The sequence below is a fragment of the Ligilactobacillus acidipiscis genome, from assembly GCF_900116935.1.
Lineage (GTDB): Bacteria > Bacillota > Bacilli > Lactobacillales > Lactobacillaceae > Ligilactobacillus > Ligilactobacillus acidipiscis.
In genome coordinates this window covers 692,059-749,729 of record NZ_LT630287.1, presented here as the reverse complement: position 1 = coordinate 749,729, position 57,671 = coordinate 692,059, and the positions used below count along the sequence as shown (strand labels likewise).

47 protein-coding genes and 6 pseudogenes (2 of these 53 only partly in view) are annotated in these 57,671 nt (G+C 40.3%); 7 read left to right on the top strand and 46 right to left on the bottom strand.

All coding sequences use genetic code 11. The features are described from left to right. From BQ5903_RS03335 to BQ5903_RS03295, 9 genes are all read right to left on the bottom strand, one after another. On the bottom strand, nucleotides 1-653 hold the 5' portion of the coding sequence (locus BQ5903_RS03335) for an aminotransferase-like domain-containing protein (protein WP_079578846.1). 535 nt of this gene lie to the left of the window's left edge; the window shows 653 of its 1,188 coding nt (coding positions 1-653); its start codon is at nucleotides 651-653; the stop codon falls past the left edge of the window. Nucleotides 654-903: 250 nt separating this feature from the next. After that, the gene (locus BQ5903_RS03330; protein WP_010499218.1) at nucleotides 904-1,263 is read right to left on the bottom strand and encodes an iron-sulfur cluster biosynthesis family protein; all 360 of its coding nucleotides are present in this window, start codon (nucleotides 1,261-1,263) and stop codon (nucleotides 904-906) included. Between the two features lie 83 nt (nucleotides 1,264-1,346). Next, nucleotides 1,347-2,303 (bottom strand): Dyp-type peroxidase, encoded by a 957-nt coding sequence (locus tag BQ5903_RS03325; protein ID WP_010499216.1) that lies wholly within the window; start codon nucleotides 2,301-2,303, stop codon nucleotides 1,347-1,349. 247 nt (nucleotides 2,304-2,550) lie between these two features. Beyond that, nucleotides 2,551-3,225, bottom strand: a complete 675-nt coding sequence (locus BQ5903_RS03320; protein WP_010499215.1) for a hypothetical protein — start codon at nucleotides 3,223-3,225, stop codon at nucleotides 2,551-2,553. 209 nt (nucleotides 3,226-3,434) lie between these two features. Then, entirely contained in the window at nucleotides 3,435-4,649 is a 1,215-nt protein-coding gene (locus BQ5903_RS03315) for an MFS transporter (protein WP_079578844.1), read from the bottom strand. A gap of 389 nt (nucleotides 4,650-5,038) precedes the next feature. Next, complete coding sequence (locus tag BQ5903_RS03310) at nucleotides 5,039-5,716, bottom strand: metal-dependent hydrolase (RefSeq protein WP_010499211.1); 678 nt, start codon at nucleotides 5,714-5,716, stop codon at nucleotides 5,039-5,041. 136 nt (nucleotides 5,717-5,852) lie between these two features. Continuing rightward, entirely contained in the window at nucleotides 5,853-6,806 is a 954-nt protein-coding gene (locus tag BQ5903_RS03305) for a D-2-hydroxyacid dehydrogenase (protein ID WP_010499209.1), read from the bottom strand. A 136-nt stretch (nucleotides 6,807-6,942) separates the two neighbouring features. Further along, on the bottom strand, nucleotides 6,943-8,154 hold the full coding sequence (locus BQ5903_RS03300) for an NAD(P)/FAD-dependent oxidoreductase (RefSeq protein ID WP_010499207.1): 1,212 nt from the start codon (nucleotides 8,152-8,154) through the stop codon (nucleotides 6,943-6,945). A gap of 12 nt (nucleotides 8,155-8,166) precedes the next feature. After that, on the bottom strand, nucleotides 8,167-9,075 hold the full coding sequence (locus BQ5903_RS03295) for a prenyltransferase (RefSeq protein WP_079578842.1): 909 nt from the start codon (nucleotides 9,073-9,075) through the stop codon (nucleotides 8,167-8,169). 306 nt (nucleotides 9,076-9,381) lie between these two features. Between BQ5903_RS03295 and BQ5903_RS03290 the strand changes: the two genes are divergently transcribed. Then, nucleotides 9,382-10,157 (top strand): IS5-like element ISLpl3 family transposase gene (locus BQ5903_RS03290; RefSeq protein WP_086989537.1). Its coding sequence is split into 2 segments (ribosomal slippage): nucleotides 9,382-9,706 and nucleotides 9,706-10,157, totalling 777 coding nucleotides; the frame shifts between segments, so codons are not numbered across the junction. 124 nt (nucleotides 10,158-10,281) lie between these two features. Next, nucleotides 10,282-11,262: a polyprenyl synthetase family protein gene (locus BQ5903_RS03285; protein WP_056971585.1), complete on the top strand. Its 981-nt coding sequence runs from the start codon at nucleotides 10,282-10,284 to the stop codon at nucleotides 11,260-11,262. 48 nt (nucleotides 11,263-11,310) lie between these two features. Here the strand turns inward: BQ5903_RS03285 and cydC are convergent, their stop codons facing one another. From cydC to BQ5903_RS03255, 6 genes and pseudogenes are all read right to left on the bottom strand, one after another. Next, nucleotides 11,311-13,086 (bottom strand): thiol reductant ABC exporter subunit CydC, encoded by a 1,776-nt coding sequence (gene cydC, locus BQ5903_RS03280; protein WP_079578840.1) that lies wholly within the window; start codon nucleotides 13,084-13,086, stop codon nucleotides 11,311-11,313. Next, complete coding sequence (gene cydD / locus BQ5903_RS03275; RefSeq protein ID WP_079578838.1) at nucleotides 13,087-14,799, bottom strand: thiol reductant ABC exporter subunit CydD; 1,713 nt, start codon at nucleotides 14,797-14,799, stop codon at nucleotides 13,087-13,089. It lies immediately after the preceding gene. A gap of 41 nt (nucleotides 14,800-14,840) precedes the next feature. Next, complete coding sequence (gene cydB / locus BQ5903_RS03270) at nucleotides 14,841-15,866, bottom strand: cytochrome d ubiquinol oxidase subunit II (RefSeq protein WP_010499196.1); 1,026 nt, start codon at nucleotides 15,864-15,866, stop codon at nucleotides 14,841-14,843. Continuing rightward, a complete protein-coding gene (locus BQ5903_RS03265) occupies nucleotides 15,866-17,293 on the bottom strand; it encodes a cytochrome ubiquinol oxidase subunit I (protein WP_079578836.1) in 1,428 nt (475 codons plus the stop codon). Before BQ5903_RS03265 ends, cydB begins: the two co-directional genes overlap by 1 nt. A gap of 118 nt (nucleotides 17,294-17,411) precedes the next feature. After that, nucleotides 17,412-17,546 carry a hypothetical protein gene (locus BQ5903_RS12560; protein WP_407936222.1) on the bottom strand — a complete coding sequence of 45 codons (135 nt, stop codon included), beginning with the start codon at nucleotides 17,544-17,546 and terminating at the stop codon, nucleotides 17,412-17,414. A 974-nt stretch (nucleotides 17,547-18,520) separates the two neighbouring features. Beyond that, a pseudogene (locus BQ5903_RS03255) lies at nucleotides 18,521-19,339 on the bottom strand (reverse transcriptase domain-containing protein); the annotation flags it as partial. A 61-nt stretch (nucleotides 19,340-19,400) separates the two neighbouring features. Between BQ5903_RS03255 and BQ5903_RS03250 the strand changes: the two are divergent. After that, nucleotides 19,401-20,176, top strand: a protein-coding gene (locus BQ5903_RS03250) for an IS5-like element ISLpl3 family transposase (protein WP_086989537.1) whose coding sequence is annotated in 2 segments (ribosomal slippage) — nucleotides 19,401-19,725 and nucleotides 19,725-20,176 — 777 coding nt in all. Because the reading frame shifts where the segments join, the coding sequence is not laid out codon by codon here. Between the two features lie 15 nt (nucleotides 20,177-20,191). On the opposite strand, the pseudogene BQ5903_RS03245 reads toward BQ5903_RS03250, so the two are convergent. Both BQ5903_RS03245 and BQ5903_RS03240 read right to left on the bottom strand, forming a co-directional pair. Beyond that, a pseudogene (locus BQ5903_RS03245) lies at nucleotides 20,192-20,761 on the bottom strand (reverse transcriptase domain-containing protein); the annotation flags it as partial. A 491-nt stretch (nucleotides 20,762-21,252) separates the two neighbouring features. Next, nucleotides 21,253-22,590 carry a dihydrolipoyl dehydrogenase family protein gene (locus tag BQ5903_RS03240; protein WP_079578830.1) on the bottom strand — a complete coding sequence of 446 codons (1,338 nt, stop codon included), beginning with the start codon at nucleotides 22,588-22,590 and terminating at the stop codon, nucleotides 21,253-21,255. Between the two features lie 170 nt (nucleotides 22,591-22,760). Here BQ5903_RS03240 and BQ5903_RS03235 point away from each other — a divergent pair, with 170 nt between their 5' ends. After that, nucleotides 22,761-23,534, top strand: a complete 774-nt coding sequence (locus tag BQ5903_RS03235) for an SDR family NAD(P)-dependent oxidoreductase (protein WP_010499191.1) — start codon at nucleotides 22,761-22,763, stop codon at nucleotides 23,532-23,534. A gap of 279 nt (nucleotides 23,535-23,813) precedes the next feature. On the opposite strand, the gene BQ5903_RS03230 is transcribed toward BQ5903_RS03235, so the two are convergent. The 12 genes and pseudogenes from BQ5903_RS03230 to BQ5903_RS03180 all read right to left on the bottom strand — a co-directional run bounded on the left by BQ5903_RS03230 (nucleotide 23,814) and on the right by BQ5903_RS03180 (nucleotide 35,264). Then, the gene (locus tag BQ5903_RS03230) at nucleotides 23,814-24,794 is read right to left on the bottom strand and encodes a linear amide C-N hydrolase (protein WP_079578828.1); all 981 of its coding nucleotides are present in this window, start codon (nucleotides 24,792-24,794) and stop codon (nucleotides 23,814-23,816) included. A gap of 310 nt (nucleotides 24,795-25,104) precedes the next feature. Beyond that, entirely contained in the window at nucleotides 25,105-26,424 is a 1,320-nt protein-coding gene (locus tag BQ5903_RS03225) for a glycoside-pentoside-hexuronide (GPH):cation symporter (protein ID WP_079579648.1), read from the bottom strand. A gap of 131 nt (nucleotides 26,425-26,555) precedes the next feature. Continuing rightward, entirely contained in the window at nucleotides 26,556-27,050 is a 495-nt protein-coding gene (locus BQ5903_RS03220; protein ID WP_010499188.1) for a DUF1440 domain-containing protein, read from the bottom strand. A 115-nt stretch (nucleotides 27,051-27,165) separates the two neighbouring features. Continuing rightward, on the bottom strand, nucleotides 27,166-27,879 hold the full coding sequence (locus BQ5903_RS03215) for a deoxynucleoside kinase (protein WP_079579647.1): 714 nt from the start codon (nucleotides 27,877-27,879) through the stop codon (nucleotides 27,166-27,168). A gap of 131 nt (nucleotides 27,880-28,010) precedes the next feature. Continuing rightward, nucleotides 28,011-28,388, bottom strand: coding sequence for a DUF4430 domain-containing protein (locus BQ5903_RS03210; protein WP_056972074.1), 378 nt, complete (start codon nucleotides 28,386-28,388; stop codon nucleotides 28,011-28,013). Nucleotides 28,389-28,407: 19 nt separating this feature from the next. Continuing rightward, nucleotides 28,408-29,553: a tRNA epoxyqueuosine(34) reductase QueG gene (gene queG, locus BQ5903_RS03205; protein ID WP_172823857.1), complete on the bottom strand. Its 1,146-nt coding sequence runs from the start codon at nucleotides 29,551-29,553 to the stop codon at nucleotides 28,408-28,410. Between the two features lie 208 nt (nucleotides 29,554-29,761). Next, nucleotides 29,762-30,427, bottom strand: coding sequence for an aggregation-promoting factor (apf, locus tag BQ5903_RS03200; RefSeq protein WP_079578826.1), 666 nt, complete (start codon nucleotides 30,425-30,427; stop codon nucleotides 29,762-29,764). A gap of 513 nt (nucleotides 30,428-30,940) precedes the next feature. Further along, nucleotides 30,941-31,780 (bottom strand): energy-coupling factor transporter transmembrane component T family protein, encoded by an 840-nt coding sequence (locus BQ5903_RS03195; protein WP_154022053.1) that lies wholly within the window; start codon nucleotides 31,778-31,780, stop codon nucleotides 30,941-30,943. Continuing rightward, nucleotides 31,764-33,487 (bottom strand): annotated as a pseudogene (locus tag BQ5903_RS03190) (ABC transporter ATP-binding protein). The gene BQ5903_RS03195 and the pseudogene BQ5903_RS03190 overlap by 17 nt, the downstream one beginning before the upstream one ends. A 6-nt stretch (nucleotides 33,488-33,493) precedes the next feature. Beyond that, the gene (locus BQ5903_RS03185; RefSeq protein ID WP_231920933.1) at nucleotides 33,494-33,928 is read right to left on the bottom strand and encodes an ECF-type riboflavin transporter substrate-binding protein; all 435 of its coding nucleotides are present in this window, start codon (nucleotides 33,926-33,928) and stop codon (nucleotides 33,494-33,496) included. After that, nucleotides 33,919-34,053 carry a hypothetical protein gene (locus tag BQ5903_RS12435; RefSeq protein ID WP_269148732.1) on the bottom strand — a complete coding sequence of 45 codons (135 nt, stop codon included), beginning with the start codon at nucleotides 34,051-34,053 and terminating at the stop codon, nucleotides 33,919-33,921. Before BQ5903_RS12435 ends, BQ5903_RS03185 begins: the two co-directional genes overlap by 10 nt. A 560-nt stretch (nucleotides 34,054-34,613) precedes the next feature. After that, on the bottom strand, nucleotides 34,614-35,264 hold the full coding sequence (locus BQ5903_RS03180) for an HAD family hydrolase (RefSeq protein WP_010499160.1): 651 nt from the start codon (nucleotides 35,262-35,264) through the stop codon (nucleotides 34,614-34,616). Nucleotides 35,265-35,454: 190 nt separating this feature from the next. On the opposite strand from BQ5903_RS03180, the gene BQ5903_RS03175 reads away from it, so the two are divergent. Next, nucleotides 35,455-36,639 carry an iron-containing alcohol dehydrogenase gene (locus BQ5903_RS03175; protein WP_079578824.1) on the top strand — a complete coding sequence of 395 codons (1,185 nt, stop codon included), beginning with the start codon at nucleotides 35,455-35,457 and terminating at the stop codon, nucleotides 36,637-36,639. A gap of 233 nt (nucleotides 36,640-36,872) precedes the next feature. Here the strand turns inward: BQ5903_RS03175 and BQ5903_RS03170 are convergent, their stop codons facing one another. The 11 genes and pseudogenes from BQ5903_RS03170 to BQ5903_RS03115 form a co-directional block, all read right to left on the bottom strand. Further along, complete coding sequence (locus tag BQ5903_RS03170; protein ID WP_231920912.1) at nucleotides 36,873-37,532, bottom strand: DUF4352 domain-containing protein; 660 nt, start codon at nucleotides 37,530-37,532, stop codon at nucleotides 36,873-36,875. A 157-nt stretch (nucleotides 37,533-37,689) separates the two neighbouring features. Next, the gene (locus BQ5903_RS03165; RefSeq protein ID WP_079578822.1) at nucleotides 37,690-38,619 is read right to left on the bottom strand and encodes a DUF7916 family protein; all 930 of its coding nucleotides are present in this window, start codon (nucleotides 38,617-38,619) and stop codon (nucleotides 37,690-37,692) included. A 17-nt stretch (nucleotides 38,620-38,636) separates the two neighbouring features. Further along, nucleotides 38,637-39,983, bottom strand: a pseudogene (locus BQ5903_RS03160) (PTS sugar transporter subunit IIC). 240 nt (nucleotides 39,984-40,223) lie between these two features. After that, nucleotides 40,224-40,628 carry a hypothetical protein gene (locus tag BQ5903_RS03155; protein ID WP_010499146.1) on the bottom strand — a complete coding sequence of 135 codons (405 nt, stop codon included), beginning with the start codon at nucleotides 40,626-40,628 and terminating at the stop codon, nucleotides 40,224-40,226. Between the two features lie 400 nt (nucleotides 40,629-41,028). Next, nucleotides 41,029-41,964 (bottom strand): annotated as a pseudogene (locus tag BQ5903_RS12210) (aldose epimerase family protein). Beyond that, the gene (locus tag BQ5903_RS03140) at nucleotides 41,930-42,826 is read right to left on the bottom strand and encodes an IS982 family transposase (RefSeq protein WP_079578818.1); all 897 of its coding nucleotides are present in this window, start codon (nucleotides 42,824-42,826) and stop codon (nucleotides 41,930-41,932) included. Before BQ5903_RS03140 ends, BQ5903_RS12210 begins: the two are co-directional and overlap by 35 nt. A 129-nt stretch (nucleotides 42,827-42,955) precedes the next feature. Continuing rightward, complete coding sequence (locus BQ5903_RS03135; RefSeq protein ID WP_079578816.1) at nucleotides 42,956-43,834, bottom strand: IS982 family transposase; 879 nt, start codon at nucleotides 43,832-43,834, stop codon at nucleotides 42,956-42,958. Between the two features lie 73 nt (nucleotides 43,835-43,907). Next, complete coding sequence (locus BQ5903_RS03130; RefSeq protein ID WP_079578814.1) at nucleotides 43,908-44,195, bottom strand: hypothetical protein; 288 nt, start codon at nucleotides 44,193-44,195, stop codon at nucleotides 43,908-43,910. Between the two features lie 182 nt (nucleotides 44,196-44,377). Next, nucleotides 44,378-45,757, bottom strand: coding sequence for an IS4 family transposase (locus tag BQ5903_RS03125; RefSeq protein ID WP_010499958.1), 1,380 nt, complete (start codon nucleotides 45,755-45,757; stop codon nucleotides 44,378-44,380). Nucleotides 45,758-45,946: 189 nt separating this feature from the next. Then, the gene (gene deoC / locus BQ5903_RS03120) at nucleotides 45,947-46,750 is read right to left on the bottom strand and encodes a deoxyribose-phosphate aldolase (RefSeq protein WP_010499134.1); all 804 of its coding nucleotides are present in this window, start codon (nucleotides 46,748-46,750) and stop codon (nucleotides 45,947-45,949) included. 141 nt (nucleotides 46,751-46,891) lie between these two features. After that, nucleotides 46,892-47,755: a glycosyltransferase family 8 protein gene (locus tag BQ5903_RS03115; RefSeq protein ID WP_010499133.1), complete on the bottom strand. Its 864-nt coding sequence runs from the start codon at nucleotides 47,753-47,755 to the stop codon at nucleotides 46,892-46,894. Nucleotides 47,756-48,122: 367 nt separating this feature from the next. Between BQ5903_RS03115 and BQ5903_RS03110 the strand changes: the two genes are divergently transcribed. Beyond that, nucleotides 48,123-48,278 carry a hypothetical protein gene (locus tag BQ5903_RS03110; RefSeq protein WP_154022008.1) on the top strand — a complete coding sequence of 52 codons (156 nt, stop codon included), beginning with the start codon at nucleotides 48,123-48,125 and terminating at the stop codon, nucleotides 48,276-48,278. A 71-nt stretch (nucleotides 48,279-48,349) separates the two neighbouring features. Here BQ5903_RS03110 and BQ5903_RS03105 read toward each other — a convergent pair whose 3' ends face one another. The 3 genes and pseudogenes from BQ5903_RS03105 to BQ5903_RS12430 form a co-directional block, all read right to left on the bottom strand. After that, nucleotides 48,350-49,792 (bottom strand): ABC transporter permease subunit, encoded by a 1,443-nt coding sequence (locus tag BQ5903_RS03105; protein WP_079578812.1) that lies wholly within the window; start codon nucleotides 49,790-49,792, stop codon nucleotides 48,350-48,352. Then, nucleotides 49,793-50,686, bottom strand: coding sequence for an ABC transporter ATP-binding protein (locus BQ5903_RS03100; RefSeq protein WP_079578810.1), 894 nt, complete (start codon nucleotides 50,684-50,686; stop codon nucleotides 49,793-49,795). It lies immediately after the preceding gene. Beyond that, nucleotides 50,673-51,611, bottom strand: a pseudogene (locus BQ5903_RS12430) (ABC transporter ATP-binding protein). The gene BQ5903_RS03100 and the pseudogene BQ5903_RS12430 overlap by 14 nt, the downstream one beginning before the upstream one ends. A 257-nt stretch (nucleotides 51,612-51,868) precedes the next feature. On the opposite strand from BQ5903_RS12430, the gene BQ5903_RS03090 reads away from it, so the two are divergent. Then, nucleotides 51,869-52,381, top strand: a complete 513-nt coding sequence (locus BQ5903_RS03090) for a TetR/AcrR family transcriptional regulator (RefSeq protein WP_079578808.1) — start codon at nucleotides 51,869-51,871, stop codon at nucleotides 52,379-52,381. A gap of 353 nt (nucleotides 52,382-52,734) precedes the next feature. Here BQ5903_RS03090 and BQ5903_RS03085 read toward each other — a convergent pair whose 3' ends face one another. The 3 genes from BQ5903_RS03085 to BQ5903_RS03075 all read right to left on the bottom strand — a co-directional run. After that, entirely contained in the window at nucleotides 52,735-53,763 is a 1,029-nt protein-coding gene (locus BQ5903_RS03085; protein WP_079578752.1) for an IS30 family transposase, read from the bottom strand. A 676-nt stretch (nucleotides 53,764-54,439) separates the two neighbouring features. Continuing rightward, nucleotides 54,440-56,671, bottom strand: coding sequence for an AAA family ATPase (locus BQ5903_RS03080; RefSeq protein WP_010499128.1), 2,232 nt, complete (start codon nucleotides 56,669-56,671; stop codon nucleotides 54,440-54,442). Between the two features lie 318 nt (nucleotides 56,672-56,989). Next, nucleotides 56,990-57,671, bottom strand: the 3' portion of a protein-coding gene (locus BQ5903_RS03075; protein WP_056972017.1) for a MupG family TIM beta-alpha barrel fold protein. Its footprint extends 374 nt past the window's final position; the window shows 682 of its 1,056 coding nt (coding positions 375-1,056); the start codon falls outside the window, past its right edge; its stop codon occupies nucleotides 56,990-56,992.

The following is a 57,671-nucleotide window of genomic DNA, read 5'->3' as shown; positions in this document are numbered from 1 at the left end:
ATAGTTGGCAGGTCTTGCCCTCGATAACGCAAGTCACGGTATGGATCATCTTCAATGATCAAAAAGTTATATTTTTGGGCTAATTTAACGATCCGTTTCCTTTTCGCCACAGACATGCACTCGCCTGTTGGATTTTGGAACGTAGGTATCGTATAAACTAACTTAACTGGATGGCTGCTCACAATTTTTTCCAGTTGGTCAAGGTCTGGCCCATCACTTTGCATTTGCATTTCATAAAAAGTCGGCTTACGACTTTCAAATGCCTGTAAAGCTCCGATATAACTTGGACCCTCGACCACAACGCCATCACCAATGTCTAGGAACAGATCTGCCAAAAGACTGATGCCTTGTTGCGCACCTTGAGTCAAAAACAAATTGTTTTCATCAATATCTGAAACACCAGTCCGAGAAACTAGCTCAGCTATCTTTTTACGCAAAGGAGCATAGCCATCAACGGATGCATATTGATATAGATTCAAATCACTGTTGTGAGATCTATGTACAAATGCTTTCTCCAGCTGTTCTTTTGGGAACAGTTCTTTGGCCGGATAACCCGCGGCAAACGAGATCACCTGTTCATTGTTACTCAGTGCTAATAACTCGTCCATTGCTGAAGGATCCTGGGAGATCCGTTGTGATATTTTTGGCAGCATATTTACTCCTCCTCGTATGATTTCTTTGATTTATAAGTTACTCTTAGGATACTATCAAAGTATAGTTTAGTAAAATTCAACTTATTCAGTTTAAAATGAATATTATTCATCTTAAAATCAAAAGCAAGTCACCTCAGTGTTTTTCCAGATAAAGCATTACGCTCCGACTAGGTACTTTTTGTCTGATTTTTGCAAAAAAAAGCAGCAGATATTCTAAAAAAAAGAATACCTGCTGCTATTTCTAATAAACTCAAACTTTTGCGGAAAGATCTTCAACATTGACCATGCCAGTCAGTTCGCCACTATTGCTACCACGAAGACTTAACATTTTATTTGTTGGGTTCACAACTAATTTCATCTGAGGATCCATGTACATTTCACTATATCCCTTATATCTAAAGGCCCCGATGTTAGAGTCCAAGGACTTGTTGTAATCCTTTTGTTCTGCATCTTTATCAACGGCAATGACTCTAAAAACGGAAGCTAAAGTACATGTCCCGACATTTGATAAAGAACCGACACCATCGTCAAAGTCCAACAACAGATCCTTACCTTCATCGAGATATCTTTGTAATTTTTCTTGTGCTTGTGGTTCTACTGTTAAATACATTTCCATCTCTCCCTCGTCTTCATAACTTACACCTTAATTTTACTAATATTTTGTAAGTATGCAAGTTTAATGCTTGCAAGCAATTAAAGTTCACCATCGGCAATCGCATCCAGTGTCGGTCTAGAAGGAATAAAGAATAATTGACCACTTAAGAGTGTGGAAAACGTGAGCAGAAAATCTGATGTGTCAACCATTTGCTGGCACATCTTTTTAGTAACTTCCCAGTGTCTTGCATAGCCGATAAAGTATGTTCCAGTTTTACCAGAAGCCGGATCTGAAAACGGCACATTCATCCGGACGATTTTTTGTTCCTCACCATCGATCTCGATATTTGAGCTAACATTATGAGCATTCGGCATTTTGTCCTCATCTTCCAGTTCAAGATCGGTGAACTTTTCACGTCCGACGGCCCGCTCTTGTTGTTCCGTCTTCATCTTATTCCAAAAATCCATATCATGCAGCCATTTCTGGGCAAAGGCATATGAGCCATTAATGTAATTTTCGTCTTCATCACCGATCAAGGCGTAACCTGCTGCATCTTCGATCTGCGGGGCTTCTGTGCCATCAACAAAGCCAATAATAGCCCGTCCTTCAAAGTAGCGGAATCCCTTTGTCTCGTCTTGGACTTCTGCAATGTCTTTCAAGAAACGCATGAACTGCGTTTGAGCTTCATAAACAACCGCCTCGTTACTTGCACGCAAATGGAAAAAAAGGTCTCCGCCTGTCCCTGGCATACTATACTTCGGTCCTTTTAAACCGGTAAAGTTTTCGAGTTCTTTAGGCTTAGGTGCATCTGGAAACAAATATTCGAAGGCATCACTGCTGAATCCAAAACTAGCTTTTAATGAAGATCTTCCTGTCTTTGGATCTGCATCTCTGATCTTTAAAGAACGTAAGATCGCCTGATAGCGGTCTGCAAACTCTTGAATAGCTTCACGATCACTAGCCTGATCTTGCCGCTTTAATTTCAAAACCGTAAATTGAACATGTTCACCAATATCTTTCCAGACATCTTGTGCTTGACTAGCATCAACTGTCATCTTTGAAACCCCCTAGGAATTTTAGAGCGTTTGTAAAAAGCAGCAAACAAATACGACTTCCCACAAACTTTAACTCAATTGATTTTATTTACAGTTACAATTGTAAAGTGGGGCAGCAAAAATTTCAATATAAATCCCATTAAAAAAACCTAAAACAAAGATATTTATTATTTTTCTAAAATAAAAGAATAACAAAAAAGCCTTCTCAGGTTCTTGTAAAACACTAAGAAGGCAAATTTGTTATTTATCAGAAGTCAAACACACTATAGCGCGCTCGCTCTGATTGAACATCGATCGTAGTTTCATCGATCTCTGGACGCAATTTTAATATAACTTGTAAACTTTTCTGTTCCTCGTCAGTCAAAAAATGACGTGTCGGGATGTTAACAATATTACGTCCGTTAGCTGAATACTCTAAGACATTTTCTTCCACCTTAGGCGGCTCAGGTTTTTCCAAATATTTCCCGATGACTGGATCTTCTGTCATATATACACTAGCTAACAAAAATGTTGTTGCCAGACCCATCAATAAGTTTTCTTCTAAAACGCCTTTTTCTTGTGCATCTCTTTTTGTATCACGATCGACCAGTCTAGTGACAATACTTTCTAAACCAGATTCTTCTGCAAAAGCATAGTTTCCTTTTGAAAAAGCAACTAACGGATCATCTCCTAGATAAATGATCAAAGAGTATGGGGCAATGTTACCGCTAGTCTGCAGCATCACCCCGCGCTGTCCGTGTGATTCCTTTAATTCTTCTAACAGTTGATCTTCAAAATCTTGTGCTAAAACCGCATGGATCTCAGAAATTTGCAAAACCTTAGCTAATCCAGCAGCATAATGCTGTTCAAACTGAGCAGCATATTCACGCATCGTATCATTTTGCAGATAAAGCAGATCTTTTTCAGTAAATTTTTCTGACATATTGGCCTCCCTTCATTTTCGATACAAATGAGAATGAAGGTCTATTAAAATTTGGTTTTAAAGACCTTTTTAACCTTTGAACCTTCTCTATTGTAATCCAAATTTAAATAATACGAAAATCTTCAACTCCACAATTGTTCATTAAATTTAAAAGTGATAATTTCTTAAAAGTCACTACACCTGCCCTGTAGTATAAAACAATTAAGGGATCAGTATGCTTTAGCCAGCTTGCTTCTAGTAAACGAAACAAAATTGATCACCATTATTAGACTGCAGAATAAAAAGATCTGGCGGTAATCAAAAATTGTAGCGATCGCTGAACCTAGCAGCGGACCAAACATATTACCCAGAGACTGGAAGCTCTGGTTATATGAAAATACAATACTGGTATTCTCTGGTGCCGTATTTTTCGTCAGTAAAGTCTGGACAGATGGTAGAATTGCGGCATCTGAAACACCTGTCAACAACCGGAAGAACATCAAAATGTACACATTTTTGACAAATGAAGTGAGAGCAAACACGATCATCGCAAACACAAAGCCAAATATTAGTAATTTGTGCGTACCGATCTTATCGCCCAAGCGGCCAAAAAATGGTGCCGCAAGTACTGTAGAGATCCCTGGCATCGCCGCAACTAAACCAGCCATCATTGTGACTGACTGCCCTGGAGTTGTTAATTCCTTGACAAACAAACTTAAGATCGGGTTGATCGACATTGTTACTACTTGAACCACCATGGTAGTTGTGATCAGTAATAAGATGACTTTATTACTTCTAATATCTTTAAAAGTCAGTGATTCTTTTTGTTTGCCGCTTGGCTGGGTCTGGACACTAGGTTTTTCATGTACCAACAAATACGTCAGCAAGCACACTATCAGCATAATCACACCTGTGATATGAAAAGAAATTCGATACGAGAATACATCAGCTAAAAAGCCGCCCAGTAATGGTCCCAAAAGGTTACCTGCAGTAATACCCGTTACTAAAATGCTTAAGGAATGCCCAGAATGCTCTCTGGGCGTTTGTGCTGCTACTAAAGCATTTGAATTTGAAACATAACCGCCAAATGCACCCTGTAACGCACGTAAAGCAAAGAGTTCCCAAACATTAGTTACAAAGCCCATCAAAAAAAAGACGATTCCCATTCCAAACGAAGCCCGGATCAGCATCAATTTACGTCCCTTCTGATCAGCGAGCTTGCCCCAGAGTGGAGAAACGATCGCCATGATCAAAAAAGTCACCGCGTAGACTAGGCCGCTATAGACCGAAAGTTGATTTTTTGAAAAATGGCCTAATTCGTTAATAAAAAGTGACAAGAATGGCATGATTTCGCTCATTCCGACACCTGTCATGAACACACCAAACCATAAAACATATAAATTTTGTTTCCATAGGGGCCGTTTTTCATGTGATTCAGTTTCCATTACATAACTTCCTTGTATGATTAATGACAGAACGCAGGAACTCGGATAGAAGGCGCGCACTAGCAGACTTTTATGTCAGAATGCGTTTTTTGCATTGTGGGATAAAAGTTGGCTATGCACAACCTTCTGAGTTTCGGAGCTCGACTAAAATGACAGAGCGCAGCGAGACGTTCAAGAGACGAGCATATCGGACTTAGGCGTTATAGCACGTTCTTTTGCGCTGTAATGGCTAAGTTGGATAAGCGGAGTCGCTTGGCTCGCGGAGCTCGACTAAAATAACAAAGCGCACTACTACTATTTTCCGATAAAAAACGTCTGGACATAAGTTAATGAGAATTACGTCCAGATAAATAATTAGATGTCTCTTTTTTCAACAATTATGGACTATTTTACAAACTCCAAGGCTGATCAACTTCTGGAATATAACCTTGGCCTTTATCCAAGAGTTGTAAAAAGTCCTGCGGATCGGCTTTGATCGTTGGAAATGTGTTGTAGTGAACCGGAACAACTGTCTTCGCCTGCAATAATTTAGCAGCATAGGCTGCATCGTCGCCACCCATCGTAAAATGATCACCGATCGGCAAGAAAGCCACATCAACAGGTTGTTTACGACCAACTAACTGCATATCAGAAAAGAGCCCCGTATCGCCAGCAATGTAAATCAACTTGCCCTCGATCTTTAGGGCCAAACCAGTTGCCACACCTAAAGGCAAATTCACCCCGTTCACGGGAGTTGCTGTCGTATGCCAGGCAGGAATGATCTTAACGTCACCAAAATCCAGCTTTTCCGTACCCCCAATATTAGGACCGTAGGTTTTAAAGCCTTTTTCTGCAAAATAACCAGCAAGATCAGTCATCGCCACAATACTTGCACCGCACCGTTTGGCAATTTCTTCGGTACTGCCAACATGGTCGCCATGCGCATGAGTCAATAGAATATAGTCTGGAGAAAAATCTGCAGCTTTTGTCTTGGTAAAGGGATTTCCATCGATAAATGGATCGATCAAAATTTGCTTACCTGCGGTTTTTACTTCAATGAACGAATGACCGTGCCAAATTATTTTCATACCTTTATTCCTCCTCATAAATTTGTCAGAAAACATCGTTAAGATAAACTCGGCTAAAATTATAAATGACCTTTTCGAATTATCATTCTACCCTCTCTTTTAACCCTTTATCAAACAATTAAACTGGACTAAACAATCAATAACCTTGGCCCAGATCAACGACATTTTCCACTGGCACAATTTCGTCAGCAGCCATTTGCCGAATATTGCGTGCCGCAATCTCTACCACTCGATGATCGTACAAGGCTGTGTCACCACCAGTATGAGGAGTCAGCAAGACATTCCCTAATTGCCAAAATGTTGAGGATGACGGCAGCGGCTCTTCCTTGAACACATCCATTATGGCACCGGCAATTTGCTCATTTTGTAAGGCTTCGATTAAATCATCTTCATTGTTAGTCTTCCCGCGACCGTAGTTAATATAAACCGCTGACTTTTTCATTTGAGCAAAAAATTTTGCATCGATCACGTCCTTGGTTTGAGCGGTCACGGGTAAGGTATTTAAGACGAAATCAGCTTGAGCGGCAATATCCATCATCTGATCCATCGAATAAATCTGATCGATGTTGATCGCTGGTTTAGAGCTATGACGGACACCAATAATACGCATGCCAAAAGCCGCCGCTAACTTAGCAACTTGTTGACCAATATGCCCGACTCCTAACAAAAGCAATGTCTTATCCGCTAATTCTTGGTAACGTGAGATTTGCAACTCATTCCAAGTATGTTTTTGCTGGCTAACAAAAGCATGTTGCAAATGTCGATCCCAAGTAATCATTTCACCCAGGATCTGCTCTGCTAAACCCGGTACCATTGCCCCGGAAGCGTTAGTCAAAGAGATGTGCTTTTCTTTAAAAAGCTGTTGCGGTAACTCATCAACGCCGGCAGACCATGCCTGGACCCACTTTACAGAGTCGTTGGAGGTTAAAAGATCAGTTATTTTATTATCATAACCCAAAATAACATCTACACCATCCAAGGTATCTTCAGTTATTTCTGAAGCCGGCACATATAAATATTCAACTGTCCCAGCTTTTTTGAGTAACTCTTCATCGTCTGAACTGAGTTTCTGTAAACTCAATACTTTCATTTTATCTCCCTCTCCTTTATGATATTTTAACTAAAAGTATAGTACAGATCTATCAATTTCTCCCCTATTTTGAATCAACAAATAAGGGTGTTGTCTCCAAACTTCAAGACAACACCCTTATTAGCAATAATTTATTCTAGTGATACAAATCAAAACGACCCTTAGCAAAGAGTTCTTTTGAACCGCCAGTTTCCATCAAAGATTTGTCCATGATGATCTTCTTTAAAGCAGATGCAAGATAGCCCTTAACTGACTTGCCATTTCCTAAGATACCAAAGGCACTCGTATTACCGATCGATGCAACTGTACCAAGAGAATCATAAGTAAAGTCACCAGTTTCACGGCCTGATAATTGCGCCAAGATATTCTTAGCAGCCAATTCACCCATCACTAACGAGATCTGAGCTGTTGTTGGATATGGACGGTTTGATTCCGGATCCATCACTGCTGAACAGTCACCAACCAAATATACATTACGGTATTCTGGATCACGAAGGTCACTGTCGACCATCATGCGACCACGTCTTGCTGAGAAGCCAGATTCATCGATGACCTTGCTGCCTGAAACACCTGTTGTCCAGATGATCGTGTTAGCAGTTAATTCATCAGTATCCCCTGTTTCGGCATTTGTTTGATAAACAACAGTTTGAGGTTTGATAGCTTTGATCGGTTTACCAGTCAAGAACTTAATACCCCAACTTTCAAGCTTAGCAACACCATAATCAGCCAATTCTTCAGGCATCATAGGTAACAAACGAGTAACAGCTTCAACTACATAAATTTCGATCCGTTCTGGAGCTACACCAGCAATCTCAGCAAATGATGCGCGGTTTTCGTTTAAAGCACCCAACAATTCGATACCAGTAAATCCGGCACCACAAACAACGATCTTCAAATCATCCGGGTTGTGTGTTTCTTTATAATCTTCCATTTGTGAAACGATATGGTCATGGACCGCGATCGCAGTTTTAACGTCCACCATTGGCAATGAGTTTTCATCAACTCCGGAAATACCAAATGATTCTGAACGGAAACCTAAAGCAACGATCACATAATCATATGAAAGTGTTTCCCCGTTATCTAAGCTAACTTCTTGTTTATCACGATCGATCTTTTCAACAGAAGCCTGAACAAATGTTGTTACATCTGGATCAACAACATCTTCGATTGGATAAAGGATTTTTTCAGCAGGTTGTGTACCTGCAGCAACTTCATGTAAATCAGTTGCTTCATAGTGGTAGTCGTTACGATCTACCAAAGTAATATGAAAGCCACCTTTGCTTCCTTGCAAAAATTTCAAAGCGCGCAAGCCTGCGTACCCGCCACCTAAAATAACAATTTCTTTCATTTGAATCTCTCCTTATAGTGTAAAAATAATATAAACTAGATAAGATAATGCTTGTGCAACCGAACCCACCGCAAGAATTTTAATGGCACAGGGGAAAGTCTCTTTTTTGACTTGCTTTGCCCTAAAGAGCTGCACATTTTTTATGATCACAGGTAATGCCAGCAAAGACAATAAAACTGTCCAAGGAGCAATACCGACAAACACTGACAATACTAATACGAGGACTGCTATAACGTTCATTATAACAAATAATCTGACTGAATTCTTCTTTCCCAAGTAATGAGACAAAGTATAACGCTGATTTTTTTCATCTTCATCTAAATCACATGTATTATTAGCTAACATGAGATTGGAGATCCATAGCGTATCAGGCAAAGAAATCAGAATAACGCCCAGAATAGTAAGCCAATTCCATGTAAAATCTTGGTATGTATTAATATATACACACAACAAAGTGATCATGAATCCCATTGTCGGACCTGAAAATAGTTCTCCTAATGGTAAGCTGGATAACGGTCTTGGACCAGATGAATAAAAGATCCCAACCAAATAACAAAGAACACCCATCACTAATACTGGCCAGCCGGTAACATAGGCTATGGTAATGCCGATTGCTGCCGAAACAAATATCATCGATATCATAAGTCCAAATACTAACCTTAATGATAAGTGTTCTCGGCCAATAATGTTAGTATTTTGCTTATAATTTTTTTCGTCAACTGCATGATGGTAGTCATTATAGTTATCCAAAATGTCGACTGCCATATTGAACAGGAACATTGACACAAAAAAAGCAAGTAACAATCCTGGATGGATAGAATGAAAATTGTACCAACTATAACATGCACCTAAAATAAAAGGTAAAACACTAGCAGTTTTAGCTTTGATCTCAACTAATTCCAAAAAAACAGAAATAGGCAAAATAACACCTCCTTTCAATAACAGAGCGTAGAAACTCGGATAAAGGGCACGCACTAACAAACGGCTTTCTATGCTGAAGTTTTTCTCTGATAACTTACTGTGATCGACTGTACTAAAAAAAATAAACAAGTAAACTCGCTTCTTATTTAGCGTAGAACAAACAATTTTCATCTAAAGATAAAAGTTTATGGCGTCAAATTTGTAAAAAAAGTTGTCAACAACCTATCCCACTTATATTCTACTAGGGACTGTCTGAAAACTAAAAATTCAGGTATAATCTGAGGAAAAACGAATCGAGGAATTCCGATGACAACACCTAAACGATACGAACTGGAAGATGCTCAGTGGGACCGAATCAAAGGATACTTCCCGCCATACCGGACTGGCCGTCCATCAAGCCTAGACAACCGTACCGCCCTCAACGCTATCCTCTGGCTCATGCGCAGCGGGGCTCCTTGGCGTGATCTACCTGAACGCTATGGCTCTTGGAAAACGGTGTATAGTCGCTTCCGAGCCTGGGTAAGTTCAGGCTTGTTCGAACAGGTTTTTCTCGAATTGATTGACGATCCCGACATGGAAAACTTGAGCTTAGATTCAACGATCGTTCGAGCGCATCAAAAGGCCACTGGGGCAAAAAAAACGCCGAATGTATGGTCGAAAATCAAGCTATTGGACTAAGTCGAGGTGGCCGAACGACCAAGATTCACGCACTCGTTGACGGATTAGGGAATCCCTTGGGTTTTCGCCTAACAGGTGGTCAAGTACATGATAGCCAAGTTGCCAGTGAGTTGCTGGAAGGCTTCGATATTTCTCAATCAAATATTATCGCGGATAAAGCCTATGGCACCGCGAAACTTCGCCAGTATATTGAAGATAAAGCAGGCGTCTATACCATTCCGCCAAAGGAAAATACCAAAGACAAGTGGACCTGTGATTACCACGTTTATTGTGAGCGCCATTTGATTGAGAACTTCTTCAATCAGTTGAAGAACTTTCGTAGGATTGCAACGCGTTATGATAAGCTCGCTCATGTTTATCTGGCTACGGTCTACATTGCCTCAATTTGCATCTTACTTAAGTAGTTTTCAGACGGACCCTAGCAAAACATACAAAATATCAATTAAATGTTTTTCACATCTTCCAAAAATATGGTTTAATATAGTGTATATACTCGTTTACTAATTAGGGGCAGGAAGGACTACGAACATGTTTACATTATGGAATAAATTTCCTCAAATTTACAAACAACTTAAGCACGTCGAAAAAATGATCGACGACAGGCTTCATACAAATAATCCCAATGTCGAAGAGCTACTCAAATCTTTAGCAGAAGACCAAGGCAAACAACTACGCCCAGGTCTATTTTTACTATTTAGCCAACTTGGTGAACAAAAAATACATAGCGACGAGAAGATGATCAAAATCGCAGCCTCAGTTGAAATCCTGCACAAGGCTACCCTGATCCATGACGATATCATTGATGATTCGCCTTTAAGACGCGGTAAGATCACCATTCAATCAAAGTATGGTAAGGATGTTGCTGTCTACGCAGGCGATCTGCTATTTACCGTCTTTTTCAGCTTGTTGACTGAAGCGATGAACGGTTCAAAATACATGAGCTACAATTCTAAAGCAATGTACAACTTATTAGTTGGTGAACTTAGTCAAATGCATCTCAGGTATTCGCAGACTCAATCGATCGCTGATTATTTGGAAAACATCAAGGGTAAAACGGCTGCTTTATTCAAATTGGCGTGCATGGAAGGGATCCATTTCACCCAACCTGATCCGGAAACTGAGACTCTAGCCGGTGAGATTGGTTTAAACATCGGGATCGCTTTTCAAATCTATGACGATATTTTAGACTACACCGGCAATACCAAAAGTTTAAAAAAACCTGTTTTAGAAGATGTGGCTGAAGGTGTTTATTCTTCACCTTTGTTGTTTGCATTTACTAAAGCACCAGCTGAATTTAAACCCTTGCTGGATAAAAAGCAGGATATTAGTCCAGCCGAGATCCAAGAAGTTGCAAAATTAGTCGCAAAATATGATGGTGTAAAAGATGCTCAAGCTCTAGCCAAACGTTATACTGACTTGGCTTTGGCAGAAATTGATTCTTTAAGCAATCAAAAAGTAGCTCGTCAAATCAAGACTGTTGCAATCAAACTATTAAATCGTGCTTCGTAATCACGACCAAGAATTAGGGAATGGCCAGCGCAGCCATTCCCTCTTTTTTTAGAAATTTCCTCGATCGATCCGCAGTAATTTCTGATAATATGAATTTTCATCTGCCAATTGAGCTGGGCTCCCATTGAGCTTTAATTCACCATCTTCGATGAAAATCACTTGGTCCATCAACGACAGGCCTTGTAAATGATGAGTGACCCAAATCATTGTTTTACCAGTCAATTCTTTGACAAATGTTTCGATCAGTTCTTGTTCAGTAACAGGGTCTAAGCTAACGGTAGGCTCGTCTAAAATAACAATTGGTACCTTTTGCAACAAGATACGCGCTAAAGCCATCCGGTGTCGCTCTCCACCTGAAAAACGATGCCCGGCTTCGTCAACTTGTGTATCAAGTCGTTGTGGCAAACGCATTACCATTTCAGTTAACCCGACCCGTTCTAAAACATCCCACACTTCTTCATCAGTGGCATTCTCGTTACCAATTTTTAAATTATTACGAACTGTAGTCCGAAACAGATATGGATCCTGGTGGATCACACCAACAAAGCGGCTGATCTCATCACCCAAATCATAAACTGGAATATCATTCAATAAGATTTGCCCGCTGACCGGTTTTAAGTCGCCCCGTAATAAATGGATCAAGGTTGTCTTACCAGAACCGCTCCGTCCTAAGATCGCTATTTTTTCACCCTGAGGAATCGACAGCTCAATATCTTTTAGGACATCTTTATTTTCACCATCACTATAATGAAAGCGCAAGTTTCTAACTTCAATTTTTAACGGCTCTGTAATTTTGGAAGCAAGTTTTTGCTGCGCTGTTTCTGTCTGCTCATTTTCTAAAACTTCTTCTTTTGCTGCTGATAAATTATTTAGCCGAGCTAACGAATCGTCATAGATACTTGTTTCCTGAGCCGCACCTGGCATCTGGGTGAAGGCATCTTCTAAAGGAAAGATCACTAAAACAAAAGCCGCGATCCAATTAGCCGCGCCGCCATGATCACCTGGAAACTGAAAAGCCGTCCAACACAAAACAGCAATCGTAATGACTGCCACAACAATCTGAACTAAAAAGTTGCGTAAATTTTCATTATTAGACAACCGATGGTTGACCGCACGTAGCTTGCCCTCCTCATCATCATGTTGTTTAACATAGTCTTGTCCACGCTGACTAAATATCCAGTCTGAAACACCCAAAACATTGTCCGTGAGACCACCATACAGGGTATTTTTAATTGCTTTTTGCTTTTCTTGTTTGGCCCCGTTAATGATCATTGAAAGCAAAGGCATCAAAATCGTCAAGACCCCCAATAACAAGAGCATTATCAAAGCAAAAAACCAGGAAAAAAAGCCCATAGCGATCACGATCACAATGTACAATAACCAGCCAACGATCGTTGGAAAGACCGTGCGTAAGTATAGATTTTGAATATGATCGATGTCATCAGAAAAGACACCTAAAATATCGCCTGTTTGGTGTTTGTCCTTAAAGAAAACCGCGTCTTTTTCCAAAACATTGTACAATTTAAGACGTAATTCACTAGTTAATTTTAAAACCCAATTATGGCTAGTCAATCTTTCTAAATAGCGAAAAACTGGGCGACCGATCCCAAAAGCACGCGTCAAAACAATTGGAACATAGACGAGCAATATATTCTCTGGTAAAGAAGCAGATTTACTGATCAAATAACCTGAGTTAAACATCAAAGCTCCGCCGCAAAAGAATGTCATGAAACCTAAAAACAAAGCTAAAATCATGGACTTAACATATTTGGACAAGAAAGGCTTGATCCAAGTATCATTTTTTAATAACGTAAAAATTTTCATTTAGATCCTCCCCATTGCTTGTCTTAAATGAACTAGTGCACCATTTTTCTGCTTCAATTCTGCCAAACTGCCAGATTCAACGATCTGTCCATGGTCAAGGACCAAGATTTGATCCATCTCATTCATCCAGTGTAATCTGTGCGTTGCAAAAATTACCAAATGATTTTTCATCAAAGGCAGCATTCTTTCTTTTAGTTCAACTTCAGTTTCAATATCTAGGTGAGCCGTTGGTTCATCAAACAGAATTATTTTCCGACTTTGGTCTAGAAAAGCACGTGCCAAGGCAATTCTTTGTGCCTGCCCTCCACTCAAGCTTCTGGCTCCCTCACCTATCACTGTCTTCAAACCATTCGGCAACTCAGAAACTAATTTTTCTAGTCCAACAACCTTAATGGCCTCGTTGACCTGCTTAGCGGTAGCCTCTTGATGGTAAAATACGATGTTATCGTGCAAACTAGCATGAAAAATGTACGGATCTTGCGGAATATAAATGACTTGCTTTTGCCAGTCAGGCTGTTTGAATGAATCGATCTGAACACCATTCAAGTCGATTTGAGCATATTCTGGTTGAATAAAACCACTCAAAAGATTGATCAAGGTCGATTTACCAGAACCGCTCAATCCGATTACACCAATGTTTTGATATCCGGTGATCTCAAAAGAAAATTGATTGCTTTGACTGGTCTGGTCATATGAATAAGACATTTTGTCGACCACCAAACGACTATGTTCATTCCATTGCGACAACGTTTTAGCATCCGGAACATTTTCATCAAAATCTAAAATTTTACTGATAGCGCTAAAGGCATTTTTGCCATTCAAAGTCGCATGATAATCATTGGAAAAATCACGGATCGGCAAGAAATACTCTGGGCTTAAAGTTAAGATCACTAAAGCAGGATATAGCAAGATCTGCCCGGAAATCAAATGCAATCCCAAAAAAACCGCTACGACCGCAATAGAAAGTGTTGTAAAGAAATCAAGCGCAAAAGTTGAAAGGATCGCGATTTTCAGAGTATCGATCGTGGCTTTCCGATACTTTTCACTCGTATTAAAAATGCTTTGCCCATATTTTTTACTTAAACCAAAGAATTTTAGAGTATCGATCCCGCGCAGCGAATCAACAAAATGATTTGACAAGATCTGATAAGAAGCATATTGTTTGTTGGCCTTATCTTGCGCAGCATAACCTAAAACGATCATAAAAATGATATCAACAGGTAAAATTACCAATAAAAATGCCGCTGCTTTCCAATCATAAATTGCGATCCCAATCACTACTACAAATGGAATGATCATCATATTAATGATTTTAGACAAACTCAAGCTCAGGTAATCCTCGACCTGGTCGATACCTTCGAGGGCCATCGTTGTTACATTACCTGTTCCTTCTTTTTGGGTGATCTCAGGGCCAACACGAAAAATCTTATCTAGTAACTGATTTCTGATCTCTTGCGACTGCTGACTGGCAAACTTATCCAAGCGCTGCTGTTTTATGTATATACACAAATGACGCAGCGCGTACAGCACTACGAACCATACGAGCCACGCTATTTGTGCAGACAATGGATGTCCATTCCATAATCCCACGATCGCACGTGAAATCATGATCGTCTGACCGATGATCGCAACAGACTGGATCAATGTCAACAGCATCAGTAAGGATATTATTCCCTTAGCACCTGGGAGTTCCATTATCTTTTTGTCTAACATTATTTATTTTTTCACCGTCTCTTTATAAACTTAACTGTTCACTAATATCCGGTACTTTTAGTTTTGCTTTTCTTACCAGTAACACGTTTTCTGAAGATGTAGTACGTCCAACCGATATAAAGCAAAACAATTGGCAAAAATGTGCAAACTACGATCGTCATTACCTTTAAAGTATAAGGAGATGACGAAGAATTAGTGATCAACAGATCAAATTTTGAATTATTTGAACTGATCATCAAACGTGGGAATAATCCTTGGAACAATAAAGCGACCAAAGCGACTAAAGTCAAACCGCTCGTTGCAAAGGCCAGTCCTTCATTATTCTTGATAACTGCTATATGCGCAATGACTGACAATAACACGATCACTGCCAATAAGCTTAGCGTTCCTACAAAATGAACTTGGAAGAAGTCAGTCTTGAAGTACATTAAAACTGCAAAAGCAACCAAACCAATATACAAAATTGGATATAAGACTTCGGCATATTTCTTGACACGATCACGTAAGGGCCATTCCGTTTTAAGACCGATATAATTCAAACCATGCAGATAGGACAACAAAGTCAATGCAACTCCGCCGACAACAGAGAAAAGATTAACATAGTTGGTAAATTCTGCCCAAACATTGCCGCGAGAATCCATTGGCATCCCTTGAACCATGCTGATAAACATGATACCAAACATGAATGGCACTAGGAAACTGCCTAAACCAAGTGTCCAATCCCAAATACCTTTTTTACTTGGGTCAGTCCGACTACGGAATTCAAAGGAAACGCCACGAATAATCAACCCAAACAAAATGATGAACAAAACGAGATAATAACCTGAGAATAAAGCTGAATACCAATACGGAAATGAAGCAAACATCGCGCCTCCAGCAGTGATCAGCCAAACTTCATTACCATCCCAGACAGGTCCGATGGAAGCAATAACTTGGTCGCGTTCATCTTCATCTTTAGCGAGTGTTAAAACCGACATCCCAACACCATAGTCAAAACCTTCCAAGAAGAAGAAACCGGCAAACAAGACGCCGATAATAATAAACCACACTAATTGCAAAGTTGTCATTATTCAAACGCCTCCTTGTTAAATGGATCGACTTCTTTATCAGAACTCAAAGGAGCATTGATCAATTCACTATCTTCATCCTCTGGTCCTTTCTTTAATTCTTTTACGACCAAAGCAACCATAATAGCTCCCAAGGTCGAGAACAACAAGAAATAAATAATATTTGATGTCAATAAAGAACCCACTGAAACGTTAGGCGAAACACTGTCTTTGATAGTAAATAAACCGTAAACAGTCCACGGATAGCGGCCAAATTCTGTGACGAGCCAACCAGAAGTATTAGTCATAAATGGAACAAAGGTAAATAATCCAACGATCCAAAGCATCCACTTTTGTCTAAATAAAAGTTGACTCTTTTTACGTGCAAAGAACAGACCCAAAACAGCCACACCAAGCATTGCCATACCAAAAAGTGCCATAATATGGAAAGACCAGAACAAAGTATTGACCGGTGGATAATAATTATTTTCATCCCCATACTTAGCTTGTAATTCTTTATTAGCTTCGTCCATTCCTTGAATTGAACCGGACGGTTTATGATACGACAAAATACTTAACATATACGGGATTTTAATACTAAATTTATCTTTATGGGTCTTAGTATCCATAAAGTCCACTAGTTTCCAAGGTGCAGGATCAGGAGTATTCTCCTTTTCACCCTCAGTAGCGGCAAACTTCATCGGTTGGTCCTCGATCAAAGCCTTCATTTGTTGGTCACCAGCAGCAAAAACTGCGATCGAACCAATAAGACCGATCACTAAACCTAACTTTAAAGAACGTTTGAAAAATTCCTTTTCCTTTAACTTGTCATTCAAAAGTTTAAAGGCAGACATTCCGGCAATTAAAAAGCCGCCCATGGCGATCGCACCAGCAATAACATGACCAAATTCATACCATGCCTGAGAATTAGCAATCAACTTAGGAAAACTAGTCATCACAGCACGTCCACCCTTGATCGCATACCCAGTTGGGTGCTGCATAAAGGCATTAGCAGTAATGATCCAGAAAGCTGACAACATTGAAGCAATAGTTACTAACCACATGAATGTTACGTGCAGCCAGGGTTTGACCATCTTCCAGGTGAAGATCCACAAACCCAAAAAAGTCGATTCCATAAAGAAAGCTAACAAAGCTTCAATAGCAAGTGGTGCGCCGAAAATATCGCCCATAAAACGAGAATAATCGGACCAGTTCATTCCGAACTGGAATTCTTGAATGATACCTGTGACAACACCAACTGCAAAACTAAGCAAGAAGATATTACCCCAAAACTTAGTCATGCGTAAGTACATCTTATCTTTAGTACGAACCCACATTGTTTCCATAATAGCAACTACAAGCCCTGTACCAATTGAAAAAGGTACGAAGAAAAAATGAAAAATCGTTGTCATACCAAATTGGAAACGTGCCAAACTCAGAATATCCATTCACAACCCCTCCTTAACAAAATTTTATAAACTCAATCAATACTACTATACACCGAAAGGATCAAAAAACCAATTACCTAAGTAATTTAATATTGTATAAGATTTAAAACGCATGGTACTAGTTCGTAATAATTTCATCTTCACCAAAAATTAAAAAACCTAAATTGTAAACAAAAACGGTTAATTCAATTTTTAGCCAAAAACCTATCAACGAGCGAGTTAAGTTGCGTTTAATGCCATAATTGTCTACCAAAATTGAAAAACGTGCTTCAATGGTGCGATGCAATTTCTTTAAAGTGCGACTGTTATGTTGGAATGATATAGAGCCCAGAGACCATACCCTAACTGAGTAAATTCTTTTTTTAGACTTTGACCAGCATCGCCTACATCACCTAAAACAAAAGGCAAGGACAAGGGGCAATTAAAGTTGACGCGGCTTGAGTATCATGAACCAAAGCCAGTGTTAGATCGTAGTTTAAAATATCGCCAGTGGTTGACACGGTTATTTCTAACCTTTTTGACACAAGGCATTAGCCAAACTATCCATGATTTCAATTTGCCCAGTCTGTGCATACTCTTGTTTTAAACCATGACACAGCGCCATAATAACGGGAAAAAGTTGCTGTGCCAGTCGATTAAAGCGGGTGCGGTCAAAGGTAACCTGATTCGGGATAAACAGCTTAGTCCATGAAAAAAAATTACGTTGTGATTGCATGTTGGTCGTAATTTGTAGGCAAAGTAAAGCTAAAATCTGAATGTCAGAAACTTGTGTGTGTTCAACATTGCGCCGACTGTAAATAAGAGAAGGACAATATTGATGGCAAAGGTCCCCACAAATTTCCCTTAGTTGTTCTAAATCGACTTGTAATCATGTCGCCTTTGTTTAAATTTTAAGTAGTCCAATATGGTTATACTCTTTTTTGTTTGATCACTTAAAAGTCTAATTATTATGGAGCTTTTTTGTAAAATTTTTCGCTAAATATTTGCTTGTTACGCACTAGCACCACACGTAAGATTTAAAATTCAGCTATTCCTTTGCTTCTTTGCATGCTTACTATACAGGCCATAAATTTTTTGCCATTCTCACTATTTATACCAAATATCGGTATTTATTAAAAGCGCTTACACACCTAAATATTTAAAGCTTCTAATCGGGTAGGAGATAGTTCACACTATCGACCTCCCACACCACCGTACGTACGGAACCGTATACGGCGGTTCAACAACTTAAGCTTTTGCTTGAATAGACTGGTACAGTTTGGACAGATTTATTAGCCCACGCTGTGCCAGTCTTTTATTAGTTATGGTCATCAACAGTGTTTTACTGTGCGCGTTGCGCCAGTATCCCTTACGAGTATTGACGTAGATTTTCGCCTGTTTGGGTGTCAAGCCTAGTTTAATCAATGCTTTATAACGGGTTCCGATATTCTTCCACTGTTTCCAGATATACTGGCGGATGCGCGAGCGCAACCATTTGTCTAGTTGTTGGAGAAAGATTTTCATCTTCCCAATGGAATAATATTGGATCCAGCCCTGCATTTTCTGCTTAATTTCATGCAGAATCCTATCAAGGCTGACGCCTCGGCTTCTCTTGGTGATTCTTGTCAATTCCTGTTTAATTCTCTGTTTAGGTTTTTGATGAGGACGCGGGTAGGCGCTATTGCGTCCCACACCCAGAGAAAAACCTAGAAACTTCAGTCTTAGTGGAGAACCGACTTGCGTCTTTTCTGCATTCACTTCAACTTTGAGTTCCTTTTCTAAAAACTGGGTGATGCTTTTGAGAACCCGTTCACCCGCACGCTTACTTTTAACATAGATATTACAGTCATCCGCATAGCGTACAAATTTATGTCCTCTTCTGGTCAATTCTTTGTCCAGCTCGTTCAGATAAATATTTGCTAGTAATGGTGAAATATTGCCACCTTGCGGTGTACCTTTAGCGGACTTCTCGAAAAATCGACCATTCATAACACCACTCGTCAAGAACTTACGAATCAAATGCAAGACCCATGGCTCACTAATGTAATTTTCAACAAATTTAATTAGGGACTGTCTGAAAACTAAAAATTCAGGTATAATCTGAGGAAAAACGAATCGAGGAATTCCGATGACAACACCTAAACGATACGAACTGGAAGATGCTCAGTGGGACCGAATCAAAGGATACTTCCCGCCATACCGGACTGGCCGTCCATCAAGCCTAGACAACCGTACCGCCCTCAACGCTATCCTCTGGCTCATGCGCAGCGGGGCTCCTTGGCGTGATCTACCTGAACGCTATGGCTCTTGGAAAACGGTGTATAGTCGCTTCCGAGCCTGGGTAAGTTCAGGCTTGTTCGAACAGGTTTTTCTCGAATTGATTGACGATCCCGACATGGAAAACTTGAGCTTAGATTCAACGATCGTTCGAGCGCATCAAAAGGCCACTGGGGCAAAAAAAACGCCGAATGTATGGTCGAAAATCAAGCTATTGGACTAAGTCGAGGTGGCCGAACGACCAAGATTCACGCACTCGTTGACGGATTAGGGAATCCCTTGGGTTTTCGCCTAACAGGTGGTCAAGTACATGATAGCCAAGTTGCCAGTGAGTTGCTGGAAGGCTTCGATATTTCTCAATCAAATATTATCGCGGATAAAGCCTATGGCACCGCGAAACTTCGCCAGTATATTGAAGATAAAGCAGGCGTCTATACCATTCCGCCAAAGGAAAATACCAAAGACAAGTGGACCTGTGATTACCACGTTTATTGTGAGCGCCATTTGATTGAGAACTTCTTCAATCAGTTGAAGAACTTTCGTAGGATTGCAACGCGTTATGATAAGCTCGCTCATGTTTATCTGGCTACGGTCTACATTGCCTCAATTTGCATCTTACTTAAGTAGTTTTCAGACGGACCCTAGTAAATCATGGTTCACATTGTCAAAATATGACTTTAAATCAAGGTCGACCACGTAGTGATAACCCTGATTATAATAAGCAACCACCTTTTTCACAGCACTTTGTGCACTGCGGTGTGGGCGAAAACCATAACTATTATCTGAGAATACTTTTTCAAAAATAGGAGACAGTTGCTGTTGTAACGCCTGTTGAACCACACGGTCAACGACCGTTGGGATTCCTAACTGACGTTTCGAACCATCTGGCTTAGGAATCTCAACTCGTTTGACAGGTTGGAGTTCATAGCTTTCGGTTCGCAAGGCCTCGATTAGTTTTACGTTATTCTCTTTCAAGTATGGGCCAAGTTCCTCAACGGACATGCCGTCAATTCCTCCAGCCCCTTTATTACGCTTGACATGGACAAAGGCCCGATTTAAATTATTCCGGTCTAAGACCTTCTCACGTAATAAGCCATTTTGAGTTCTCTTTTCACCAGAAACAACGCTACGCGCTCCTGTTTGCTCTGACCCTTCCAGGGTTACCCTCCGCAGGTAGTCAGCTTTATTTTCTGTTTTCTGCGATTGTCGCATTGTTTCCACCTCCAGGATGAATCAAAATTATTGTTGTTCAGCCCTTCACCATTACTGGCTACTATGGCCTCGGCTGACTTCTGTCATGGACAACTCAACATTACTATTGAGCCTGTTCCTGCCAGAAATAACTTCCAGCTTGAGAGAACTACCATGACAGACCTCCCCGGGCAAGAGCAGTAGCTTTCGCATCAAACCGTTGGCTTTACTGTGACGGTTTCGAGTGGTCAGGGACTTCGATTTGTTAGGCAACCTCATCCCACCGTTTCCAGCCTTTTAGCCACTTCTTGTTCATCGATTCGATGTTTCGTCTAGGACTTCCTTCAGATTCTACCTCACGATAGACACCCTTGTCTTCGACTCGTGATACCGGCCACTACGGCTCACAGCGGACTTACACCGCCTAGTTACTGCCCATGCCGGGCGCACCTACAAAAAACCTTAGTATTTGATCAAATACTAAGGCTTCCGTTCGATTATTTGTCTACCTCTTATAATAAATCTTTAGTATCAGATTCAAGTGATGGGAAGAGATAAACTAACCGACTAAGCTCCTCTTCTCCCCAGCCAAATTCAATTGCAGGCAAAATTGAATTGACAGCATTATCAGCCCTTTCACTAACTTCTGAAGCACCTACGATCTTATGTTTGGCATCATAAACAATGGTATTTTTGGCATAAGATTCATTAGTTACCAACCGATACCAACCCGCTAACAAATCATTTTCCTGAACTGAATAACTATTATCATCCGCAACAGCATCTGGAATAACACCGACCTGAGCAATCCGCGGTGAAGTAAAGACTACAGAAGGGATCGCAGGATAAACAAGCGGATCATTGGTTTCTTTACTGAAGAGTTTCATCAAGTAAGTCGTTTCATAAATAGCTGTTGGCGTTAACTTAGGTTGTTTCTTGTCAACAACGTCACCGGAAGCATAGATATTATCAACACTGGTTTGCAAGTGATCATTGACTTCAATACCATGTTCGTTATACTTAACGCCAACTTTTTCTAACCCCAACTCTTCAACATTCGGGATCCGCCCTGAAGCATCTAAGATCCAGTCTGTTTCCAATGTCTGACCAGCACCGTAGCTAACTGTGTATTGAAGGCCGTTTTTAGCAAACTCAGTCACATTAGCATTTTTAACAAATTTTACGCCACGTTTTTGCAGGTCTTCAATAACATGTTCAACGTACGATTGATTGAATGAACGTAAAGCCTTGTCTTTATGCATCAAAACAGTAACATCTGACCCAGCAGCATTTGCGATCGTTGCAAATTCCATGCTGATATAACCGCTGCCGATGATCGTAATATTTTGCGGCAGTTCTGTCAGCGCCATGAAATCAGTACTATCATTAGCTAATTCTGTGCCTGGGATATCCAAACGATGCGGGCGCTGTCCCGTAGCGACAACGATTTTGTCCGCCGTTTTTTCTGTACCATCAACATCAACAGTATGCGCATCAACTAATTTACCGTGACCGTTGATAATATCAACACCCGAGTCTGTCAGTAAGCCACTGATAAAGTCAGGCAACCCATCAATAACTTCGTGCTCATGTTTCACATTTTCAGTCCAGTTGAAGGTCAGATCACCACTCACAACTTTTTGCATCCGTTCTTGGAAACGAAGTAATTCGACTGGCGCATCCAAAGTGATCTTGGCATTACAACCGCGATTAGGACAAGTACCGCCGATCTTATCAACTTCGATCACTCCTACTTTGTAGCCCTTAGCCGCCAAAGGAGCGGCACCATCAAAGGCCCCATGTCCAGCCCCGATATATAATACATCATATTGATAACCATTTTCTGGCATTAAACCTGACTCCCCTTCTAACAAATATTTTCTTAAAATCACCATACAACATATTTGCAAACAGACGCAAAGATAATGCATTTCATAGTTAGCATTTTAGCTAATATTTTTTTGAAATGAACTTTTAGTGTTATGCTAAGAATATAACTCATTGGAAAGGTTGATATATTATGAAAGAATTTTCTTTAAATCAATTTTCACTCGAGAAAAAAGTTGCACTTGTGACCGGAGGAGCAAGCGGGCTCGGCAAATATTACAGTTTGGCACTCAGCGCAGCCCACGCCTCAGTCTTTGTCGTTTCAAAGACAACCATGGGCTGGGATGAACTCCACGTCAAAGTCGAAGAAAGCAATGGTAAAATAGCTTTTTTCCAGCAAGATCTCACTGCTCAAAATGCAGCAAAAAATATTGTAAAAGCTTGCTTAGAGGAATTCGGCAAGATCGACATTCTAGTTAACAACGCTGGACTGCAACTGCGTAATGACCTGGTCGATTATAAAGACGAGGATTGGCAAGCGGTACTCAATATCAACCTTAATGCTCTTTACTATCTTTCACATGAAACCGCAAAAGTAATGTTAAAGCAGCAGAGCGGAAAGATCATCAACATCGGTTCCATGCAATCATATCGGGCTGGTAAAAGGATTTTTCCTTATACATCCAGTAAGCATGCTGTCTTAGGTCTGACCAAAGCATATGCAGATGCTTTAGCTCCTGAAAATATTCAAGTTAACGGAATAGCACCAGGATACGTGGACACCCCAATGACGAAAAAATTGCAGGAAGATCCCGTCCGAAACAAAGAGATCATCGATCATATTCCCGCTGGTCAGTGGGCTCAACCTGAACAATTAATGGGAACAGTCGTTTTTCTCGCGAGCCACGCAGCAGATTATTTGAACGGAGTCATGATCCCTGTCGATGGCGGCTATCTGTTACGCTAATGATCCAATTAAAACAGGCACTTTTAGGAGATCATCTTTTCCCAAAGTGCCTGCTTTTATCCTCATTACAGAAATGTCGCAACGAAACCTGAAGTTTTTAATTGATTTACTGCTTTTTTATTTTCGAGTTTTGCAAATCGATCCAACATATGTATTACATCGCAAAAAAACGCGATTTAATGCATATGTCCGATAATGCTCGAGTCTTAAACGATTCACTTTACCTTGTTTTTTAGTCGGGTTCCGTGAACCAAGACTTTCCGCTTACTTCTGCCCTGTTCACTTTATAGCCTCAGTCAAATTTAATTTGTCATCAATATTATAAAAATGAGGCTGTTTCCAATTTAACATTTCATCAGTCAACCGATATTTTGTAATTCCCAAGCGGTTATATGGTTCAAAATAATAACTCCGAGTTTCAAGGCAAGTTGCTGAGCGATAAACTGAATAAGTTTGTTGATACTTTTTCATTTTAGGAACAGTCACACTGTTTAATAAATGCCAGCTGCTGATCACTGCTTCTTGTTCGTTTGCAGGTTGGTTTGTTCTTTCTTTGTAATAAGCTGCACGAATAAATCTGCCCGTTGGCGTATAGGCCGATGAAGGTATTTTTTTACCCGCAAAACTGCCAGTACTAATATGCGGCTCAACCACTGATGGACCATCTTTTTGCAGATCTGATTTTAAAGCAATATAATCTTTCAACTGTTCAATTTGATGAGCAAAGTTAAAGGCATTTGTCACCACTCCGATCGGATTTTCGATCACGTTCATCGGTTGAACAGTTGGTTCAATGATCACGATCCTGCCAGTGGGATCAGTTGCAGCATAGTGTAGTTCCGGATATCCATATTGGACGGCCGAATTTTTGCCGCTCATTAGTCTGATCTCGTCCAAATGATCGATAATATCTGCGACTGATTTATACCGCCCCATCATATAAAACGGGACTTCATATGGTGCCAACTGTTTTGCGTTATTTTGGGGATCATCATACAAGTAAGTGCCGTGTCTAAAGGTTAGTTTTTGCACACTCAACCCCCACTCATTCACACCATCGCTCATATCAATAGCGTTTTCCTTATTTCGACCGACACCGATGATCGCATATTTGTTTTTCACCGTCCGCCCATCAAAATCTTCGATCCATTCATAGTCACGCGGGGCAAAAACTGGCCCTGATTCTAGTTCATGCCAGTCCATCGTCCTGGAAAACATATGGACACCACTTTGAGCAACTTGCAAAATACTAGTACACATATCACCGCTCCTTTACATCCTTTAAAGTATTTAATACTGACATATCTTAATTATTACCGATATTCGAAAAAATAAAAAGCAGAGTGTTTATCTAAACCATGCCTTTCGCACATATGGATAGCTCAGCATCTGGACTTCTCACATCTATGTCTGCTGGAAGTTGTTTCCCCACTTTTACTTCTAGTTGAAACTCATCAGCTAGGCACTGCTTTTTAATACTTCTGTTCAGTTAACTGTTCCAATTGAAACATCCAGAAAAAATTTTAAACAAAAAGCCTGGAAACTCTTTGATCTCCCAGACTTTTCTGTTTTACTCCTGTGCTTGCACTTGCATAACACTTTCATCATATTTTCTTAATATCAAATACATCACCACATAAATCACCAGCGGGATCCAAACGAAATTCAAATCGATCATCCGGATCGTAGCGGCATTTTGTACTTGATTGGCCACATATCCTGACGCATCAAACATCATCGCAGTTATTAAACCGCCAATCCCTAAGCCTAAGTTAACACCCCAGTCACTAGTCGATGCCAATAAACCTTCAGCTTGGATCCCCATCGTAGTTCCGTAAGAAATCGTATCGGCGATCATGATCGAGACTAGCCCAATTACGATCCCGTTACCGATCGAATTTACAAAGATCCCCGCAAATGTGATCGCTAAAATTTTAGTATAAGCACCAACACCAATAATGGCCTGGCCTAAAAGTTCGATCAAGATCCCGTGAGACATCGTAGATTTTTTACTTCTAACTTGAGTAAAACGTAAGATCAATAACACCCCAATGATCGAGGCTAACATAAAACTATTGGCCCACGAAACTAAGTTATCATTGTTATAGACATATTTGAAATAATAAATAGTTGTTTGATTCTTGATTGCCGTTGACAACCAGTACAAAAAGACAACGATCGACAAAATGATCCAAGGTTTATTATGTCGCAACATGTCCCAGACCTTGCTTAAGGGCTGATGGATCATATCTTCATTCGTATGACGTTCACGTACTTGAACAAAGGTATTTAAGATCAGGACTAGCGAAATGATCCCAAAAATGATCACCGTTCCTAAAAAACCCTTCTGTTGGTTGCCTTGACCGATCAATTTAACCAAGGGGATAGTAAATGTAGCAACAACAACTTGTACCAAACTACCGAAGAACTGACGGATGACGCCTAAAATTGTAATTTCACGGTCATTTTTAGTCATCGTTGGTAAAATCGAAGTTACCGGCAAGTTGACCGCAGTATATAGGAAACCTAAGCCCAGGTATGTAACGTAAGCCCACACTAATTTTCCACTACCTGAAAAATCAGGTGTCACAAAAGTCAAGATCGCCACGGCAACATATGGTACCGCATACCAAAGAAAAAACGGCCGACTCTTTCCATATTTAGAATGCGTCCGATCGATCATCAACCCCAAAATAACACTTTCAATAACATCCATAAAACGAGCAATTGCAAATAAGATCCCAACATCACGGGCACGTAAGCCGTAAACGTCAGTATAGAAAAACAGTAAATAAGAACTCATCATTTGGAAAATCAAGTTGTCGGCCGCGTCACTTAAACCGTAACTAATGCGCTCGACCCAACCAGTCTCATAGTTCTTATTGTTCATATTGCGACACCTTCCTTTAAATAAAGCAGCTGGCTTTTGTCCCTTAAGTTCAGAGCCGCCTTTGGTTTTATCGAAAAAGACCCGGGTTAGTCGACGACCCGGATCTTCCAACGATTGTTTCTTTAAATAAATTAATCTTTGTCTTTCAACTCATCGTAGACCTTGCTGCCTACGAGATCATTTGTCCACATCCAGACCATATGACCAACTAATTCTGACAAATGTTCATCTTTGGGTTGGTCTTTAGCTGATGGGACCACATTTAAGGCCGGCATTACGCCCAGATGGAAAGCTGCCCAAACACCAATTCCATACCATGTGCCATGATCTTTGGTGATTGCTGGGTATTTGTGACGCATAAGTTCATACAAAACTGCCCAAGAAACGGAGAAACCATAATGAATGATAAAACCTGGCCATTCGATCTGATGACCTGAATAAGTATAATTCTTGTGGATCAGCTTGTCAGGGATCCCTAAAAACTTCATTGTCTTGTACGGTGGATTTTGAGCATCGCGTTCTTCAGTTCGTGGAGGGAAAACATTTTCCCATCCCATTTTAACTAACCCTGAGATCAGACCAGCCGCGATCCCCGCACCAATTGCTTTTTTTACGTTAACTGCCATTGATAACTCCTCCTTTTTCTGTGGTGTATCTACGTAGTAAAAATGTTGCTCCTAATTATTTTATTCTTAATAATTCTAACAAAAAGTAAGCTTGATTTCAAACGAAAAAACTTCTCTAGTATGTTTCTTCTTTTACCAAGTATTGCCATTCATCCTTATTCAAGCGGTTCAAATGATACATTTTGGTATAGATCTGACGCAAAATTTCTTTTCTATCTGCTGTTGAATTCACGAAATCATAACGATCACCATCAAGTATCAGCATCGGCGACTCAGCATACGTATCAACAAAAGCCTCGTAACGCTTTAGCAAATCATGATAATAATCCTCTAAGCTCGTATCTTGTTCTGGGAGCTCATATTCTCTGCCTCTAAGCTTGATCCGTTTGATCAGATTGGGATAAGAGATATTTATCATAACCATTAAGTCGGGAGCCTTCTTATGCGCTGCATTGGGTAATTCTTCCAGCATATTAGCTAGAAGATCACGATAGGTCTCCCATTCGATCTTCGTCATATTGCCCCGCTCATAGTTCATTTTACAAAAAAGCTCATCAGTATAAATCGAGCGATCAAGAACGTTTTTGTCATCCTTAAAAGCTTGTTTGATCATTTTAAAACGCCGATTTAAAAAGAATATTTGCAATAAAAATGCGTAGGGATTGGTTTGCCATTTGCCCGCCGCAACGGCCTTGTTGCCCTCATAAAACAGTGGTAACACTGGGTTATCCGAGACCGGTTCATAAAAAGGCTGACTTTGCAAACGGTCGCTCAGTAATTCAGTTAAACTAGTTTTACCTGCGGCAATCGGTCCTTCGATCGTGATCACACTCATGCACATCCCTTCTTTACTGTCAAACTTACCTTTATTAAAAGCGATATCTAGCAATACTTCAATTAAAATGAACCGAAAGAAACGACCTCCACTTGTGCAGCCGTGGCGGTCGTTTCTAATTAAACTTATTTTGAAATATCTTTAAGTATAAATACTACTTTATCTTGATCATTTAACTTTTGCTGGTCAACACCCTTTTTAGATTCCTTGCCATTTATATCATAAAGCCAGTATTGATCCAAATCGGGATTTTGTGCATGTCCATCGATTTTTGTGACCATTTTATTTTCGGTCTTGACTGGCCAAGCCTTTTTCAAACCCGTCAAGACACTTGCACCTTTTTTCACAGTAACTGTCTTTTTACTTAACGATTTATTTTCTTTCTTGATCTGATAAGAAACTCTGATCACATTATCAGAGTTATTTTTTTGTGTCGTGTTTGCACAACTAACTAAAAATATTGCAGTAAAAATCATCGCTAAAAAAACCAATTTCTTTTTCACAGGTCCCAACCCCTTGTTTTTATTTTAAATCTGAAATTTTCTGAATTGCAGTACGATATTCAAGTAAATACTCTTCCGTCGCACCTTCAGACATTTCCTGGGTATATTTATCTTCCAAAAAGTCTATGATCTCAGGATTATATTCCCTGACCAAACGTCCGACTGCATAAGCTCCCGTCGCACGGATCACTGGTCGCGGATCATTATCGATGACCGCTAATATCTGTGGCAAAGCACTCCGGTCTCCCAGATTTGCTAAGGCAATCAAAGCATTGCGCTGCAAAGGTTTCTTCCCCCGCCATGAACCAGCCATCTGTCCAAAGGTTTCTTTGAAATCACGGTTTGATATCGTCAGTAAAGGCACCAATTCAGGTGAGACTTTTTCTGGATCTGGTTCCATGTCTGAATGAAAATGTTGATCCTTTCCACGATTAAAGGGACATACTAATTGACAGATGTCACAACCATAGATCACATTATGGATCATTGGCCGGTAATTTTCCGGCATCATTCCCTTAGTTTGTGTCTGATAAGATAAACACTTCTGTGCGTTTAATCGACCATCACCCAACAAGGCATTTGGCGGACAGTAATCGATACAGCGTGTACAGTCACCGCACTGTGACTTTAGCGGGCGGTCAGGCTCAAATTCAAGATCCGTAATGATCTCGCCCAAATAAACAAACGACCCGAATTCTTCAGTGATTAGCAAACCATTCTTGCCGATAAACCCCAACCCAGCCCGCTGAGCCACCGCAACATCGATCAACTCTCCGGTATCGACCATTGGTTTAAAATCAACTGCGTTTTGGGACAGTTCTTTGATCTTTTCAATCAGTGCAGCCATCTTTTTACGTAAGACTGCATGATAATCATCCCCCCAAGAAGCTCGGGCAAAATGTCCTCTTTTATACTTAGTCCGTGGTGGCCTTTTTTTCATTTTTGTCGGGTAAGCTAAAGCGATCGCAATGATCGAACGCGGCTTATTGAAAATCAGGCCCGGCTCTAACCGCTCATCTAGATTTTGATGTTCAAACCCCGAAGTATGCCCCGCAGCTTTTTGTGCGACTAAACTGGAACGCAAATGTTCAAAATTATTCGCCGTTGTGAAGCCGATCTTATCAATGCCAATTTCCTGACTAGCTTCGATAATTTGTTGTTTCAACTGTGCATTAGCCAGCGCTGACACCCCCAGAAAAAATCTATACTTTTGAGCTAAAATACTCTATGTCAATTATACAATGGAAAATTCATAAAATTAAGCTTTAAAACATTTAAACTATTCAACAAAGAAATTGTGCTGCACTTTTTTTGCAAGTAATAAAAAAAACATGACCCCCAAAAGGAAGTCATGTTATGTTTACTTATCTTTTTTAGTATGAATGATGTTGGTTCCAGTACTTCTGAGCATTGACCCATGAACCGTAGCGAGCTTGAACGTATTCGTTAGCTACGCGATCTTGGTTAGCTTTTGAATAGTCACCGCCCAATTTATCTGCAGAAAGTTGGTATGCACCGATATAGATACCGTTTTTTGCACTGTAGTTGCCGCCGGATTCTTTAAGTATAATAAATTGACGTGCAGCTGCTTCGGAACCGGATAATAATGAGCCAGAATTATTATTGCTTTGGGCTACTGTTTTTTGTTGTTGTGGCTGTGCCGCAGTCCCTTGGACAGGGGCTGTTGTTTGCGCTTTTGGCTGAACCTGATCCTGTTGTTTTGGAGCAGACACTTGAGCTGGAACAGTCTGTTGGGTTTGTTGAACAGGTGCCTGCGCTTGTTGCGGCTGTTCGATAACTTTAACATTACCGTCACCATTAATGTCAAGCTTTTGTCCAGGAAGAATAAAGTTAACATCAGCTAATTTATTAGCTTTTTCGATTGCTGCAATTGTTGTGTGATTCTTAGCAGCAATATCTGAAACTGTGTCACCTGCTTTTACGGTAACTGTATCGGCGTTAGCAGCAACTGATCCTGCAACAAACAAACCTGCAGCAGCTGTAACTGAAAGTAAAGTATTTTTGATATTTCTATTCATGATCTGTTGTACACTCCTATAATTACGTTTTATTTGGCGACAAGTTTCTAGAAGACTCATCGAGTTCTGTAACAATCAACATCACCTAGTATAGCTAACCAATGTAACAATAAAATACCAAAAAAATTACTAATCTACGTCATTTTGAAAAACTTCCATTTTTTTGCAATATTTAGTAATATTTCTTTCAGCATTTGTCGCGTCCATAGATCAAAGCCTTTTAATATCAAGCTTAAACACTTTATTTCGTTTATGACAAAATTTCAATACATGTCAAGCAATTATTACAGAAAAAAATCAAAAAAGCCATTTTTTCGTAAAATTTCGCCTAAAAGCTTCTTGACTACACCTTTTTTGCTAAGAAATAAGACTCAACTTAGACCGGAAATCAATTTAAATTCTTACGATCACAGGTAATTTTTACTAAAAAAACTCCTCTACTAGCAAGATATGCTCGTTATTATGACATATCTTCTATGAAAGGAGTTTTTGCGAATGAAAGTTACTGAATGCTCATGAGGTGAATGGGTTGTAAAACCTGCCACCATTCACTTGAAACAACAAAATACCTATAATGATCAAAATGATCGTCGTAATGATCAAGGCATGATCAAGTTTAGTCAGTGGACGAGACATATACCAAGAACGTTTTTTCTGCGTACCAAAACGCCGCAAACGCATTGCCCGTGTCGTTACTTCGATCCGGTCAAGAGATGAGAAAACAAGTGGGATCAAGATCTGAGTACTGCCCTTGATCCTGTGCCAAACGTTTGCCTTCTGAGAAATTTCAAGTCCACGTGCTTGCTGAGCCAAGCTGATCTGCTTAAATTCCCGGGTAAAGTCTGGAATATAACGTAAAGACAACTCGACAGCATAACAGATCTTATATGGGATCTTAAGTCGATTCATACCTGCGGCCAATTCAGAGGGATCGGTAGTGAATAAAAAAGCTAAGATCAACGGCACGATAAAAATATATTTTAAAGTCATATTAAATAAGTAGAAAAGTTCCTCCAGTGTTAGAGCAAAAAAACCGCGCCCCAACAGCACATGGCTGGTACCATAAATTTCTGTACCATAGCGCGGACTAAAAAGATAAACCAAAACCAAGTTAAGCAAGGTAAAGCCAATGATGGCATACACTAAGCTCCTGATCTTACGCCATTTTAACTGCGCTGCGTAAAAGAAAAACAAAGCAAAAATCGTCAGCAAAATCAAATAGCCTGTATCATAACTGACCATCCCGATTGCTGAAAGTCCCAACAAAATCACAATCTTGGTCGTCCCCGACAAACGCTTGATCCAGAGGAGTTTTGCTTGTGAGTCTTCTTTGATCTCAGGATCTGCTTGCATCATATCTTCCCCTTTCATACGCGCTAAATTTTTCGGCAAAAGTGATGGCATCATTGATACCAGCCTTCTTTGCCAATTCTTGTAAACTTAGTTTCGACAAGTGAGCCCGTGAGATCAATGCAGGATCTGTCAGAACTTCTGCCGGAGCTGCGTTGGCCAATAATTGTCCCTCATCCAAGACCAGCGTTCTGTCAGCATAGCTCATCATCAAATTCATGTCATGAGTGACCATTAAAACCGTGACTGCTAATGAACGGTTCATGTCTCGTAAGAAATCCATCATTTTCGCATAATGCGCCAAGTCTTGTCCCGCAGTTGGTTCATCTAAGATCAAGATCTGTGGCTCAAGTACCAGTACAGATGCAATTGAGACCCTCTTTTTTTGACCAAAGCTTAAAGCAGAAATTGGCCAGTTACGAAAAGGATACAAGCCGGTAACGTGCAATATTTTTTCGACACATTGGACTTGCTCATCTTCTGAGATCCCCCGTAACTGTAATCCTAAGGCTACTTCCTCAAAAACCATCGTTTTGGAGATCATCTGATTCGGATCTTGCAGAACATAACCGATTTTTTCGGCCCGTTCTTTGACAGACAAGAGATCTAATAGCCGGCCACCTAGTTTTAACTGCCCAGACTGGGGGTTAAAAAACCATTGATCAAATTGATCAATATCGTTTTACCAGTCCCATTTTGTCCTACCAAAGCAACCATTTCTCCCTCGTTGATCGAAAAGTCAAAATTTTCAAAAATCAGCTTTTTATCTGGGTACCCAAAAGTTATCCCCGCCCCCGTTAAAAGTGGTTTAGGTTGAACTTTGACTGGCTTTTTTGGTAACTGTTACTGCCAAGCAACTAATTTTTTTTGTGCAGTTTGGTCAAGTTCAACTACTACCAAATCATCCAAAGAAACAAGTGCACTAACGTCCACACCAGCATCTTTGAGGGCTGTCACATAAAGCGACTCTCTTAAGCCGTTCGCTAGCAGCACATCACTTTGCAAAATAGCAGTCGGCTGGTCATTTGCAATGATCTGACCATCTTTTAAAACTACAATACGATCAAAGGATACTTGGAGCGCTTCTTCGATTCGATGATCGATCACGATCACAGTCAAACCGCGCTCTTTTTCTAAACGATCCAACAATTCCATCGAGACTTTTCCTGCAGCAGGATCCAAGTTAGCTAAAGGTTCGTCTAATAATAAAATCGGTTCATCATCGATCAAAACACCCGCTAAGGCAACACGTTGTTTTTGCCCACCAGATAATTCCTGTGGTTTTTGCTTTAACAGCTCAGGCATCTGTAAGATCTCGGCCCACTGCGCGACACGCTGGTGCAGTTCTGCAGCAGGACGTGCGTCATTTTCAAGCGCAAAAGCAACATCTTCTGGGACAGTGAGGGCAACAAATTGTGCATCAGGATCTTGTAAAACAGTACCAACTTCAAATGACAGAGCTGTCAGATCAAGTTCAGCCAGATTTTTACCATCGATCATGATCTTTCCCGACAGCTCACCTGGAAATTCTTCTGGGAGCACACCGTTTAACAAGTTACCCAAGGTTGATTTTCCCGACCCCGAAGGTCCAGTGATAAGGGCCTTTTCGCCGGCTTGAAGCGCCAAGTTAATATTTTTTAATGTCGGTTCTGTCTGATTTTGATATTGAAAAGTAACATTTTCTAATGAAATCATCGGTGTTATCGCCATAAGTTATTACTTCGTTAATTTTTTGTTCTGTGTTTGTGTTTTGCCGTATGCGATCAGTAATAATGTAGCTACTACGCCAATAGCAATCGAGTTGGTCAAAGTAGCAACGATCCCTTGCAAAAATACCTTCCCAGCTGGCTGCGAATAGATCCAAATGTCGCCTAAAGGAGCGATCACTCCCCAGCACACGATGTTAGCTGCCACCTGTAGCACGTTAAATTTGACCAATTTAGCGGTCGTCAACGGTTCTTGTTTGACCTTTAAGAAATTGCGCGAATAGCCGATCACAATTCCAAATAAGGCATCGGCAATGATCCATGACCACCAAGGATCTCCCCAAGTCAAGTCAGTAAAAAGATGTGCAAAAAATGCAGTCAATCCACCAACTGCCGGCCCAAAAATTGCGCCTAGGAAAGCCAAAAAAGCCTCCCCTAAATCGATCGTAGTATTAGGAACACCTGTCGGGATAGGAAGAAACGTTTTAAGACAAAAACGATCGCGATCCCGATCCCTGTTGCAACCACTGCTTGCACTGAAAGTCCTTTAGCTCCTTTTTTACCTGCCATGTACAATTCCTTCTTTCTGTAAAATAGAAACGATCCAAGTCCATCCTAGCAGTCAATACTGACTCGCAGTTAATAAATAGCCTAGTTAGCGTTTTGACTGTCGGAAAACTGTTAAGGGCTGATACATTTATAGTAGAAAAATGTTTAACAAGTACTTTAACGTATGCTAATTCCGTAAGAAATGAAAAGGATCCAACCTGCCTACTTGACAAATTGAATCCCCTTATGCAGCTCACAGAGACGTGCGACCGTGTTACCACTCTGCTTCAAAACAGACTCGCGCCTGTTTTCTCACCCAGTATAAACTGGCGGGATAATGGACCGACCACCATAGTCTTACTTGTGCTCGACTATGAGAAACTCCCGAACCATCTTCAGCAGCTAGGAGAACGGCTCGCAGCAAACGCCGTCTTTCTGAACTCCCACACGACCTACTCATTCGTTCAACACTTTTCTTCTAATAAAGATATTCTAACTGAATCTACTGATAAGTCAAGACAACTTTACGGGAAAGACGAACAAAATTGTTTAAAGTCCAGCACAGTAGCAGTTAATTCTTATCATATTTTACTTTTGGCGTACTGTTCTTGGTAATATTTTCGCATTTGACCAAACCCTGCAAAAACATGGTCAGCCTGATGCTGGTCTAACTGGTAGTAAGGATACTTAATAGCCCATGTTTCTAAACCTGCGCCTTTTGCCGCTTGGATCCCAACTGGACTATCCTCAACTGCCACACATTCTGTCGGCTTTAAACCTAATTTTTGCACGCTTGATAAATAAATATCCGGCGCTGGCTTGTTATTCGTAACATGTTCTCCGCTTAAAACTGAGCTAAAATACTGACCAAAATTACATTCTCTGATCATCCTTTCAATTCCCGAGATATAGCCGGCAGAAGCCAAGGCAATCGTTTGACCATCATTTTTAATATCAGACAGAAATTCCGGTACTTCGGCATTCAAGTACTTAGGATAGTCGATCATATGCTGATCACGATACTTTTCAAATAACGGGCGTAACTGGGCACGTTTACTATCAACAGGCACCAGTTTTTTCCACCCATTATCAGCAGAAAGTCCGACAATATCAGTAATGCTGGAAACTGCGGGCTTTTCCCCCATTTTTTTCAAAAACTCCAGTTTTAGCCGATAAAAATATCTTTCACTATCGACCAGTACTCCATCCATATCAAAAATAAAAGCCTTCATTTAACCTTCCCCTTAATTTCTTTATTCATCTTGATATTACAATAACTGAACGTATGAAACAACGACAAATAATTAAATTTACCGGCAATATAGCAAAAGTCTTGAAATAAAGATACAAGCTTGCCTATAATTGTAATGTATTTTAGTAAGCGTTAAATAGCATCTCAATCAATTAAGGGAGGAAATTTACGTGTTAGATTTTACTTTTAAAAATACCACCGATATTCGTTTCGGCAATGACCATATCGATGCTGAGTTGCATGATGTGCTCAGTCATTATGGTAAAAATGTTCTTTTAGTGTATGGTGGACATTCGATCAAGAATAGTGGACTGTACGAACGTGTTTTAGATTTGATCAAAGACCTTAACATTACAGAGTTGGCTGGGATCGAACCTAATCCTAAGATAGACTCGATCCGCCAAGGTCAAAAACTCGCTAAGGACAACCAGATCGATGTTATTTTGGCTGTTGGCGGCGGTTCAGTGATCGATGCAGCTAAGGTGATCGGTTCTGCAGCATACTATGACGGTGATCCTTGGGAGCTAGTCATTGACCCAGCCAAACGTTTTGAAATTAACCAATTACCATTAGTTGATATTTTAACTCTGTCAGCAACGGGATCAGAAATGAACTTTGGTTCTGTCATTTCTAACCCGGAGATCCCGCAAAAGAAAGGTACTGGCGGTCCAAATTCACCTGCAGTTTCATTCTTAGACCCGACTTTGACTTACACGGTTCCTGCCCGACAAACGGCTGCTGGTGCTAGTGACATTTTCAGTCATTTATGTGAACAATACTTTGACAATAACGCCAGTAACGATGTTTCTAAAAGTATGATCGAAGGCTTAATGCGGACGGTGATCTACTGGGCACCGATTGCGGTCAAGGAACCAGAAAACTATGATGCTCGTGCCAATCTGATGTGGGCTGCCACGATGGCCTTGAATGGGATCGTTGGCACTGGAACGGTCAATAGCTGGACAGTTCATCCGCTTGAACATGAATTATCAGCTCATTATGACATCACGCACGGGATCGGCTTAGCTATTTTAACGCCGCGTTGGATGCAATTTGCTTTAAATGCCAATACCAAACCGTTATTTGCTCGTTTTGCCAGAGCAGTATGGGATCAATACGGCTATGACGATATGGAATTAGCTGAGAACTCGATCCGCCGGACACATGACTGGCTCAAATCGCTCAACTCAGAAATGACTTTACCAGATGTAGGTATCACAGATAATAGTAAATTTGCTGAAATGGCTCGATCAGCGGTTGCCAGCGGAAAACTTGCAACCAACGCCTACGTACCTGTAACAGAAAAAGATGCCATTCATATTTACGAAGATTCAATGAAAGAATTTAAAGAATAACAGAATTTATTTTAAATGAAGGCGAGGTCAGGACAAAAACTGACCTTGCTATAGAAAACGGGTTGTGGAAATCAATTTTTGATTTCTGCAGCCCATTTTTTTGTAGCACATAATTTTCCAATCCCGGTATTCCAAAAGTTCCAAAGTTCAAGAAAGAAAAGGATAGTTACTCCTTGTGCAAATTTTTCCGACATAAATCATTGCTCTTTAGGGAAAACAATTTTACCTTTTTGTTATTTTAAATCTAACGTCAAGTCATAATCTTGATAGGCAGCATCATCTTCATAATTATCAGTATCATAATCAGCAGTGAATTTTAATCTAATACTGGTCAGGTCTGTCACATTATTTAACTCTTTGACTGGAAAAGAGATCCAACCGTCTTTTGTTGCATCTTTGGCGATCTCTCCATCCCAACTTTCATTACCTGTTGCTTCTTGTTGTTGACCATCATTATAGATTGCTGTCCCCTGTGTCGGGTAGAAGTTGATGTCGCGAGTTGGCGTCACTGACATGTGCAAGCGCACAAAACCATTAACATCAAACGTGCCATCGTTAGCAGAATCATATTCTTGTGCGGCAACTTGATCGATCTCGACCTTGTCGATAACGACTTTAGTATCGACCCAACTCTCATCCGTAAAATCAGCTGTGTAATCTTTTTGATCCTTCAACTGATAATCGTCATAGTTGATTTCAAGTTGTTTGCTATTTGCAGAACTTTTTTTGTGTTTGCTTTGGGCTTTTTTATCAGTCCCCTTTTCCTGAGCGGTTGTTTTGTGACCTGAAACTTGCTGTGTTTTGGGACTGCTGTTTGACGAACTTTCCTTTTGTTCCGAGCCGCATGCCGCTAACAAACTACTGCTTAATAAAAACACGGTTGTTATTGTCACGAATTTTCTCATAGCTTTTACCCCATTTATCAATATTTTTTAGACTTTTTTAGTCCTTATAAATAGATACGCAAAAAAAGCTAATATTGATTTTTTAAGAGTAAAAAATAACAGGCCACTTTTGACCTGCCATTTATTTGAAATTTGTTCAACAAAACTATCTATTGATAGAACGTGCCATTCTTTGAATCGTATGCCGTTCGCCTCGGAGCGCCTTACTTAAAGGATAGATATTTTCAAATGGGGATTGAATGCCCCACGCAGCATCACCAATGTGTTGCATGTCCACTCCACAAATTTTATTTCTAATAGCAATATTTTCGATGTAACTTGGACCAGAACCCTCCTGACTAGTACCGATCGTACTCATTACCAACGCTCCTGCTTGGTGAGCAAGTTCAACGATCTGTGTCAGTTGCTTGTCGTTAAAGCCCGGCACCGTTCCAACTGCCGGTACTAAGATCACATCGGCACCAGCTTGAAGGAAATCTTGAACTGAGCCAACACTAACTACTGCTTCTTCAACGCCTGCTCCGTGCATCTTTCCAGCAATCACCAAACTATTAAAATTGTTTTTGGCAATTTGAATATTTGCCGCAATTTGCTTGTTTGTGACCCCAGTACCAGGATTACCAGTCAAAACAATAAAATTAAAGCCTAATTTTTCAGCTTCTCTCAAGGTTGCTGCACTAGCTTGCCGACCTACTGAAATCTCTAATCGTTCCTCAGCCATTGCTGCTTGCGGATCGACCGGTTCTAAATTGACGCCCAGCGGTCTGCCAACCAAATTCCGCAAACGATGAATAACCTGCCCATCATGTCGCACTTTTGCCTGCTCCAAAGTATTTTCTCCAGGATAAAGCCCCAAAACGATTGGATCAAAAACGTCGAAAGCATTCAACAAGATCAAATCGGCACCAAATGCCGCTGCCAATTCAGAAGTAGTTAAACCATCAAAGGCCTCATGGACTACCACGTTCTCGCTAACGATCACGCGCCCTTCGCTGGCCTTAATACTTTGTTTAAGTTCTGAGCCAGTCATTGCTAGGACTTCACTGGAATTTGCACTAAGCAATCTTTTGACCATTATTTTCTTCCTTTCTACTACTCATTTTCTTCGTTCAATTGTCCCTGCTCTTCTAGAACATACTGCCTATTCAGCGTCAAGACAAATGGAAAGTATACTAAAACATCTAAAATAATGTTGATGATCTGCAAGATGGAACCATTCAAGCTGATTGTTGCTAGAAATCCAGAAATAACCGGCGGCATTGTCCAAGGAATAATGGCTCCTGTACATAAGGGCACCCATTCAAGACTCATGGCAGCATAGGTCGTGATCGCGTTGAGGATCGGTACGAGTACAAATGGGATCACAATATTCATGTTTAACACAACTGGTAAACCCAACATCGCTGGTTCATTGATATTGAACAATCCTGGTGTCAGCGTCAGCGGAGTCAAAGTTTTAATTTGTTTGCTGGAACGATGCATTATTACTAAGATTCCCATCGATAAGACCAGTCCTAAAGTGGCACCCCCACCACCCATGAAAACAAAATTATCCATAAAAGGCTGAGTAATAATATGACCATGATGAGCTAAGTCAAGATTACCAACTGCTGCTAACTACTTATTAGCGCCTGTGTTCATTAGCCAAATTGGTTGAATTATATTATTAACTACATTTGCACCATGGATCCCAACAAACCAAAAGAGACTGTTCAAAGCAACAGCGATAATTGTGCCAATCAATGTATCACCTAATAAGCCAAGTGGTTTAGACAATAATTTCATCATAATATCGTGTACGTTACCCCAACCAGTCCACGCAAACAAAGCATATACTATACCGAATGATCCAATAATGACCGCACCAGGGATCAACGCACTAAAACTATCTGAAACGGCAGGCGGAACAGTATCAGGCATTTTAATACGTATGTCACGGTTAATGAACCACTGGAAAATTTCACCTGTTATCAAGCCAATGATGATAGCGATAAACAATCCACTGCTGCCTAAGTATCCATAAGGCATACCTTCCAATGGAACTTTATCTCCACTCATAATGCTAGGGGTCACGATAAAGTACGAGGCGATCGCAATCACACCCGCAGACTTTCCATCCGTTTTAAATTGCTCCGCATAACTTGAAGCGATCCCAAAACAGCCTATAAGACCCATGATACCAAAAGACCCATTAGTTATTTTGGTAAAAATATCTGCCAGGGTCACTCCCTTTAGCGATATAGCGGCTAACCAGGCGGTCCACGATTTAATTGGAAAACTTCCTACTATCATAAAAACCGAACCAATAATAATCAGTGGCATGGCGATCGCTATCCCGTCACGAATAGCGATCAATGGCCGAAAACGGCTTAATTTAACTGCTAAAGGCAGTAAATGTTTCTCAACAAAGTTTGGTTCAGAGCTATTATTTCCTGACATAGAAATTCCTCTTTTCTCATAAAACAAGCTCTTGCTAAACAATATACTAAAAGAAATAGAAACTGCTTTTGAAATTGGTATATTTATTTACATACACCAATTTAATATGTAAGCTCATTCTTAGTAGCGTTCTCTTGCATACTGCAACCACCATCAATAAAACAATAACATTGTAATATTAGTTTGCAATTTGCCAACCAATAACAACAAGTTTTATTTCTTTAAAGAAATTGATCTACCTCAATTTTCGTTCCGGATATTACGCACCGAATCCAATAATACCATGACATTTCTTTTTGAATCTGTCTTTTGAACCACTATCTCATTGTCACGATACCCAGCAATAACACCACTTAACTCCCGTGGGACCTGATCACCATCAACTTCTTTCAGCTGCAATATGACTTTTTGCTTACTTTGCCATGCCTGCATCAAGTGTCTGGAAATTTCAACTTCGCTTTGTTTAGAACAACGTATTGGTCGCCGTTCTTCTTTCTCCTTGTTCAAAGCACTAGTATGGTCTGACAAAAAGAATCCTTGCCACTTCAACATTCCTCTGTCCTGATACTCATAGTCAAAGAAATGCTGTAGTTCTGCTTCATTAAAATCATCTGGATTATATTTTAACTGCTTTTTATATACCATACTTTTCACCTCACACCCATTATACGAACAAGTGTTCTGAATGTAAAATAATCTTTTCTTTGCTCCAACTCATGCTATAAACTATTTGCTGCAAAAAATTGACCAAGTCATGCATAGAATGATAACCGATCGTTAATGAAAATATGTGCTATTTATCCACTCACTTACCCGCACAAAATTAATATAGAACATTTCTGTATAGCGAGACTGTGATTGGCTAATACTTTGACTGGCCTTTAGCCAATTTGGTTGCAAATGCGTGCCATTCGTTCATCCACTCGTTTAAAATCGCAAAATCAAAACCGTCCTTTTCCTACTGCTATCCAGTTATCACTGTAAATAATCGAGTTATAGACAAAAATAAAATGTGGAGCTCGATATGACCTCCACATTTCATTTTTTAATAATCAATTTGGTAAGTGATCGTCTTAGTCGTTGTTTTACCAGCTTTCAACGAAACATCGCCAAAACTTGGGTGGTTAGCTGTATCTGGCAGCATTTGCGGTTCAAGGGCAATAGCACCGTACTTATGTCCCTTGCCTGATTCAAATGAGATTTTCTTATTAAATGATTGACCGCTAAAGACAACTAAACCATTGCGTTCTGACTGGAAAGTGACCGAACGGTTCGTCTTTGGATCCGATAACTTGGCGATTTGACCATTCTCGTCAGGTTCAACACTAAACATAGTATCAAAGCCGCCTTCTTTAGTCTTCTTCATTTTATCTAAGTGATCCTTTAACGGTTGTTGCTTGGAGAAGTCATACTTGCCAATGTTATTGATAAATTTACCAGTTGGGATCTTTTCTTTGTTCAGATCCAAACGTTGCGGTGCGTTGAGCGTTAAGACCTAGTTATTGATAGTTTTTTCCTGACCTAAATTAAAGTAAGCATGGATCGTTGGATCGAAAATAGTATCCTTATCAGTTTGTGCACTCATTAAAACTTGGACTTTATTATCGTCTGTGACCACATACCTGGTAGTAGCTTTAACGTTGCCTGGGAAACCTGTATATTTGGACTTAAATGTGTGATGTAAAGTAATTGCCGGGTTGCCTTTATATGCGCCTGCCTCGCCCTTCCAACGAACTGAGTTATATCCATTAGGACCACCATGTAAGGTATTCCCTTTTTCATTGGTTGGAACTGAATATGTCTTACCATCGATCTTGAATTTACCATTACGGATCCGATTGCCAATCGGCCCAAACTGTTGCCCGACATATAATGATTTGCCGTTCTTATCGTAATATTGCTTAGTGTGTTTAAAAGACATAATAATATTGCGCTTACGCGTGGTGCTAGTTCGTAATAATTCTATTTTCTGTAAAATCAAAAAAGCCTAAATTATAAATAAAGACGGTCAATTCGATTTTTAACCAAAAGCCTACCACTGACCGCGTGAGGTTTTTTTCGATCCCATAATCTTCAACTAGGATCGAGAAACGGGATTCGATCGTGCGCCGGAGATCTTTCAAAGCCGGAACATTGTGCTGTTTGGCTCCTTTCATGTTTGAACGGTAAGGTGTCCAGAGCTCATAACCTAGCTCGCCAAAATCTTCTTGTAAGGGCTGTCCCACATAACCGACATCCGCTAAAACAAAGGGACACGGACAGCCTGCGATCAAAGTTGACGCCGCTTGGGTGTCATGTTTAGAGGCCTCGGTGACAGTGTAATTTAAGATATAACCGCTGAGCGAGGTCTCAAAATGAGTCTTAAACCCGTAAAAATACATGTCTTTGGTCGCATTGTAGCCTAGGTCAGCTATGCCGCGGAAAACCTTGGCCCGCTTATTTCTAACTTTTTGGCATAAAGGGTTAGGCAAACTATCAATGATCGCAAACTGTCCTGTTTGCGCATAGTCGCGAGTCAACCCCTGCCGCATGGCCATGACCACTGGGAGAAGACGTTGTGCTCGTCGGTTAAAACGGGAGCGCTCAATGTTCAATTGATGTGGGATGAAGGTCTGTGCCCAGGCAAAGAATTTACGCTGGGAGTGCATCTGTGTAATGACCTGTAAACACAGTAAGGCTAAGATCTGCACATCAGAAACACGAGAATTAGTGGTGTTACGGCGTTGCGAAATATAGCGCGGGCAGTATTTTTGATAAAGCTCAGCACAAAGAACTTTAAGTTGAGCTAAATTGACTTGTAAATTATGTCGTTTTTGTTTAAACTTTAAGTGGTCCAATAAGATCAGGTCTCCTTTGTTTAAGTCACTTAAGAGTCTAACCTTGTTGGGCTTTTTTTGTAAAATTTTGTACTAAATAGTTGAATGTTACGAACTAGCACCACGCGTAAAGTTAATATTTTTGCACGCGTGGTGCTAGTTCGTCATAAAATCAAAAAAGCCTAAATTGTATACCAATATCGTCAATTCAATCTTTAATTGAAAACCAAATAGACTACGGGTGAGATTGGTTTCAATCCCAAATTGCTGGGCTAAAATTGAAAAGCGTGACTCTATTGTCCGCCGTAACGCCTTGAGTTGACGTTTATTATGCTGTTTAGCACCTTTCATATTAGAACGATAAGGCGTCCATAAGTTATAGCCTAGGGCTCTAAAACTGGTCTTGAGTTTTTTCCCAACATAACCAACATCGGCCAAAATATTGGGACAAGGACAACCGCTAATTAGCCCAGGCGCTACCTTAGCATCATGAACTGAGGCTGCCGTGATCACATAATTCAGAATATAGCCATTAGCCGTGACGACCATGTGGGTTTTAAACCCATAAAATGGCATTTTCTTGGTGGCATTATAGCCAATGTTGGCCTTCCCAGCAAAAATTCTAACTCTGAAATTACGAACTTTGGCACATAGTGGGTTGGGTAAACTGTCGATAATCGCTAGGTCGCCCGAATGAGCATAATCCTTAGTGATACCTGAGCGAATGGCATTGACTACTGCCAGTAATTGTTGCGCGCGGCGGTTGAAACGTGAACGTGATACCACCATTTGCCGCGGCATAAACGCTGCCATCAGATAATAGAAGCGGCGTTGCGATTGAATTCCCAGTGTGACTTGTAAGCACAGTAAAGCTAAAAGTTTAATATCAGTAATTTTAGTATGTTCAACGTTGCGCCGCTCAATGACGCTACGCGGACAATAACGCTGATAAAGCAATGAACATAACTGGTAAAAGTAATGGAAACTAACTTGTAATTCGTGACGATTTTGCTTAAACTTGAGGTGGTTCAACACAGTTATTACTCCTTTTAAGTTTTGTCACTTATGAGTCTAACTGGGTTGGACTTTTTTGTTAAATTTCTAAATGTTACAAACTAGCACCACACGTATTGCGCTTATCTTTTGGCCCTTTAGGAACGTAGATCCCGTGCAAAGTACCGCCCTGACTCAAAACTGAGACCTTGAGTCCATTCTTGTTTTGGATCGTATACTCGTAAACCTGATGTCCCTTGTAATTATCAAACTTATTGACCTGACCATTCTCAACATCATCGGCCGAAACACTGTTACACCCAGAGACCTGACCAGCTCCGATCACACCTAAGCAAAGCGCTGCACTAGCAACAGCTGCCTTGACCCAACTACCTTTTTTCATTACCATAACTCCCCTTTCTTTATGAACCTTACAACTTTCAGACTATAATCAAAAGCAAACGATTTCAAACAAAATCAATCAAGGAAATAGTTGTCTAAAATGTATTTATTAGTAACTAAAGGTTGAAAGTTAATTTTTAGTGCCTTTGCCTGTCAGCTCAAGCTATAAATGTCTTTAATTAGTCAACTGACCAGTTCGTTGCTGTGAAAGATTTCTTGCAGATCATTGGGTAAAGAATTGATAAATCGACTGCATAATCCCGTGATAAAAAAATCAGCGGTTTTTTCACAATGTTCTGCTAAAGCAAAAAGCAACTGTTTTACAGCTTGTAAAAGTGGGATGTCCGCGAGAAACTGATTGGCCGCATAGAAAATGCCGCCTAAGGTTTTCGGATCGTTCTCCTGTCGCTGGATCATAGCCAACAGATCGTAAGCTAAAAATGTCAGCGCCACATGGCCGCACAAGCCATCATAACTTTGCGTTTGGGTCTGGTCATACTGCAGGTATTGTTTTAAAGTCTTGAAACCACACTCGATCTGCCATCTCCGGGCATATAATTGAATGACCGCTTCCGGTGTCAGACTAAGTTTAGAAGTTGCCAAAGCAATGTAGTGTCCCTTGTCCGTGCGATTTTGGATAAAGACTATTTTTAAGCGCAGGTGGTCCTCGTTATCGGTCTCAACGACCGTACTGTAGAGATAGTTATCATGGATCCGATATTTTGAACCTTTAAAGCGTTGAAACAGCATTGGAACACTGTAACGGCGCCCGCGATATTTAAAATAAGTTTTTGAAGTGTTTTTTAACCGACCAACAGCAGCGAGACCTAATTCTTGAAATTGCTTGAAAGCTTTGGGATAGGCGTACCAACTGTCAAAGAGGACATAGCTGGCCTTGACCCCGGTTTTTAGAACTTGAGCTACTAATTCAACGGCGACTTCATTCATGTGCCGTTTAGCCTGAGCATAACGTTGGGCCGCTAAGGTCCGCTGATCAGTTGTTTGTGGTTCACGGCCGATCCGATTCTTAGCTTTGTCTGATGACATCAAAGCGAAATTCAGGGGCAGGAAAGTATTGCCGTCACTCCAACCGATCGTCAAGCCGCGAAAACCCTTGACATAGCGCGGCTGTCCTTGCGGTGCAGCATGATCATAAACATTCGCCAATAGTTCAGTCTTTTTTGAATGAGCTCGTTTGAATAAAGTGTCATCAATGATCAAGGCCGCTTTTCGGCGTAAGTCGATAAAAGGACTGAGTTCCGCGATCTGGTTCCGTCCGGCCAAGCTGACCAGCCGCTGCCAGTTGATATGGCGGTCATTTAAAAAGTTGCGGACCGTTTTCTTCGAAAAAGCAGTCGGAGTTGCGGATCGGTTCAAGGTCAAACGTTGGAACAAAGTCAGTAAGATCCAGCTGACAAGTTTGGTCAGTTTGATCCCACGGACACGATAGGCATTGGACTGACGTAATACCTGGGCGAAATCGATCACCTGCAAGAATTTGTGAAAACGTGCCATTAAAGTGGTTTTATTTTGAGTTGATTGTTGTATACTGGAAGTGGACATAAATTACTCTCCTTTATTAGTTTTTGACGACTCAATTATAGGACGCAGAGTAAATTGTGTCTATTTTATTAACAAAAACCCGTGATACAACAAGCAGCACAAGTATTCTTTAACTTTCAACCTTTAGTTAGTAATAAAAATAGCACTGCAAGTCAAGCCCACAGTGCGATTCAAACATTTATTAAAGTTTCATTCGTAAAGATCTGACCACAGATCGTACTCGCTTTCCGTCTCATGATTATCAGGAGTCCCGACATCAACTTTAGGTGTTTCTTTTCCATCGGCTCTTAATTCAAGAGAATTAATGTGGTCTTGTGCAAAACGTTTGCTTAAAGCATTAATAATTTTGACTCCAGAGCTCGTACCGATTCGATCAGCACCCGCTTCGATCATGGCCAAAAAGTCATCAGTATTTCGAATGCCGCCAGCGGCTTTAACTTTAACGCCATCGCCGACCGTTTCCTTCATCAGTTTGACATCTACGATTTTTGCACCGCCTGAGCCAAAACCAGTGGAAGTCTTGATAAAGTCTGGTTTGACATCTTTAGCGATCAAAGCTAATTTCTTGATCTCATCTTTAGTCAGATAACAATTTTCAAAAATCACCTTACACAAAACACCCTGGTCATGACATAACTGGACGATCGTTTGCATTTCATTTTTTACATAATCAAAATCGCCATTTTTAACGGCTGTCAGATTAACGACATAGTCGATCTCATCGGCTCCCTTTTCGATTGCATCATGCACTTCAAACGTTTTAGCACGTAAAGTTGTCTGTCCTAATGGAAAACTGATCGCCGCCCCAGTATGGACCTCGCTGCCCTTCAATAATTTAGCACAAGACGCGGTCTGTGTCTGATTGATCGCGACCATCTTAAAATGATATTGTTGAGCCTCGTTACATAACTTGACCATATCACCAAAAGAAACATCTGCATATAAATTAGTGTGATCGATCATTTGGCTAAAATCAGCTAACTTATATTTCATTAAAAACTGCCTCCTCTTTAGCAAAGTTCTGCTTTCATCCCAATGATACCCTATTTATTTTCAAATGACAGCATTTTCACACAGAAAATCTGTCACTTTAAAATATTTTTCCTAGTTTAAAGTGACAGACTTTTGCGTGAATTATTTATTTTCATTTTGCAAAGTTTCTGCGTGTTCACGCAGACGTTGTGTAGAGATCAACTTATAGCGGTAAAATTCGTCCCGCCACGGATGGACCCATTTGCCAACATGAACCCAGGGCTTGCTCCAACCGGAAAAATGAATCAATAATGGATCTCGTCGAGCCTCAACAGCCAGTTTTTCTGCTTCAGGATCTGGATTGACAAAATCATGGCGAGCCAATTTAGACTGAACATTATATTTCGGATGTAAAATTTTCCACTTTCCAACCAAGACAGCGTTTAATGCGTCCTGGTCTTGGTATATCAAATTATCTGGATGGTCGGCAATATATTGGCGGACCTTTGCAGTAATGTTTTCTTGCCGCCACTTTTTGGTATCAAATAATAACAACCCGCCATTAAAATAAACATTCTTTGTATGAGGAACATTCATCTCCTCTAACCTGTCAACGTAACCTTGATCTTCTACAGCACCGATCACATTTCCATCAAGAGCCTCATTCCAAAGATCTACAATACTTCCTTTACAAATCATGTCACTGTCCAAATACAAGATACGATCACAATCGACTAACTCCGGAAGTTCCAAGCGATAATAAGTATTCTCTTTGATCGCAGAGTCAGGTGAATCGGTATTAGCTTGCTTGTAGTAGTTAAAATCTCCCTCTAAAAATGTAATCTCTTTGCAGTTTCCATAAATATCCTTGAGCTGGCTCAAATATTTACGATCTGCCTTACTTAACTTATCATCGATAATATAGAAATGAAACGGTTCATCCAGATTATGTTCCAAGATCGAAACATAAAACGTTAGTAAATTATCGGCAAAGTCACTATCAGTTGTTGACGCAATGTTGATCATATACTATACTTCCTTCCTTAAGTGAAACTGCCAAGTTATTATGATCTATTAGTTATCTAAAATAGTTTTCAAACTGAATGGTAGCACAATTAGTACTTAAAAAAAATGGAGGACCCTTGAGTTCATGACTAAAATGGTGTAAAACACCAACTAAGGAATAGTAATTAAGCATAAATATTTTAGGTTACCTTATAAGTGCCTAAGAAAAATTCTCTCTTTTTTCTTACGCAAGCTACACGTAACGGAAAGCCGAATCTATCCACTTTCTCACTACAATGTTCAAAAAAATTATAACGTGAAAGTTTATTGGTACTCACCTTTCCTGAGTATGTTCTGCTCTGTTTTTAAATTTTAGGAGGCACACTTTATGGCAAAAGAAAAAGAACGTGAACAATCGATCCATGTGAACACATCGCAAGAAACCCGCAAATTATTACTGAATCTTTCGCGTCGTTTAGATCTCTCACAGGCAGAAACTATTGAAAGAGCCCTCGAATTATTAGACCAAAATAATCCACAATAGAAAAAAGTAGTGCTGAGTTTTCAAACATTCTCTGCACTACTTTTTTATTAGGATTCTAAATTTTTTATGAATTACAATGGGAGATCCTTCTTGTAGAAGATCACCGCAGACATTCCATACAAGACTGCAGCGATCCCGCCTAAAATCAGCAGTGGGATCCCAAAATCTCCGTTGCTTAAGATCTCGTCTGTTTTGTAAAGAGTAGTCAACGAGAAGTATTTCAAGTTCTCTAAACTATCGCTTTGTTGAATGACCATACTGATCAAGAAGAATGCAAATGGTAAACCAGCGCCCAAGACCATCGCCTGGTTAGAACGGTTGAAAAGCGTACTTGCAAAAAATGAAATACTGCCCATTCCTAAAATCAATAAGCAAGCCCCAACGTTCAACCAAACAAAGGTACTAATGTCAAATTCCAAAGATTTGTCTGACTTCAAGGCAGCGTTAACTTCGGAACTGTCAATCAAGGCTTTTAACTGGCCTTCAGGAACCTTAGTTGCTTTAGAAGCAGCCTTGATCGCCTTATCGTCTTTTAGCAAACTCATATTACCTTTAATATTGCTTTCAGAAGTATGAATAGCCTTAGCACCAGCAGTTGTAGCCGTCGACAAAATCACGGTTGGATCAGCCGCAAGCTTGCTGAGTGCCTCTTTTTGTTGGTTATTTTTACTATTTTTGATCTGATCATTGACTGAATTACGATAACCATTGACACTTTGACCAGTGACCTTAGCTCCAGCTTCTAACGCATCATTATCCTTCATCATCAATTGCGGTTTTTTAGCTAATTCCTGCTCAGTGATCTCGATCTCGTCTTTATCCTTATCAGAATCCGAATATTTATCTTGACGGTTATCAGTTAACTTAGTGGCAGCAGCCTTATAACTATCACGTAAGATCGCCTGATCCAAGTATTCACCATAAGCGGTTTTATCCATTTTACGAGCTTCAGCGCCAGCTTGCATTGCATACTTATCATCTTTGATCATGTACAAATGTTTGCGTACATAGCTGGGTTTGCGATCCATCGCATCGGCCGCCGCTTCAACGTCTTCGGTCATTGGCGAACCTGAAACATTATGATGGGCTAATTCAGAAACTCCAAGTCCGACACCAGTCAAAATACCAAACATCAAAACGATCGAGCCGATCATATATGCCATTTTGGTAAAGATCACGGTACTGCGTCTAATAGGTGTCGACAACGTATAAGCCATCGAACCGCTATCGACCTCATTAACTACCAAATTATTAGCTGAAAAAATAATATAAACTAATCCCAGCATGATAGCGATCATTTTATAAAAAGTTTCCAGTGTTCCCAAAATAGTGCCAAATCCAGAAAGAACACTACCAAATGCTGTCCCTTCAGCTGCAGACGACAAAGCACCAAAATCAGCCGGATCGAAACGAATGATAAAGTTGCTGAACAAAGCGCTGGCGACTAGTGTGATCACGAGCCACAATGCCCCATTTGAACGGACACTTTGTTTAAAAATCGGTTTACTGAACATCTATGCTTCCTCCTTGAATGTTTGATTGAAATAATCTTCAAACGTTTGCTTGATTTCTTTAAAAAACAAAACGTCATACTGCAAAAGATCATTCATGAGCTCGTTAATATCCTTATCATTGATCTCAACAGTTACCTGCAAGTCATCTGGTTGAATGTTAATACAGTGATAAGACAATTCAGAGAAACGTTTAAAACTAACATCATTCTTAAACTCTAATTTAAACCGCTTATTTTTGTTATAACGAATATCATCCATCGAAACGATGTCAACGATCTTACCATTTTTGATCAGTGCTACTCGATCACAAGTTTCTTCCATTTCTTTGAAAATATGACTAGACATAAAAATCGTCTTACCCATTTTCTTTTGTTCTGCCAGTAATTCAATAAAGTTGTCTCGCATCAAAGGGTCAAGACCAGTTGTCGGTTCATCCATGATCAAAATATCAGATTCAGCCGAAAATGCAGCCGCGATCGCTGTTTTCTGTTTCATACCCTTACTCATACTTTTAATGTTGGCAGTCGCATCCAACTGTAACTTATCGCAGATCTTCTTACAGTGCTCCCAGTTACCTCGCCCGATCATTTCCATCTGTCGTTTCAAGAATACTTCACCGCTGTCATTACCCGGAAAGTTGATCTCACCTGGGATATAGGCAACTTTTTGTTTAACTTGAGCACTCTTTTTAGTACAGTCAAGGCCGTTGATCGTGGCATGGCCGCTATCAGGCTTGATAAAGCCCATTAAATTACGGATCGTCGTTGTTTTACCGGCGCCATTGATCCCTGCAAAGCCGAAAACTTCACCTTGATCGACTGAAAGAGAAATGTCAAAGATTCCACGGTCCTGTCCATAATCTTTCGTTAAATTGTTGATCTCAATACATGCCATGAACTAATTTCTCCTTCCCCTCTTCTACACTGCGATTGCGATCGTAGAAGTTCATGAAGTAATCTTCAAGAGTAAACTTGACCTCAGAAATAAAGTTCAAATGGTATTGACTCAATTCCGTGAAAAATTCATGAATGTTCTCGTCTTGAATATGCAATTTCACTTGATCTTGCGCAGGGCGTTTGACCGAAACATCCAAGACCGTATTTTTCACAAAACGCTCATAAGTTTCGTGGTCAGAAAATTCGATTTTAAAAGCCTTGTTCTTATTCTGTTTTAGATCATCCGCTACAATAGTCGAAACAACTTCCCCATCTTTAATGATAGCGATCCGGTCACAAGTAGCATCGACCTCACTAAAAATATGACTGGATAATAAGCTCGTTTTGCCGGCCTTCTTTTCAGCCAATACAAATTCAATAAAACGTTCCTGCATTAAAGGGTCCATCCCGCTGGTCGGTTCATCTAAAATCAAGATCTCCGGGTCATGCATAAAGGCAGTCACGACCGCTAGTTTACGCTTGGTCCCTAAACTCATTCGTTTGATCGGGCCAGATGGATCTAATTCGAATTTATCTAACAAGTAGTTTGTCTTGCTCATATCGGTAATTTGCCGTTCTTTAGCCATAAAGTCAATAAACTGTGTACCAGTCATTCCGGCTGGAAAAGCTAATTCACCCGGCAGATATCCCACAGTACGCTTGATAGCTGCTGCACTGGACCAGCTATCCTTGCCATCAACCGAGATCTGGCCTTATTGCGGTTTGGAAAAGCCCATAATATGTCGGATAGTCGTTGTTTTTCCCGCACCGTTCGGCCCTAAGAAGCCAAAAACTTCACCCTTGTTGACTGAAAAAGATACATCGAATATGCCGCGATGATGTCCATAGTCTTTGGTTAAATGATTGATCTCAATAACTGCCATCTTTTTCTCTCTTTGCCAAATTAAATTTACAAATGATAGTTTATTTACATTTGTTCATTTACAGATTATAATAACTCTAGTTAAAAATGCAACAAACACTTTTTGCAAAAACGCAACTTAACTATCAGAAAAGAAAATTTTGTGCAATAAAATTACATAAAGGAGTTAATTTCGATGGATGAATCACTCGACTTACGTGTTCAAAAAACTTATACTTCACTGATCCAAGCTTTTTTTGACATAGTTCAAAAAAAACAGTGGATAAATTCACGGTCAATGAGCTTTGCAAAAGAGCACAAGTTAGACGGCCAACTTTTTACAAACACTTCAACGATAAATACGATTTTATTAAGTTTGTTATCCACACTATCCAAAAAGAGACTTTACAAGACATTGACAGCACAGCCGACACTAAGCAGCCACTAGACTATCTTCTAACCTGTTTTAAAAAAGTCATTGAGCTGCTCGAGAAATATCAACAAGTTTTACTTCACTTTAAGATAGATTCTCTGGATGAATTTCCCTTCGAGATCATCGACGACTATCTTGAAATGCAACTCGAAAAAAAGCTTACTTATTTTCTGGAGCAAAATCCTCAGTTGCCCCAAGATCCAGATTTCACGTGTCAAATCTTACTGGGGATGTATAGGCAAATCGCACTTTGGTGGATGAAAAACAAGAAAACAACCACTAAAGAAGAAGTAACTGCTAAAATGAAGCAATTTTTACTTTTACTCTTTCCCGCTAAAAATAACGTTGATCCTTTCTAGATAGAAAATTATAAAAATAGGATCTAGTTTGACCTGCAAATTAATTAGAGCCTATTCGTTGATTTTATTGATCTGCTGTTTGACCTATATTATGCATAGAACTAATTGCAAGTTAAACAAATATGATAAATAACCAATACGTTGTGTGTAATTCTATTTTGATAATTTTTAGTTGGCTCAAACTTCCTTATATTGATTATGGATGTAAGATCATACTCATTTCTTACTAAGCAAAATAATATCTGAAAAAAGTTCCCTGATTTTTTCAGAGAAATTTTTGGTATATTTATTTTTCCTCAATTGTCAAGTTAAGTGCAACACTAATGGCCTATTCTTATAATTGGTCTAGAAAGTTAAACCAGTTGTGGCATAACATCCGCTGGACAACTATAGCTTAAACAGCGGCGGGGACGGTGATTCAGCGTGTCTTGAACCAACTGCAGATCCACTAATGAGAGGTTTTTAAAGGAATGCCCCTTTGGGAAGAACTCTCTTAATTGACCATTCACATTCTCATTAGTGCCCCGTTCCCAGGGAGAATATGGATGGGCAAAGTAGATTTCCGTTCCTTGAACCTGATTTAAACTAGCGAATTCCGAGCCGTTGTCAAACGTGATAGTCCGAAAGTTTTCTGCACCGTAATCATCAATCGTATCTTGGAGGGCTTGCCGGCAAGTCTCTGCCCGGTAATCAGGCAATTTAACGATAATTTCCATCCGGCTAACTCGCTCGGTTAACGTCATTAAAGCTGGTTCGGACTCAACCCGTTTGGCTTTCACTAAGTCGCCTTCCCAATGGCCCAACTCCTGACGTTTCCGAACCACTGCGGGCCGGTCTTCAATGGACTGTCCAAGCCGTTTTTTATTCAGGCGGGCATGTCGGTGATTCGGGCGTTTAACGCGGCGACGTAGCTTCATGGGTAAATCATAGTTGTGAAGCTCCGGGAGCTTGCCAGCCTCGATGTACCGATAGACCGTAGCCGTTGATGGGCAGGGAAAGCCCGGGTAATGAGCTTTGAAATAGTGGACATACGTATCGACACTGAAAACTCGTGGCTTAGCTTTTAAAGCTTTCGGCAGGGACTTGAAGAACACGGCAGCCCGCTGCAGTAAACCTTTGGGGTGACACTTGGCCCGCTGTTCTCGATAGTAAGCCGCCCCGCGCTCGGCAAAGTAGCTCTGATATGACCGATGTTTCTGGGAATCAATCTGGGTGGTTAACCCGCGTTTTAATTCGCGAGAAATGGTGCTGGGACTCCGGTGAAGCCGGCTGGCGATCTGACGAACGCCAAATCCTAATCGAGTCAGGGACTCAATTTGACCGCGTTCAAAAGATTGGAGTTGTTGGTAATGCTTAGGCATGATATTCTTAGTTTGGGTCATGAAGACACCTATCCTTATCTGTTGATTTTGTCGTTAATAATAAGAATAGGCCTTCATGGCCTTTTAAGCTAGTCTAATTGGTCTAGTTATCAAGTGTTGCACTTCAATTTTAAATCGGGGTATATTTATTTTTTAGAAAGATTGCAATAGTTCTTACTGAAAAATTTGCCTGCTTTGCTTAGTATCAGCTATAAAAACGCTAACTCAACTAAGTAACCTTACAATGCACAACTTTGATCTACTTCCAGTCGAAACGAACTTCGATTGAGTCGAATATAACGCAAACTTCGGCCTACTTTGTATCACAAACGTAAATGTGAGACTTACTTCCACATACTTTGCGTCACAAACGAGAATGTAAGACCTACTTCGCCCTACTTTGCGTTACAAACGTAAATGTGAGACTTACTTCGATCTACTTTGTGTTACAAACGTAAATGTAAAGCTTACTTCCACATACTTTGCGTTACAAATATGACAGTTCATTGATTTTTTTAGAAAGCTACTTTTTAAAAGTCACTTTTACTTTGGTACAAAAAATACGAGCTTGTAATTTCATTTTCTCAATTACAAACTCGTTCATTTTTTGTACTATTTATAAATTTCCAGACAGTAGAGCTGAGAAAATTGTTAAGATCAACATAACAGTTGAACTGCTCGTACTGGGGCGTCTTTTTCAATACTGATACACATTGTTTTTTACCGTAGCCGGCTTGTCCAAGCTCTCCAACAACTGTTGCTCAGACATGTTGACAAAACTCAACTTGCCCTTCGAACGAGAAACGGCGGTATAGGCTAAACCGTAATTGCCTGTTTCAACGACATAGACTTTATCTGCCCCGCTCCCTTGAGCTTTATGGATCGTGATCGCATAAGCCAACAGGAGATCTTTTTTAGCTTTCCACAACGGCAACTCGTATTCATTCAGATCTGTTCGCACTTTGATCTGTCCTTTACTGTGGTTATTTGGTAAAGAAACAGCGGTCACCACGCCAAATTCACTATTAGTGTAATTTTTACCGGCCCAGCCGTTTTCATAAAAGACAACTTGAGCGCCGACAAAAAAACCGCCCCGTCCTTTATTATTTTCAATTTCAAATGGGATCACATTTTGTTTATCTTGTGCTAAAACCTTAAAGAAAGCCTGGTTGATCTGGGCAACATTATAATTACGAAAAGCCAAGATCATACACTCTGAAATATCGATATGTTCTTTTTTATAACGCAACATTTCTTTTAAAGACTCATGAAAATAACGCGGAGCATCACTATGCCCATCCCATTTTTTAGCCCGACATTGAGCAATAAATGCCCTCGTTCTAACGTCCTTGCAGCGAATGTTATCGCTAAAATAAAATGAATGACCCTGACTCTTCAACAATTCCATCACATTTCCTGAAACTGCCAAAGCTTCCGTATCATTTGTCACCGGTGGCAGTTGACGATCATCGCCCAAGAATAAATAACGAACGCCGTGTCCTAAAGTTTTCATGAGCTTGACCAAAATGTCTTGAGTGACCATCGAGATCTCATCAATAATAACCGTGTCAAAATCACCGTATTCTTTGTAGATCTCGCTATCGTCCATGCCATTATCGATATCAAAGCCTAATTTCTGGATGGTCTGCGCCTTAGTAAAACCATTTAAGATCAAATTGATCCGCGCTTTATGTGTCGGTGCCAGTGCCAAAACTTTGCTGGTATTAAAGATTTTACCCAGGGTATAGGTTTTACCACTCCCACCAACGCCTAATAACGCATCGACCCGCCGGTCTGACTTCTTCAACCAAGAAATAAATTTTTTCTGCTCCACAGTCGGTTTGAACTTGCCAAAGGTCGCTTTTAAATGATGCCGGTGACAGTGGTCTTCAGTCAACATTTCTACTAAGTACCGTTCGCCTTCACACTTCTCACGTAAATGGAGCGTGTTGTGACAATTGTCGGGGCAAATGTAACCAAAATCTCGTAACAAATCTAGATTGTGGATCAAACGTTTTTGTGACAAAGGCAGAGTTTCCCCCTGTGTTTTCAGCATGATCAAGTCATCGCAACTTTGCAGGTGTTCTTGCGCCTTTGCGTCCAGCAAATTATATTCTATTAACAGCCGTTCGATCTCTTCCTTGTCAAAAAGCGGCAACAACAAAAGTGAAAAAACGCGCGACTTTTCCCAACGCTGCTCAAAAAACGGGTCATCTTCCATCCAATCATTCAAGGCAGAACGATAACGCAATTCTGTTAAATTGGGGATGATGTCTTTGTAATAAGTCCGCAGATCAGTCAATGAAACTACATAATAACCGGGAAAATCAGCTGTTTTAGGAACAGTCACATCTAGTTCATGCCACTCTCCATCTTTAAATCCATGCAGCTTTTTAACTGTCATACCGTTAATAAAAAAGTATGAATGCCGATACTTATCACTATCAGTTTCAGCAATAGGAGTACCATTTTTGGCAAGTTTGATAAAACGGAACTGCATTTGCGCATAACCGCGTTCACGCAATTCTTGCCGCTTCTTCTCAGCCGCAGCTAATTGTTCTTCCAGCTTAGTCACAGCTTTTTTAACGCCAGCAAGTTTCTGGGCTGGCATGCCTGCTTGTTGAGCAGCTTCCATATATTCTTTAGCCTCATCTGGCTTCTTTTGTCCAATAGCGGTCCGTGCCAACAAGCGATAAGCCTGACTGTGATTGGTTTTCTTTTTCAAGTCTAAAAAAAGATGCAGATAACGGTCCGCATCTTCATATTGTTTCAGACGATAACAGGCTTTGCCCAAATAGTAGCTGACTGACTTATAATCATCTTTTTGGTGGTAGATCCGTGTCAATAAAGGACGCGCATCATCAGCCCGATGGTCTTTGATCATCTCAACGGCCGCTTGATATGTCTGTTCCATTTCCTCTTTTTTCACGAATGTTCCCTCCCAACAAAACAAGGTGGAGAAATGCGAATAGAAATCGAGCATTAACGGACTTCAACAATAAGGCGTGCTTTTAGCGACTTGTTGTTGAAGTCAGCTAAGCGCAAGTTTCTGCATTTCGCAACCTGACTACAAAAACAGAGCGTAGAAACCTGGGTAGAAGGTGAGCACTAGCCGGCTTTTTCGCCATATTGCGTTTTAGGCAATGTGGTGGAAAAGTTGGCTAAGCACAACCTTCTGGGTTTCGAAGCTCAATTGTAAATATCCTATAATAATATTACAAAGCAAAACGTTAGATAGCAAATTTATTTAAAAAACTAACTGAATAGCTTGGTTTGCTCCACAAGCCTCTAACAGATCCAAATCATTTTGAGAAATATACCCTAACACATTAACCGTGGGATCAGCAGGCAAATTACGTTTGATCAACTGCAACTCACCTTCATACCGTCGCGCGAGCTTATTATCTAAAGTAATGGCTCCTCGAACACGTTCCTTAATATTTGCTGGTTTGATAGTTTTCTCTTTTAAACTGCGCCCTTCTCGCAAACGAACTGCGTCTCTAGCAACATCAGGCCGTTGATGAAAAACAAGGTCACCAGCAGTCAAATATTCTGGAAGATCGATTTCAGTAGTGGCATGCAACAATAAAGTATTGAATCTAAAATAGGAATCAAACTGGGCTGCTGTTTCAACTTGCAAGTCTGCATCTCCAATATAGACCTTGTTTACGTTATTGTTCAGCAAGTTTAAAGCTGCTGCAAGAGGATGCTGATAGCGTCCACTTTCTAGGGTCGGTAAAGTTGCAAAAACAGGCCCACGCAAATCACTATCGCCAGGTGCAAAGGCTATAACCGTAAAGCCGTTTTTCTTCAACCAGGCATTCTGCTGGTTAAACCACTTTTCTTCTAAGCCTGTATTTTTACGCGGATAATAATTATGACAAGCTTCCAAATTATTAAAGTTAGCCTGACTGTCTTTCAATAATTCA

Bases quoted from the DNA above. Each gene is read 5' to 3' on its own strand.
- BQ5903_RS03180 (WP_010499160.1), bottom strand. From the start codon at position 35,264: ATGAAGGCTTTTATTTTTGATATGGATGGAGTACTGGTCGATAGTGAA.
- BQ5903_RS12435 (WP_269148732.1), bottom strand. From the start codon at position 34,053: ATGGCAGGTAAAAAAGGAGCTAAAGGACTTTCAGTGCAAGCAGTGGTT.
- BQ5903_RS03110 (WP_154022008.1), top strand. From the start codon at position 48,123: ATGGCAAAAGAAAAAGAACGTGAACAATCGATCCATGTGAACACATCG.
- BQ5903_RS03305 (WP_010499209.1), bottom strand. From the start codon at position 6,806: ATGAAAGTATTGAGTTTACAGAAACTCAGTTCAGACGATGAAGAGTTA.
- BQ5903_RS03125 (WP_010499958.1), bottom strand. From the start codon at position 45,757: ATGTCCACTTCCAGTATACAACAATCAACTCAAAATAAAACCACTTTA.
- BQ5903_RS03300 (WP_010499207.1), bottom strand. From the start codon at position 8,154: ATGAAAGAAATTGTTATTTTAGGTGGCGGGTACGCAGGCTTGCGCGCT.
- BQ5903_RS03265 (WP_079578836.1), bottom strand. From the start codon at position 17,293: ATGGATATTCTGAGTTTGGCACGTTTCCAATTTGGTATGACAACGATT.
- BQ5903_RS03105 (WP_079578812.1), bottom strand. From the start codon at position 49,792: ATGTTCAGTAAACCGATTTTTAAACAAAGTGTCCGTTCAAATGGGGCA.
- cydB (WP_010499196.1), bottom strand. From the start codon at position 15,866: ATGACAACTTTGCAATTAGTGTGGTTTATTATTATCGGCGTCTTGTTT.
- cydD (WP_079578838.1), bottom strand. From the start codon at position 14,799: ATGTTAGACAAAAAGATAATGGAACTCCCAGGTGCTAAGGGAATAATA.
- BQ5903_RS03325 (WP_010499216.1), bottom strand. From the start codon at position 2,303: ATGACAGTTGATGCTAGTCAAGCACAAGATGTCTGGAAAGATATTGGT.
- cydC (WP_079578840.1), bottom strand. From the start codon at position 13,086: ATGAAAATTTTTACGTTATTAAAAAATGATACTTGGATCAAGCCTTTC.
- BQ5903_RS03195 (WP_154022053.1), bottom strand. From the start codon at position 31,780: ATGCAAGCAGATCCTGAGATCAAAGAAGACTCACAAGCAAAACTCCTC.
- BQ5903_RS03310 (WP_010499211.1), bottom strand. From the start codon at position 5,716: ATGAAAATAATTTGGCACGGTCATTCGTTCATTGAAGTAAAAACCGCA.
- BQ5903_RS03155 (WP_010499146.1), bottom strand. From the start codon at position 40,628: ATGGTATATAAAAAGCAGTTAAAATATAATCCAGATGATTTTAATGAA.
- BQ5903_RS03315 (WP_079578844.1), bottom strand. From the start codon at position 4,649: ATGGAAACTGAATCACATGAAAAACGGCCCCTATGGAAACAAAATTTA.
- BQ5903_RS03085 (WP_079578752.1), bottom strand. From the start codon at position 53,763: ATGACCCAAACTAAGAATATCATGCCTAAGCATTACCAACAACTCCAA.
- BQ5903_RS03115 (WP_010499133.1), bottom strand. From the start codon at position 47,755: ATGATCAACATTGCGTCAACAACTGATAGTGACTTTGCCGATAATTTA.
- BQ5903_RS03330 (WP_010499218.1), bottom strand. From the start codon at position 1,263: ATGTATTTAACAGTAGAACCACAAGCACAAGAAAAATTACAAAGATAT.
- BQ5903_RS03285 (WP_056971585.1), top strand. From the start codon at position 10,282: ATGTTTACATTATGGAATAAATTTCCTCAAATTTACAAACAACTTAAG.
- BQ5903_RS03220 (WP_010499188.1), bottom strand. From the start codon at position 27,050: ATGGCAGTTAACGTAAAAAAAGCAATTGGTGCGGGGATCGCGGCTGGT.
- BQ5903_RS03320 (WP_010499215.1), bottom strand. From the start codon at position 3,225: ATGTCAGAAAAATTTACTGAAAAAGATCTGCTTTATCTGCAAAATGAT.
- apf (WP_079578826.1), bottom strand. From the start codon at position 30,427: ATGAATAGAAATATCAAAAATACTTTACTTTCAGTTACAGCTGCTGCA.
- BQ5903_RS03240 (WP_079578830.1), bottom strand. From the start codon at position 22,590: ATGCCAGAAAATGGTTATCAATATGATGTATTATATATCGGGGCTGGA.
- BQ5903_RS03165 (WP_079578822.1), bottom strand. From the start codon at position 38,619: ATGGTCAAAAGATTGCTTAGTGCAAATTCCAGTGAAGTCCTAGCAATG.
- BQ5903_RS03130 (WP_079578814.1), bottom strand. From the start codon at position 44,195: ATGAAAAAAGGTAGTTGGGTCAAGGCAGCTGTTGCTAGTGCAGCGCTT.
- BQ5903_RS03230 (WP_079578828.1), bottom strand. From the start codon at position 24,794: ATGTGTACTAGTATTTTGCAAGTTGCTCAAAGTGGTGTCCATATGTTT.
- BQ5903_RS03225 (WP_079579648.1), bottom strand. From the start codon at position 26,424: ATGAACAATAAGAACTATGAGACTGGTTGGGTCGAGCGCATTAGTTAC.
- BQ5903_RS03100 (WP_079578810.1), bottom strand. From the start codon at position 50,686: ATGGCATGTATTGAGATCAACAATTTAACGAAAGATTATGGACAGGAC.
- BQ5903_RS03235 (WP_010499191.1), top strand. From the start codon at position 22,761: ATGAAAGAATTTTCTTTAAATCAATTTTCACTCGAGAAAAAAGTTGCA.
- deoC (WP_010499134.1), bottom strand. From the start codon at position 46,750: ATGAAATATAAGTTAGCTGATTTTAGCCAAATGATCGATCACACTAAT.